Origin of the sequence: Aquabacterium sp. G14 (assembly GCF_037482285.1) — a bacterium.
GTDB lineage: Bacteria > Pseudomonadota > Gammaproteobacteria > Burkholderiales > Burkholderiaceae_C > Aquabacterium.
On sequence record NZ_JBBEYB010000013.1, the window covers coordinates 1 to 56,738 of the forward strand.

47 protein-coding genes, 2 tRNA genes and 3 rRNA genes (1 of these 52 running past the window's edge) are annotated in these 56,738 nt (G+C 65.5%); 21 read left to right on the forward strand and 31 right to left on the reverse strand.

The window, feature by feature from the left end:
* Positions 1–6: 6 nt before the first annotated feature.
* The 5 genes from rrf to WIT60_RS13165 all read right to left on the reverse strand — a co-directional run bounded on the left by rrf (position 7) and on the right by WIT60_RS13165 (position 5,375).
* A 5S ribosomal RNA gene (rrf, locus tag WIT60_RS13145) occupies positions 7–119 on the reverse strand.
* Positions 120–322: 203 nt separating this feature from the next.
* Positions 323–3,199 (reverse strand): 23S ribosomal RNA (locus tag WIT60_RS13150).
* Positions 3,200–3,509: 310 nt separating this feature from the next.
* Positions 3,510–3,585 (reverse strand) — tRNA-Ala (locus tag WIT60_RS13155).
* A 52-nt stretch (positions 3,586–3,637) separates the two neighbouring features.
* Positions 3,638–3,714: transfer RNA gene (locus WIT60_RS13160), tRNA-Ile, on the reverse strand.
* Between the two features lie 130 nt (positions 3,715–3,844).
* Positions 3,845–5,375, reverse strand: a 16S ribosomal RNA gene (locus tag WIT60_RS13165).
* The 16S, 23S and 5S rRNA genes sit together here with 2 tRNA genes alongside, the layout of an rRNA operon.
* Positions 5,376–5,771: 396 nt before the next feature.
* On the opposite strand from WIT60_RS13165, the gene WIT60_RS13170 reads away from it, so the two are divergent.
* Positions 5,772–6,536 carry a 16S rRNA (uracil(1498)-N(3))-methyltransferase gene (locus WIT60_RS13170; protein WP_339584416.1) on the forward strand — a complete coding sequence of 255 codons (765 nt, stop codon included), beginning with the start codon at positions 5,772–5,774 and terminating at the stop codon, positions 6,534–6,536.
* A gap of 149 nt (positions 6,537–6,685) precedes the next feature.
* Here the strand turns inward: WIT60_RS13170 and WIT60_RS13175 are convergent, their stop codons facing one another.
* The 8 genes from WIT60_RS13175 to argS form a co-directional block, all read right to left on the reverse strand.
* Complete coding sequence (locus WIT60_RS13175; RefSeq protein WP_339584356.1) at positions 6,686–8,527, reverse strand: THUMP domain-containing class I SAM-dependent RNA methyltransferase; 1,842 nt, start codon at positions 8,525–8,527, stop codon at positions 6,686–6,688.
* 32 nt (positions 8,528–8,559) lie between these two features.
* On the reverse strand, positions 8,560–9,270 hold the full coding sequence (locus WIT60_RS13180; RefSeq protein ID WP_339584357.1) for a DUF599 domain-containing protein: 711 nt from the start codon (positions 9,268–9,270) through the stop codon (positions 8,560–8,562).
* 85 nt (positions 9,271–9,355) lie between these two features.
* Positions 9,356–10,894, reverse strand: coding sequence for an RNA polymerase factor sigma-54 (locus WIT60_RS13185; protein ID WP_339584358.1), 1,539 nt, complete (start codon positions 10,892–10,894; stop codon positions 9,356–9,358).
* A gap of 13 nt (positions 10,895–10,907) precedes the next feature.
* Positions 10,908–11,675 carry an LPS export ABC transporter ATP-binding protein gene (gene lptB, locus WIT60_RS13190; RefSeq protein ID WP_339584359.1) on the reverse strand — a complete coding sequence of 256 codons (768 nt, stop codon included), beginning with the start codon at positions 11,673–11,675 and terminating at the stop codon, positions 10,908–10,910.
* Positions 11,675–12,280: a lipopolysaccharide transport periplasmic protein LptA gene (gene lptA, locus WIT60_RS13195; protein ID WP_339584360.1), complete on the reverse strand. Its 606-nt coding sequence runs from the start codon at positions 12,278–12,280 to the stop codon at positions 11,675–11,677. Before lptA ends, lptB begins: the two co-directional genes overlap by 1 nt.
* A gap of 86 nt (positions 12,281–12,366) precedes the next feature.
* Positions 12,367–13,017 (reverse strand): thiol:disulfide interchange protein DsbA/DsbL, encoded by a 651-nt coding sequence (locus tag WIT60_RS13200; RefSeq protein WP_339584361.1) that lies wholly within the window; start codon positions 13,015–13,017, stop codon positions 12,367–12,369.
* A 59-nt stretch (positions 13,018–13,076) separates the two neighbouring features.
* Positions 13,077–13,757, reverse strand: coding sequence for an SPOR domain-containing protein (locus WIT60_RS13205; RefSeq protein WP_339584362.1), 681 nt, complete (start codon positions 13,755–13,757; stop codon positions 13,077–13,079).
* A gap of 33 nt (positions 13,758–13,790) precedes the next feature.
* Entirely contained in the window at positions 13,791–15,482 is a 1,692-nt protein-coding gene (gene argS / locus WIT60_RS13210; RefSeq protein ID WP_339584363.1) for an arginine--tRNA ligase, read from the reverse strand.
* 113 nt (positions 15,483–15,595) lie between these two features.
* Between argS and WIT60_RS13215 the strand changes: the two genes are divergently transcribed.
* Both WIT60_RS13215 and WIT60_RS13220 read left to right on the forward strand, forming a co-directional pair.
* A complete protein-coding gene (locus WIT60_RS13215; protein ID WP_339584364.1) occupies positions 15,596–16,960 on the forward strand; it encodes a protein kinase domain-containing protein in 1,365 nt (454 codons plus the stop codon).
* Between the two features lie 151 nt (positions 16,961–17,111).
* Positions 17,112–17,381 carry a hypothetical protein gene (locus tag WIT60_RS13220; protein ID WP_339584365.1) on the forward strand — a complete coding sequence of 90 codons (270 nt, stop codon included), beginning with the start codon at positions 17,112–17,114 and terminating at the stop codon, positions 17,379–17,381.
* 54 nt (positions 17,382–17,435) lie between these two features.
* On the opposite strand, the gene WIT60_RS13225 is transcribed toward WIT60_RS13220, so the two are convergent.
* Both WIT60_RS13225 and WIT60_RS13230 read right to left on the reverse strand, forming a co-directional pair.
* A complete protein-coding gene (locus tag WIT60_RS13225; protein WP_339584366.1) occupies positions 17,436–17,891 on the reverse strand; it encodes a DUF2214 family protein in 456 nt (151 codons plus the stop codon).
* 58 nt (positions 17,892–17,949) lie between these two features.
* Positions 17,950–18,873, reverse strand: coding sequence for a LysR family transcriptional regulator (locus WIT60_RS13230; protein WP_339584367.1), 924 nt, complete (start codon positions 18,871–18,873; stop codon positions 17,950–17,952).
* 175 nt (positions 18,874–19,048) lie between these two features.
* Here WIT60_RS13230 and WIT60_RS13235 point away from each other — a divergent pair, with 175 nt between their 5' ends.
* From WIT60_RS13235 to WIT60_RS13250, 4 genes are all read left to right on the forward strand, one after another.
* Complete coding sequence (locus WIT60_RS13235; RefSeq protein WP_339584368.1) at positions 19,049–21,241, forward strand: malate synthase G; 2,193 nt, start codon at positions 19,049–19,051, stop codon at positions 21,239–21,241.
* A 154-nt stretch (positions 21,242–21,395) separates the two neighbouring features.
* The gene (locus WIT60_RS13240; protein ID WP_339584369.1) at positions 21,396–22,082 is read left to right on the forward strand and encodes a CsgG/HfaB family protein; all 687 of its coding nucleotides are present in this window, start codon (positions 21,396–21,398) and stop codon (positions 22,080–22,082) included.
* 23 nt (positions 22,083–22,105) lie between these two features.
* Positions 22,106–22,471: a DUF4810 domain-containing protein gene (locus tag WIT60_RS13245; protein ID WP_445207701.1), complete on the forward strand. Its 366-nt coding sequence runs from the start codon at positions 22,106–22,108 to the stop codon at positions 22,469–22,471.
* 26 nt (positions 22,472–22,497) lie between these two features.
* Positions 22,498–23,145 (forward strand): DUF799 domain-containing protein, encoded by a 648-nt coding sequence (locus WIT60_RS13250; protein WP_339584417.1) that lies wholly within the window; start codon positions 22,498–22,500, stop codon positions 23,143–23,145.
* A 140-nt stretch (positions 23,146–23,285) separates the two neighbouring features.
* Here WIT60_RS13250 and WIT60_RS13255 read toward each other — a convergent pair whose 3' ends face one another.
* The 4 genes from WIT60_RS13255 to WIT60_RS13270 form a co-directional block, all read right to left on the reverse strand.
* Positions 23,286–24,230: an alpha/beta fold hydrolase gene (locus tag WIT60_RS13255; RefSeq protein WP_339584371.1), complete on the reverse strand. Its 945-nt coding sequence runs from the start codon at positions 24,228–24,230 to the stop codon at positions 23,286–23,288.
* A 117-nt stretch (positions 24,231–24,347) separates the two neighbouring features.
* Positions 24,348–25,040: a histidine phosphatase family protein gene (locus WIT60_RS13260; RefSeq protein ID WP_339584372.1), complete on the reverse strand. Its 693-nt coding sequence runs from the start codon at positions 25,038–25,040 to the stop codon at positions 24,348–24,350.
* Position 25,041: 1 nt separating this feature from the next.
* Complete coding sequence (locus tag WIT60_RS13265; RefSeq protein WP_339584373.1) at positions 25,042–26,274, reverse strand: acyl-CoA dehydrogenase family protein; 1,233 nt, start codon at positions 26,272–26,274, stop codon at positions 25,042–25,044.
* 66 nt (positions 26,275–26,340) lie between these two features.
* Positions 26,341–27,279, reverse strand: coding sequence for a LysR family transcriptional regulator (locus WIT60_RS13270; protein ID WP_339584374.1), 939 nt, complete (start codon positions 27,277–27,279; stop codon positions 26,341–26,343).
* A 358-nt stretch (positions 27,280–27,637) separates the two neighbouring features.
* On the opposite strand from WIT60_RS13270, the gene corA reads away from it, so the two are divergent.
* The 8 genes from corA to WIT60_RS13310 all read left to right on the forward strand — a co-directional run bounded on the left by corA (position 27,638) and on the right by WIT60_RS13310 (position 35,734).
* A complete protein-coding gene (gene corA / locus WIT60_RS13275) occupies positions 27,638–28,597 on the forward strand; it encodes a magnesium/cobalt transporter CorA (protein WP_320366676.1) in 960 nt (319 codons plus the stop codon).
* Position 28,598: 1 nt separating this feature from the next.
* The gene (locus WIT60_RS13280; RefSeq protein ID WP_339584375.1) at positions 28,599–29,753 is read left to right on the forward strand and encodes an MFS transporter; all 1,155 of its coding nucleotides are present in this window, start codon (positions 28,599–28,601) and stop codon (positions 29,751–29,753) included.
* A gap of 176 nt (positions 29,754–29,929) precedes the next feature.
* Complete coding sequence (locus WIT60_RS13285; protein WP_339584376.1) at positions 29,930–31,132, forward strand: 3-hydroxybenzoate 6-monooxygenase; 1,203 nt, start codon at positions 29,930–29,932, stop codon at positions 31,130–31,132.
* An 18-nt stretch (positions 31,133–31,150) separates the two neighbouring features.
* Positions 31,151–32,206, forward strand: coding sequence for a cupin domain-containing protein (locus WIT60_RS13290; RefSeq protein ID WP_339584377.1), 1,056 nt, complete (start codon positions 31,151–31,153; stop codon positions 32,204–32,206).
* Between the two features lie 80 nt (positions 32,207–32,286).
* Entirely contained in the window at positions 32,287–32,988 is a 702-nt protein-coding gene (locus tag WIT60_RS13295; protein WP_339584378.1) for a fumarylacetoacetate hydrolase family protein, read from the forward strand.
* A gap of 18 nt (positions 32,989–33,006) precedes the next feature.
* Positions 33,007–33,645, forward strand: coding sequence for a maleylacetoacetate isomerase (maiA, locus tag WIT60_RS13300; protein WP_339584379.1), 639 nt, complete (start codon positions 33,007–33,009; stop codon positions 33,643–33,645).
* A gap of 185 nt (positions 33,646–33,830) precedes the next feature.
* Positions 33,831–35,168, forward strand: a complete 1,338-nt coding sequence (locus WIT60_RS13305; RefSeq protein WP_339584380.1) for an MFS transporter — start codon at positions 33,831–33,833, stop codon at positions 35,166–35,168.
* Positions 35,169–35,257: 89 nt separating this feature from the next.
* Positions 35,258–35,734 (forward strand): MarR family winged helix-turn-helix transcriptional regulator, encoded by a 477-nt coding sequence (locus WIT60_RS13310; protein WP_339584381.1) that lies wholly within the window; start codon positions 35,258–35,260, stop codon positions 35,732–35,734.
* Here WIT60_RS13310 and WIT60_RS13315 read toward each other — a convergent pair.
* The 6 genes from WIT60_RS13315 to ald all read right to left on the reverse strand — a co-directional run bounded on the left by WIT60_RS13315 (position 35,709) and on the right by ald (position 43,849).
* Positions 35,709–37,538, reverse strand: coding sequence for an ATP-binding response regulator (locus WIT60_RS13315; protein ID WP_339584382.1), 1,830 nt, complete (start codon positions 37,536–37,538; stop codon positions 35,709–35,711). The genes WIT60_RS13310 and WIT60_RS13315 overlap by 26 nt on opposite strands.
* A complete protein-coding gene (locus tag WIT60_RS13320; RefSeq protein ID WP_339584383.1) occupies positions 37,535–38,221 on the reverse strand; it encodes a response regulator transcription factor in 687 nt (228 codons plus the stop codon). The genes WIT60_RS13315 and WIT60_RS13320 overlap by 4 nt, the downstream gene beginning before the upstream one ends.
* Positions 38,222–38,343: 122 nt before the next feature.
* Positions 38,344–39,462, reverse strand: coding sequence for a 3-deoxy-7-phosphoheptulonate synthase (locus WIT60_RS13325; protein WP_339584384.1), 1,119 nt, complete (start codon positions 39,460–39,462; stop codon positions 38,344–38,346).
* 282 nt (positions 39,463–39,744) lie between these two features.
* Entirely contained in the window at positions 39,745–41,238 is a 1,494-nt protein-coding gene (locus tag WIT60_RS13330) for a CoA-acylating methylmalonate-semialdehyde dehydrogenase (RefSeq protein ID WP_339584385.1), read from the reverse strand.
* A gap of 70 nt (positions 41,239–41,308) precedes the next feature.
* Entirely contained in the window at positions 41,309–42,673 is a 1,365-nt protein-coding gene (aptA, locus tag WIT60_RS13335; RefSeq protein WP_339584386.1) for an omega-aminotransferase AptA, read from the reverse strand.
* 60 nt (positions 42,674–42,733) lie between these two features.
* Positions 42,734–43,849, reverse strand: a complete 1,116-nt coding sequence (gene ald / locus WIT60_RS13340; protein ID WP_339584387.1) for an alanine dehydrogenase — start codon at positions 43,847–43,849, stop codon at positions 42,734–42,736.
* 139 nt (positions 43,850–43,988) lie between these two features.
* Between ald and WIT60_RS13345 the strand changes: the two genes are divergently transcribed.
* The 6 genes from WIT60_RS13345 (at position 43,989) to WIT60_RS13370 (ending at position 50,276) form a co-directional block, all read left to right on the forward strand.
* Positions 43,989–45,530, forward strand: a complete 1,542-nt coding sequence (locus WIT60_RS13345) for an aminotransferase-like domain-containing protein (protein ID WP_339584388.1) — start codon at positions 43,989–43,991, stop codon at positions 45,528–45,530.
* A 137-nt stretch (positions 45,531–45,667) separates the two neighbouring features.
* The gene (locus WIT60_RS13350; protein ID WP_339584389.1) at positions 45,668–46,495 is read left to right on the forward strand and encodes an ABC transporter ATP-binding protein; all 828 of its coding nucleotides are present in this window, start codon (positions 45,668–45,670) and stop codon (positions 46,493–46,495) included.
* A gap of 10 nt (positions 46,496–46,505) precedes the next feature.
* Entirely contained in the window at positions 46,506–47,423 is a 918-nt protein-coding gene (locus WIT60_RS13355; RefSeq protein WP_339584390.1) for an ABC transporter permease, read from the forward strand.
* 10 nt (positions 47,424–47,433) lie between these two features.
* Positions 47,434–48,603, forward strand: coding sequence for an ABC transporter permease (locus WIT60_RS13360; protein WP_339584391.1), 1,170 nt, complete (start codon positions 47,434–47,436; stop codon positions 48,601–48,603).
* 34 nt (positions 48,604–48,637) lie between these two features.
* Positions 48,638–49,645, forward strand: coding sequence for an ABC transporter substrate-binding protein (locus tag WIT60_RS13365; RefSeq protein ID WP_339584392.1), 1,008 nt, complete (start codon positions 48,638–48,640; stop codon positions 49,643–49,645).
* 4 nt (positions 49,646–49,649) lie between these two features.
* Positions 49,650–50,276 (forward strand): TetR/AcrR family transcriptional regulator, encoded by a 627-nt coding sequence (locus WIT60_RS13370; protein WP_339584393.1) that lies wholly within the window; start codon positions 49,650–49,652, stop codon positions 50,274–50,276.
* A gap of 51 nt (positions 50,277–50,327) precedes the next feature.
* Here WIT60_RS13370 and WIT60_RS13375 read toward each other — a convergent pair whose 3' ends face one another.
* From WIT60_RS13375 to rpsQ, 6 genes are all read right to left on the reverse strand, one after another.
* Entirely contained in the window at positions 50,328–51,587 is a 1,260-nt protein-coding gene (locus WIT60_RS13375) for a Zn-dependent hydrolase (RefSeq protein ID WP_339584418.1), read from the reverse strand.
* A 24-nt stretch (positions 51,588–51,611) separates the two neighbouring features.
* Positions 51,612–53,078 (reverse strand): dihydropyrimidinase, encoded by a 1,467-nt coding sequence (hydA, locus tag WIT60_RS13380; protein WP_339584394.1) that lies wholly within the window; start codon positions 53,076–53,078, stop codon positions 51,612–51,614.
* A gap of 27 nt (positions 53,079–53,105) precedes the next feature.
* Positions 53,106–54,407, reverse strand: a complete 1,302-nt coding sequence (gene preA, locus WIT60_RS13385; protein WP_339584395.1) for an NAD-dependent dihydropyrimidine dehydrogenase subunit PreA — start codon at positions 54,405–54,407, stop codon at positions 53,106–53,108.
* A gap of 2 nt (positions 54,408–54,409) precedes the next feature.
* Positions 54,410–55,771, reverse strand: a complete 1,362-nt coding sequence (locus WIT60_RS13390; protein ID WP_445207702.1) for an NAD(P)-dependent oxidoreductase — start codon at positions 55,769–55,771, stop codon at positions 54,410–54,412.
* Between the two features lie 210 nt (positions 55,772–55,981).
* Positions 55,982–56,488 (reverse strand): peroxiredoxin, encoded by a 507-nt coding sequence (locus tag WIT60_RS13395; protein ID WP_320363548.1) that lies wholly within the window; start codon positions 56,486–56,488, stop codon positions 55,982–55,984.
* Positions 56,489–56,613: 125 nt separating this feature from the next.
* Positions 56,614–56,738: the 3' end of a 30S ribosomal protein S17 gene (gene rpsQ / locus WIT60_RS13400; protein ID WP_320363549.1), read on the reverse strand. 145 nt of this gene lie beyond the right edge of the window; 125 of the gene's 270 nt are visible here — the last part of the coding sequence; its start codon lies beyond the right edge, outside the window — the gene reads right to left on this strand; its stop codon occupies positions 56,614–56,616.

The following is a 56,738-nucleotide window of genomic DNA, read 5'->3' on the forward strand; positions in this document are numbered from 1 at the left end:
TAGGTAGCCTGACGATGACCTACTTTCACACGGGAATCCGCACTATCATCGGCGCTGAGTCGTTTCACTGTCCTGTTCGGGATGGGAAGGAGTGGGACCAACTCGCTATGGTCATCAGGCTTAAACTGTTCCTGACCTGGCTCCCATAAGGGCAACCAAGGCAGTTAATTCGCAGAGTCGATTATTTTATCAGCTTTGATATTGATTGCGTCTCGCAGAGAACATCACGCTGTGCGTGACATCCATCGGCCAACGTATTCAAACAATCCGACAGACTCGGTCACTGAATCAGGTTCAGTGAGCACAGATCCATCAAAGTTATAGGGTCAAGCCTCACGGGCAATTAGTACTGGTTAGCTTAACGCATTACTGCGCTTCCACACCCAGCCTATCAACGTCGTGGTCTACAACGACCCTTCAGGGGGCTCAAGGCCCCGGCAAGACTCATCTTGAGACGAGTTTCCCGCTTAGATGCTTTCAGCGGTTATCTCTTCCACACTTAGCTACTCGGCAATGCCACTGGCGTGACAACCGATACACCAGAGGTGTGTCCACTCCGGTCCTCTCGTACTAGGAGCAGGCTCTCTCAATCTTGCAGCGCCCACGGAAGATAGGGACCAAACTGTCTCACGACGTTTTAAACCCAGCTCACGTACCTCTTTAAATGGCGAACAGCCATACCCTTGGGACCGGCTACAGCCCCAGGATGAGATGAGCCGACATCGAGGTGCCAAACACCGCCGTCGATATGAACTCTTGGGCGGTATCAGCCTGTTATCCCCAGAGTACCTTTTATCCGTTGAGCGATGGCCCTTCCATACAGAACCACCGGATCACTTTGTCCTACTTTCGTACCTGCTCGACTTGTCAGTCTCGCAGTCAAGCACGCTTATGCCAATGCACTATCAACACGATTTCCGACCGTATCTAGCGTACCTTCGAACTCCTCCGTTACACTTTGGGAGGAGACCGCCCCAGTCAAACTGCCCACCATACACTGTCCCCAACCCGGATAACGGGCCAAGGTTAGAACCTCAAACACACCAGGGTGGTATTTCAACGTCGGCTCCACCAGAACTAGCGTCCTGGCTTCAAAGCCTCCCACCTATCCTACACAGATCTGTTCAAAGTCCAATGTAAAGCTACAGTAAAGGTTCATGGGGTCTTTCCGTCTTTCCGCGGGGAGATTGCATCATCACAAACATTTCAACTTCGCTGAGTCTCTGGAGGAGACAGTGTGGCCATCATTACGCCATTCGTGCAGGTCGGAACTTACCCGACAAGGAATTTCGCTACCTTAGGACCGTTATAGTTACGGCCGCCGTTTACTGGGACTTCGATCAAGAGCTTGCACCCCATCAATTAATCTTCCAGCACCGGGCAGGCGTCACACCCTATACGTCGACTTTCGTCTTTGCAGAGTGCTGTGTTTTTATTAAACAGTTGCAGCCACCGATTCTCTGCGACCTCATTGGGCTCCACCCGCGGGGGCTTCACCTACTAAAGGCACACCTTCTTCCGAAGTTACGGTGTCAATTTGCCGAGTTCCTTCTCCAGAGTTCTCTCAAGCGCCTTAGAATACTCATCTCGCGCACCAGTGTCGGTTTGCGGTACGGTCAATCTATGGCTGAAGCTTAGTGGCTTTTCCTGGAAGCAGGGTATCACTCACTTCGTCTGCAAGCAGACTCGTTATCACACCTCAGCTAAGCTCTCCGGATTTGCCTAAAGAGCACGCCTACATGCTTGAACCAACTATTCCAACAGTTGGCTGAGCTAACCTTCTCCGTCCCCACATCGCACCATAGATCGGTACAGGAATATTAACCTGTTTCCCATCAGCTACGCATCTCTGCCTCGCCTTAGGGGCCGACTCACCCTACGCCGATGAACGTTGCGTAGGAAACCTTGCGCTTTCGGCGAGGGGGCTTTTCACCCCCTTTAACGCTACTCATGTCAGCATTCGCACTTCTGATACCTCCAGCAGCCTTTACAAGCCACCTTCGCAGGCTTACAGAACGCTCTCCTACCACTCACAGTAAACTGTGAATCCGCAGCTTCGGTAACTGGCTTAGCCCCGTTACATCTTCCGCGCAGGACGACTCGATCAGTGAGCTATTACGCTTTCTTTAAATGATGGCTGCTTCTAAGCCAACATCCTGACTGTTTTAGCCTTCCCACTTCGTTTCCCACTTAGCCAATTTTAGGGACCTTAGCTGGCGGTCTGGGTTGTTTCCCTCTTGTGTCCGGACGTTAGCACCCGGTGCACTGTCTCCCAAGCTGTACTCATCGGTATTCGGAGTTTGCAATGGTTTGGTAAGTCGCCATGACCCCCTAGCCATAACAGTGCTCTACCCCCGACGGTAATACTTGAGGCACTACCTAAATAGTTTTCGGAGAGAACCAGCTATTTCCAAGTTTGTTTAGCCTTTCACCCCTATCCACAGCTCATCCGCTAATTTTGCAACATTAGTCGGTTCGGACCTCCAGTGCGTGTTACCGCACCTTCATCCTGGCCATGGATAGATCACTTGGTTTCGGGTCTACACCCAGCGACTAGACGCCCTATTCGGACTCGGTTTCCCTTCGCCTTCCCTATTCGGTTAAGCTTGCCACTGAATGTAAGTCGCTGACCCATTATACAAAAGGTACGCCGTCACCTTGCGGCTCCGACTTTTTGTATGCATGCGGTTTCAGGATCTATTTCACTCCCCTCCCGGGGTTCTTTTCGCCTTTCCCTCACGGTACTTGTTCACTATCGGTCGATTACGAGTATTTAGCCTTGGAGGATGGTCCCCCCATCTTCAGACAGGATTTCTCGTGTCCCGCCCTACTTATCGTGCACTCAGTTCCACAGAAGACTTTTCTCATACGGGGCTATCACCCACTATGGCCGGACTTTCCATTCCGTTTTGATAAGTCAACTGCTAAAGAGCACTAGGCTGTTCCGATTTCGCTCGCCACTACTTTCGGAATCTCGGTTGATGTCTTTTCCTCGAGTTACTTAGATGTTTCAGTTCACTCGGTTCGCCTCTGCAACCTATGTATTCAGTTGCAGATACCCTTGCGGGTGGGTTTCCCCATTCGGATATCTCCGGATCAAAGCTAATTTGCCAGCTCCCCGAAGCTTTTCGCAGGCTATCACGTCCTTCATCGCCTGTAATCGCCAAGGCATCCACCACATGCACTTAGTCACTTGACCCTATAACTTTGACGACCTGCTGTGTGGTCGTCGGTCAAGGACTGTTTGAGTGTCACATGTCGGTTTAAACATGTGACTTCGCGTTTGCCGATCATCAATATCTCGTATTGATGTCTGTTTTGACGCAATCAATATGTTGCTGATGGCACGGTGTGCTTGCCCCTTTACGAACAAACACTTTCCATCAGCAACGCTGATTTCGACTCTACGAATTTTTAAAGAACAAGCAGCTTGTGCTGCAAACCTTAGCGCCTGGCCGTACAACGTGGTACGCAGACCTTAAGGTTTGCAGTCAAACATGAAGTGAAGTTGGTGGAGGATGACGGGATCGAACCGACGACCCCCTGCTTGCAAAGCAGGTGCTCTCCCAGCTGAGCTAATCCCCCGTATGAGGCGATTCATCCAGGATGCTCTCCTGCATGTCACGCCTTGGTAAGTTGGTGGGTCTGGTTGGATTCGAACCAACGACCCCCGCCTTATCAAGACGGTGCTCTAACCGACTGAGCTACAGACCCAACTGGCTTCACTCTTGTTGTCAATCAACAGCCGATAAGTGTGGGTGCTTGAATTCAATCAGCACTTTTTTAATGACTTCCATCGCATTCAAAGTCCGTGGACATCGAGGCGACTTCCGTATTTTTCCAGAAAGGAGGTGATCCAGCCGCACCTTCCGATACGGCTACCTTGTTACGACTTCACCCCAGTCACGAACCCTGCCGTGGTAATCGCCCTCCTTGCGGTTAGGCTAACTACTTCTGGCAGAACCCGCTCCCATGGTGTGACGGGCGGTGTGTACAAGACCCGGGAACGTATTCACCGCGGCAAGCTGATCCGCGATTACTAGCGATTCCGACTTCACGCAGTCGAGTTGCAGACTACGATCCGGACTACGACCGGTTTTCTGGGATTGGCTCCCCCTCGCGGGTTGGCAGCCCTCTGTACCGGCCATTGTATGACGTGTGTAGCCCTACCCATAAGGGCCATGAGGACCTGACGTCATCCCCACCTTCCTCCGGTTTGTCACCGGCAGTCTCATTAGAGTGCTCTTGCGTAGCAACTAATGACAAGGGTTGCGCTCGTTGCGGGACTTAACCCAACATCTCACGACACGAGCTGACGACGGCCATGCAGCACCTGTGTTCAAGTTCTCTTTCGAGCACTTCCACATCTCTGCAGAATTCTTGACATGTCAAGGGTAGGTAAGGTTTTTCGCGTTGCATCGAATTAAACCACATCATCCACCGCTTGTGCGGGTCCCCGTCAATTCCTTTGAGTTTCAACCTTGCGGCCGTACTCCCCAGGCGGTCAACTTCACGCGTTAGCTTCGTTACTGAACAGCAAGCCGTCCAACAACCAGTTGACATCGTTTAGGGCGTGGACTACCAGGGTATCTAATCCTGTTTGCTCCCCACGCTTTCGTGCATGAGCGTCAGTACAGGCCCAGGGGATTGCCTTCGCCATTGGTGTTCCTCCGCATATCTACGCATTTCACTGCTACACGCGGAATTCCATCCCCCTCTGCCGTACTCTAGCCTTGCAGTCACAAATGCAGTTCCCAGGTTGAGCCCGGGGATTTCACATCTGTCTTGCAAAGCCGCCTGCGCACGCTTTACGCCCAGTAATTCCGATTAACGCTCGCACCCTACGTATTACCGCGGCTGCTGGCACGTAGTTAGCCGGTGCTTATTCTTCAGGTACCGTCATCCTCCCGGGGTATTAGCCCAGAAGATTTCTTCCCTGACAAAAGCAGTTTACAACCCGAAGGCCTTCTTCCTGCACGCGGCATTGCTGGATCAGGCTTGCGCCCATTGTCCAAAATTCCCCACTGCTGCCTCCCGTAGGAGTCTGGGCCGTGTCTCAGTCCCAGTGTGGCTGGTCGTCCTCTCAGACCAACTACAGATCGTTGCCTTGGTAGGCCTTTACCCCACCAACTAGCTAATCTGATATCGGCCGCTCCAATAGCGAGAGGTCTTGCGATCCCCCCCTTTCACCCTCAGGTCGTATGCGGTATTAGCTGCTCTTTCGAGCAGTTATCCCCCACTACTGGGCACGTTCCGATATATTACTCACCCGTTCGCCACTCGTCGGCATCCCGAAGGACCCGTTACCGTTCGACTTGCATGTGTAAGGCATGCCGCCAGCGTTCAATCTGAGCCAGGATCAAACTCTTCAGTTTAATCTCTGTAAACTCGCTCTTAACGGAATTGAAGTGATTTAACGCACTTCTCTTACCGTGAGCATTTGGCCTCTTTCATCCAAACACCCACGCTTATCGGCTGCTAATTTTTAAAGATCAGTTCGCTGTGTCGATCGCGTTTTGTTGTTGCGATCAGCGAAGAACGCAATTATGGCACTGTTTTGGACGAGTGCGCAAGTGCTTTTGCAAAAAAGTTGAAAAAGATGCGTTGAAGGGGCGCTGGCTGCGGCTGGAAGCTGTGTCAGGGGGCGGGCTGCATGGGGGGGCGCGGGCGGCGGGTCGATGACCGTGGCCCTGTGGAAGGCATGTACGGGTGCGGGACAATCGGGGCTGGCCCGGGCTGGCTTGGGCAATCTGACTGATGAGGTGTGTGTGCTGCCGCGTTTTCATATTGAGTCTTTGTCCATGCGCCCCGGAGCGGAGGTGTCGCTGCCCGATGGCGCGGCGCGTCATGTGCAGGTGCTGCGCATGCAGCCGGGGGATGCGCTGCGTCTGTTTGATGGCCAGGGGCAGGAGTGCCTGGCCACCGTGATGGAAATGGGGCGCAAGTCGGTGACAGTGACCTTGGGCGAGCCTGTGCACGAGCCTCGGGAGTTGCCGGTGCGGGTGACGCTGGCGATGGGCATGCCGGCGAATGACCGGATGGATGCGCTGGTAGAGAAAGCGGCGGAGTTGGGGGTCTATGCCATTCAGCCGCTGGTGTGCGCACGATCGGTGTTGCGACTGGATGGCGAGCGGGCGGCGAAGAAGGTGGCGCACTGGCAGGCGGTGGCCGTGTCGGCCTGCGAGCAAAGTGGCCGGGCGGTGGTGCCTCAGGTGCATCCCGTGCGGAGCGTGAGCAGTTGGCTGCAATCCGCTGAGGCTGGAACCGAGTTGGAGCCGGTGATGCGTGGGGTGTTGAGTCTGCGAGACGCCGTGTCGGTGCGGCAATGGCTGGCAACAGCGGCGCCGCAAGACGCGGCCAAGGTCCCGCGCGATTGGTGTTTTCTGAGTGGGCCGGAGGGGGGGCTGAGCGCCGAGGAAGAGGCGCTGGCTTTGTCACTCGGCTGGTCGGCTGTGAGTCTGGGGCGGCGGGTGCTACGGGCCGACACGGCGCCACTGGCCATGCTCAGTGTGCTCGGTGCGCAGTTCGAAGGCTGAACGCACCTGCTTGAGGGCGCGCTCTTCACCGTCCCCCGGCACCCCACATGGCAAAGAGGCCTGCGGCGTGCGCCTACACAGACACAGGGCCCGTGTGTGCCGGCGAGCGCCCGCTTGATGCCCAGTGCGTCAAGGGGTGGCTGGGCGAGTCAGTCGGCCTGCGAGGGTGGTGACGCCGCGTCCGACGAAGTGCTCGTGCGAGGCTTGTTGCTGCCAGCGACCAGGTCGAAGCGGAACAGGCGGCACTCGATGGGGCCGTTGAACATGACAACACGGCGGCTCTCTTTGAGGCGCATGGCGCTGGGCAGTTTCATGTCCGGGCTGAGGATCCAGGCGGTCCAGCCGGGGTATTGCTTCTTCCAGTGGGAGGACAGACGCTGGAAGAAGGTGGCGGCTTCGTCGTCCTGGAATTGCTCGCGGCCGGCACGGGACGTGGGCGCGTCGTCACCCATCTCGTCGTCGGCTTCGGAGCGGGCACGGTAGGCGTTGCGCACGGAGCCTTTGGTGTCGATGCGCTCGCCGTAGGGCGGGTTGAACATGAGCACGCCGCGCTCGCAGGGCACGGGGCGCTGCAGGGCGTCGGCGGTTTTGAACTCGATGTGCTGGCGCACGCCAGCGCGCTCGGCGTTGCGGGTGGCGAAGTCGGTCATGCGGAAGGCGACGTCGCCAGCGTAGATGGGCACGCGAGGCGGGTGCTGGCGGTCGCGGGCGGCTTGCTTGAGGCGTTGCCAGTCGGCCAGGTGGGCGCGGAAAGGCAAGAGGCGCTCGAAGGCGAAGCGGCGTTGCAGTCCCGGGGCGATGCCGCAGGCGATCTGCGCGGCTTCGATCGGGATGGTGCCAGCGCCGCAGCAGGGGTCGAGCAAGGCGCCGTCTTCGGGGCGGCCTTGCCAGTCGGCGGCAGCGAGCATGGCGGCGGCCAGGGTTTCTTTCAGCGGCGCTTCGCCGGTGTCTTCACGCCAGCCGCGCTTGAACAGAGCCTCGCCGGAGGTATCGACGTAGAGGATGGCGTCGAGGTCGTCAAGGTAGAGGACCAGGCCGAGGTCGGGGAAGCGGGTGTCGACGCTGGGGCGCTCACCGGTGCGTTCGCGCAGGTCGTCGCAGACGGCATCTTTGACGCGCAGGCCGGCGAAGTTGAGGCTTTGCAGGTGGCTGCGGCGGGAGACGACGTCGACGCGCAGGGTGTGCTGCGGCGTGATCCAGTCGGACCAGTTGACCTGCCGGGCGAGGACGTAGATGTCGTCTTCGTGGCGGTAGACGCGGGAGGCGACGCGCCAGAGTACGCGTTGGGCCAGACGACTCTCGAGGTTGAGGCGCATGGCGTAGTCGCGCAGGGTGTGCTGTCGCTCGGTGGGGGATGCGCTCGCGGGCGCGATCACCTCGATGCCCCCGCGGGACTCGGTGATGTGCGCTGCGTCACCGAGGATGCGGCGGGCCTCGGTGGCCAGCAGGGATTCGACGCCGGAGGGGCAGGACAGGTAGAGGGCAGCAGGGCGGTCGGCGGCGAGCACGGGGCGCTGGGCGGAGTCGCGCGACTCGGGGCGAGGGCCGGGGCGAGCGGGTGCCGGACGCGAGGAAGCGCCGCGACCTGCACCGCCGGGTGCGGCACTGGGGCGGCGATCGTCGCTGGCACGCCAGCTTTCGGGGGCCTGACGTGATGAGGGACGACCTGCACTGCTGGAGGGAGCGCCATAGCGACGCTCGTCGCCGCCATGCCAGGCTTCGGAGGCCGACCGCGACGCAGGGCGGAAGCCGGGACCGGCGTCAGAGCGGGCCGAGTCGCGCCCGCGCGGGTCACGTCCATGCGTGGCACGTGCGCGTGGGTCACGCCCGGAGGAGGGCTGCCCTGGTGCATCGCTGCCGCGCGCGTCACTTCGCGCCACGTCACGCCCATGGGATGGGCGGGCGGACGACGTCGTGCGGTCGCGCTCGTCCCCCGAGGGGCGTCCGGTGGCCGAGGACACGACGGGGCGGCGGGGGGGCTTGATGGGCATGATGGGGTCGCAATACAGAAGGAGGGACGTGGTCAGGGGCGCAGGATCGCCAGCACGTCGGAGCGGAATTCTCGCCGATACAGGATCCAGAGGACCGCGAGGGTGCCGAGGGCAAAGGCGACCGGGGAGACCAGCCAGGCGATGACCGCGAAGGACATGTAGTAGGCACGCAGGCCGTCGGCGAAGCTTTCGGCGGCCATGCCCATGAGCTTGCCGGCGCGGTCGCCAAACTCCTGACGGTCGGCCTCGCCTTGGTTGAACACATCCACATTGGGCGCCGCACCGACCAGGATCGCACCGAAGGAATAGACGCGCATGGACCAGGTGAAGCGGAAGAAGGCGTAGATGAAGACGGCCAGCAGGACGATGAGCTTGATGTCGAGAACCTGCATGGAGGTGCGCACGGCAAAAGGCAGATCGCTGACGAATTCACTGGCCTTTTCGGTGGTGCCGAGCACGGCAAGCAGACCACCGAGTACCAGAATGGTGGTGGAGGCCCAGAAGCCAGGGCTGCTGGCGAGGTTCTGCGTGATGGCGGCATCGACCACGCGCTGGTCACGGTGGGTGACCTGGATCATCCACAGGCGACGGTAGTGATTGGTGCTGGACAGCAGGGTGCTTTCAACGCGGGCACGGCGGCTGGCGAACTGGGCATAGCCGATCCAGCCGAACACGAACAGGGCCAAGGCGGCCCAGTCCTGCCAGGGCAAGAGGTCGACAAGGTCTTGGAGGCGGTAAAGCATGGTCAATGAATCAGGGGCCGTTGCGGCGCGGGACAGGATCGCGACAGCGAAGCGCCCGGCCTGCGCCCCCACCCATCACGTGCACTCACAAGGCCTTGCGCAGGTTCGCAGGCGCGATCTTGAGGGCTTCGCGGTATTTGGCGACGGTGCGGCGGGCGACCTGGATGCCTTGCTCTTCCAGCATGCTGGACAAGGCGCTGTCTGACAAGGGCTTCTTGGGATCTTCGGCCGCGACCAGCTGTTTGATGAGGGCGCGCACCGCGGTGCTGGAGGCGTTGCCACCTGCCTCGGTGTTGAGCGAGGAGCCGAAGAAGTACTTGAGTTCGAACGTGCCGAAAGGCGTGTTCATGTACTTGGCGGTGGTCACGCGCGAGATGGTGGACTCGTGCAGCCCGAGTTCGTCGGCGATTTCGCGCAGGACCAGGGGCTTCATGGCGATTTCGCCATGGGTGAAGAAGTTCTTTTGCCGATCGACGATGGCCTGCGAGACACGCAAGATGGTGTCGAAGCGCTGCATGATGTTCTTGACGAACCAGCGGGCCTCTTGCAGGCGGGCATTGAGGTTGGCGTGACCTTCGCTGGCCGTGCTGCCGCGTGCGCCCCGGCTGGAGCGCAAGGCCTGCGCGTAGTAGTCGTTGATGCGCAGCTTGGGCATGACGTCCGGGTTGAGGACGACTTTCCAGCCGCGGCCGGACTTCTGGACGATGACGTCCGGGATGATGATGTTGGCCTCGGCGCGGGTGAAGGCGCGGCCGGGTTTAGGCTCGAGCGAGACGATGAGGCTTTGCGCGTCTTTCAGCAGAGCCTCGTCGGCGCCGGTGGCGGCCATGAGCTTCTTGAAGTCGCGACGGGCCAGCAACTCAAGATGCTCGCGGCAGATGGCCATGGCGACCTCGCGAGCGGGCTCGCCGGGCAGACCGCGCAGTTGCAGCAGCAGGCACTCGGAGAGGTTGCGCGCGCCCACGCCCACCGGCTCCAGGCTTTGCAGCCAGCCCAGTGCGCAGCGCAAGCGCGACATCAGTTCGTCGAGGGTGTCTTCGTCCGGCTCGTCGGGCAACAGGCTGGCAGCGATCTCTTCGAGCGTGTCGGCGAGGTAACCGTCCTCGTTGAGGGACTCGATGAGCATGTCGACCGCGGCCATGTCCTCGTCGCTCAAGCGGGTGCCCAGCAATTGCTGACGCAGGTGCTCTTGCAGGGTGATGGACAGGCTGTTGCGCTCGAGCGGGTCGGTGTCGTCGTCGCCCTGGCTTTGGCGGGCCGGGCTTTCGCTGATGCCGTCGAAGTCGTCGCGCTCGGTGCCGTTTTCCCAGTCCTCGCGCTCGGTGGTGCCCAGCTCGGCGGTGTCGATGCCGCTGGTGTCGGCCTCGGCGGGCGCGCTGTCACGTTCGGCGCCGGCGTCTTCGCTGCTGTTGCGCTCGTTGCGCTGGCGTTCGAACTCCAGTGAGGCCGCGGTCTCGATGGGCGAGTAATCGTCCTCAGGCTCCAGGAAGGGATTTTGTTCGAGCATCTGCTCGATTTCCTGGTGCAGTTCGAGGGTGGACAGCTGCAGGAGCCGGATGGACTGCTGCAGCTGAGGGGTCAGCGCCAGGTGTTGCGAAAGCCGAAACTGCAGGGAGGGCTTCATGGGCGCCGGTCACTCACATGCGGAAGTGCTCGCCGAGATAGACCTTGCGGACCTCGGCGTTGTGCACGATGTCAGCCGGGCTGCCTTCGGCCAGGACGCTACCTTCACTGATGATGTAGGCGCGGTCGCAGATGCCCAGCGTTTCGCGGACGTTGTGGTCGGTGATGAGCACACCGATGCCGCGCGCCTTGAGGAAGCTGATGATGCGCTGGATCTCGATGACGGCGATGGGATCGACGCCCGCAAAGGGCTCGTCGAGCAGGATGAAGCGCGGCTGGGTGGCGAGGGCGCGGGCAATTTCGACGCGGCGGCGCTCGCCGCCCGAGAGGGACAGCGCAGGGTTGGTGCGCAGCTTCTCGATGCTGAGTTCGTGCAGCAGGCCGTCAAGGCGCTCCTGGATCACGTCTTTGCTCAGGCGCTTGCCGCGCTCGTCCACCTGCAACTCCAGCACCGCGCGGATGTTCTCCTCGACATTGAGCTGGCGGAAGATGGACGCTTCCTGCGGCAGGTAGCTCAGGCCCAAGCGCGCGCGCTGGTGGATCGGCAGGCGCTCAACGCGCTGGCCGTCGATGGTGATCTCGCCAGCATCGGCGGGCACCAGGCCCACGATCATGTAGAAGCTGGTGGTTTTGCCGGCCCCGTTGGGCCCCAGCAGGCCGACGACCTCACCGGCGGCCACGGCCACATGCACATCGTGCACCACGGTGCGGGCACCGTAGCGCTTTTTGAGGCGCTCGGCGCGGAGTTCACTGCGAGGAGATGTGACCGACGAGGCGCTCATCAGCGGGTGCCTTCGGTGCTGGATCCCTCAGGCGTGGTGCGAGGGGTGATCACCCCCCGGACACGGCCGGTGGCGCCGCCACTGCTGCCCCCACCAACGACCTGGAAGACCGAGGTCTTGTTGTCGTACACGATGACGGGGCCGCTGACCTGATCGTTGATGGTGTTGCCCTGCAGGCGGCGCATGATGGCGCGCGAGGTGAAACGCACGATCTCGGTCTTGCCGTCGTAGACGATGCGCTCGGCTTCGCCTTCGATGGACTCGTCCACCCCGTCACGCTTTTGGCGGAAGAAGGCACGCCCCCCGGGGCCACCGATGGCGGTCGCCGTCTGGGTGCCGTCGGGGTTCTGACGCACTTCCACGCGATCGGCGCGAACCACCATGGTGCCCTTGGTGATCTCGACGTTGCCGCTCAAGATGTTGAGGCGCTGGTTGTCTTCCACCCGCGCTGCGTCGGCAGCAAAGTGAAGCGGCTGAAAACGATCTGCCTTCTCTGCCTTGGCCGGGGCAGACCACAGGGTCGCCAACCCCAGCGCCAGCGCGCCCGTGAGGCGTGCAAAGCGGGGCGACAGAGAGGGGGAAAACAGGTTCGTCATCATCGGCATGGAATTTGCAATGATTTTAGCCACGAACCATGGGGAAATCGCGCCAGTAACGCGATTTCCCTGCGCCTGCGCGCTCCGGAACTGCCTCAGCGTCCCTTTCGGGCCGCGTTGATCAGGAAGTTGGTGGTCGCCAGCGTGCGTTCGTGGTTGCCGTTGAGCGACACCGAGGTGAAATAGCGCCCTGCGATGCCCAGGGTGGGCACGCCGTCGATCTTGTAGGCCTCGGCCAGGCTGCGGGCCTGCTTGCACTTGGTCTGCACCGCAAAGGAGTTGAACATGGCCATGAACTTGGCTTGGTCCACCCCATGGCGAGCAACGAAAGCGGCGATGGCTTCGGGCTTGTCCAGTGGCTGGCCTTCGGCGTGGATGGCGCGGAAGACCTTGGGATGCAAGCTGGACACCAGGCCCATCGCCTCCAACGCGTAAAACAGGCGCTGGTGGTTGCCGAAGGGGTTCTCACGGAAGGCCACCGGCACGCGTCGGAACACGACATCGGCGGGCAGTTTCTCGGCCCAGGCGGCCAGCGACGGCTCGAAGTTGTAGCAGTGGTTGCAGCCGTACCAGAAGAACTCGACGACCTCGACCTTGCCAGCGGGGGCCGACACCGGCGCCGCCTGAGGCAGGCGGACGTAATGGGTGCCTTCCACGGGACCGCCCTGGGCCACGGCCAGGCCAGGCAAGCCGGCGCTCAAACCCAGTGCGCCCAGGGTGTGGATCGAAAACTCGCGGCGATTCATCTAGCGTCCTTTCTGTTGGGCGCGAACGCCCAGACCTTCCACGGGGCCGTGGCCCCAGCTTACTTCTGGATGCGCACCAGGGCGGACTCCACCCCGGCGCCTTGCAGCTTGATGCGCACTTCCTCGGCGGCATCCTTTTGCGCGTAGGGCCCCAGGCGCACCCGGAACATGGTGCGGCCATTGACCTCGCGCTCCTGGATGCGGGACTCCAGGCCCATGATGGCCAGCTTGGCACGTTGCTGTTCGGCTTCGGCCTGGCTGGCATAGGCACCGGCCTGCACCTGGTAGCTCAACGCATCAGAGGCGGGCGCGGTGGACACGGGCGCCGCACCGGACAGGATGGCTGCCGGATTGCGCGCGCTGGAGGCGGGCGCGCTGGCCGCCTTGGCCGCCGCCGGCTTGGAGGCCGTTGCGGCAGGCGCCGACGCCGGCTCAGCAGACACCACCGGGGCTTCGGTCGGCTCGGCCGACGAAGCCGAGGACGGGGCCGAGGCTGCTGGCACCGCACGCGGCTTGGCGGGGTTCTTGCCGTACAGCGGGCTGTTGGGGTCCCAGCTCTTGTTGTGCTCCATCTCGGCGGCGTCCTGCTCGGGGGTGCGTTGCGGCACCTTGTCGATGAAGGGCAGCGGCACCTTGGTGATGTAGACGGCCACCCCCAGCGCGAGCGCCAGCCCGATCAACAGGCCGACGATCATGCCGAGGAAAAAACCGCCGCGCTGCGCGGCACGTGGAGTGGTCATGGACTGGGATCCTCTCTGGGTCACCGGGGTGATTTACATCTTGTCGGGCGCGCTGACGCCCAGCAGGGACAGGCCGTTGCGCAGCACCTGCGCGGTCGCGCTCAGCAGGGCCACGCGGGCACGGCTGAGTTCGACCTCGTCGACCAGGAAACGTTCCGCCGCGTAGTAGCTGTGGAAGGCGCTGGCCAGGTCGCGCAGGTAGAAGGCGACGTCGTGCGGCGCCAATCCCTGAGCCGCGGCGGTGAGCATGCCGGGGAACTCGGCCAGCTTGGTCATCAGCGCCAGCTCGGTGTCGGCCGTCAGCAGGGCCAGGTTGGCGCCGCCCAGGGCGCTCAAATCTCCGCCCTTGTCGGCGTACTGCGCACGCACCGACTGGATGCGGGCGTGGGCGTACTGGACATAGAACACCGGGTTCTCGTCGTTCTGCTTGAGGGCCAGGTCGACGTCGAAGGTGAACTCGGTGTCGGCCTTGCGGCTGATCAGGAAGAAGCGCACCGCATCCTTGCTGGTCCACTCGATCAGGTCGCGCAGCGTGACGTAAGAGCCGGCACGCTTGGAGATCTTGACCTCCTCGCCGTTCTTCATCACGGTGACCATCTTGTGCAGCACGTAATCAGGCCAGCCTTGCGGGATGCCGACACCAGCGGCTTGCAGGCCAGCGCGCACGCGGGCGATGGTGCCGTGGTGGTCGGATCCCTGGATGTTGACGCACTGTTCGAAACCGCGCTCCCACTTGGCGATGTGATAGGCCACATCGGGCACGAAGTAGGTGTAGCCGCCTTCGGACTTGCGCATCACGCGGTCCTTGTCGTCACCGTAGTCGGTCGAGCGCAGCCACAGGGCGCCGTCTTGCTCGAAGGTCTTGCCAGCGTCGACCAGCTTCTGGACGGTCTGCTCGACGCGGCCCGAGGTGTAGAGGCTCGATTCGAGGTAGTAGTTGTCGAAACGGACGTCGAAAGCCTTGAGGTCCAGGTCCTGCTCATGGCGCAGGTAGGCCACGGCGAACTGGCGGATGCCGTCGATGTCTTCCGGATCGCCCGAGGCGGTGAACTCGCGGTCGTCGGCCTTGACGGTCTTCTTGGCGAGGAAGTCGGCGGCGATGTCGGCAATGTAGTCACCGTTGTAGGCCGACTCGGGCCAGTGCTCGTCACCGGGTTTGTAGCCTTTGATGCGCGCGTGGGTGGACCAGGCCAGGGTGCTGATCTGCACGCCGGCGTCGTTGTAATAGAACTCGCGGGTGACCGACTGGCCCTGGGTCTCGAACAGGTTGCACAGGGCATCACCCAGCGCGCCCTGGCGGCCGTGGCCCACGTGCAGCGGGCCGGTGGGGTTGGCCGAGACGAACTCGACCAGCACCTTGCGGCCATTGGCGGGCTGCCAGCCGAACTTGTCGCCTTCGGTGAGCACATCGGCAACGATGGCCTGCTTGGCTTCGGGCTTGAGGCGCAGGTTGATGAAACCGGGGCCAGCGATCTCGATGGGGAGCTTCACCCACTGCTGGACGGCCGGCTGGGCCTCCAGTGCGGCGACCAGGGCGGTGGCCAGCTCACGGGGGTTCTTTTTGAGGGGCTTGGCCAGCTGCATGGCCGCGGTCACGGCCAGGTCGCCGTGGGCGGCCTGCTTGGGGGCCTCGAAAACCGGTGTGAAGGACGCGGCGGCGTCGGGCGCCACCTGGCGCAGGGCTTCACCCAGGGCAGAAAGAAGGGCACGCTTGGCTTGGATCATGGGCGAATTCTACGGGGGCGGACCGCCTTCCCGCGGGGATGCGATGATGTGCGAACAATTGCACACTCCTGTCGGGTCTTTTCGGCTGGTGAAGTGGCCCCGAACGTGGAAAGATGCAGACATGGCAGCAGTGGGTGAGCATGGGCGACCTGGACATTGACCTCAACACCGGTTTGATCGGCAAGTACCGGATCATCAAGAAGCTGGGCGAAGGCGCCACCAGCGAGGTCTACCTGTGCCGGGACGACTTCCATGACCGCGATGTCGCGATCAAGCGGGTGCGCTCGTCGGCGCTGAGCGATGCGGTCGATGGGCCGGTGTACGCGCGCTTCTTTGCGGCCGAGGCCGCCCTGGTGGGCCGCCTGCAGCACCCGAACGTGGTGCACATCTACGACGCGGTGCCCGACCCGTCGTCCCCTTATGTGGTGATGGAGTATGTGCCGGGCACGACGCTGCGCACCTTCTGCCGCCCCGATCAGTTGCTGCCGCTGGAACTGGTGGTGGAAATCGGCTTCAAGTGCGCGATGGCGTTGGGTTATGTGTACCGCCAGGGACTGATCCACCGCGACGTGAAGCCGGCCAATATCCTGGCCCTGGTCAACGACGCAGGCGCCGTGACCGACGTCAAGATCAGCGACTTCGGCAGTGTGCTGAACCTGACGGCCGAGTCCACCCAGATCCACCAGGTGGGCTCGCTGGCCTACATGGCGCCGGAGCAGCTGGATGGCGAGGTACCGGACTGCCGCGCCGACATCTATGGTCTGGGTGCCGTGCTGTACCACCTGATCGCCGGTCGCCCTCCGTTCGAGGCATCGTCGCAGGCGGTGCTGATGAACCAGATTTACAACCACGAGCCAGCGCCACTGTCGGGACAACGCTCGGGGGTGAATGCGGCGGTCGACCAAGTGGTGCTGAAGGCGCTGGCCAAAGACCCGAAGGAGCGCTACCCGAACTGGGATGCGTTTGCCCAGGCGCTGTCGGGCCTGATCGCCGACCATCAGGTGCCGCGTGGCCACCTGCAAGGGGTGTTGGACTCGGAGCGCTTCAACCTGCTGCGCTCGCTGGACTTTTTCACCCAGTTTGGCGACGTGGAGCTGTGGGAGGTGGTGCACCGCGCGAAATGGCAGCGCTTTCCGTTTGGCCACGCGCTGTACCGCCGGGGCGAGGAGGGGCGCACCTTCCACATCATGGCGCAGGGCACGGTCGAGGTGTATCGCGACAACAAGCGGGTGGCCTTGCTGGGGGCCGGCACGTCGGTGGGCGAGATGGCCTACCTGGCACCCAGCCCCGATTTGCGACGCCACAGCACCGATGTGGTGGTGACGGAACCGGCCACAACAATATCCTTCACGCCAGACGTGATGATGCAGTTGAGCCCGGCTTGCCGCCACCTGTTTGACGAGGCCTTCATCCGGGTGCTGGTGCGGCGTCTGCATGCGGCGCACGAAGCGCTGGCGCACCCGCGACGGATCATGTGATGACCATCGCGTCATCCGCGCGTCGCGGTGTGACGTTAGGCTGGCAGTGGGTCAGTGTGGCGTCCGGAGCTGCCACCGTGGCCGCTGGATATTGTCCGCACCGCCGATGGCAGTGCTTGTTCGTGAACCCTGCCCCATTGAGGAGCCTGACATGCGTACCCTGATTGCTTCTGTGACCCTGGCCCTGTTGTCCACCCTGGCCCATGCCGGCAACGCTGCGTGCGAAGCCAAGGCGGCTGAGAAGAAGCTGGCGGGCGCCGCCAAGAACAGCTTCATCAAGAAGTGCGAGAAAGATGCGGCCGGTTCGGCCAGCGCAGCCTGCCTGAACAAGGCCGCCGAGAAGAAGCTGGCGGGCGCGGCCAAGAACAGCTTCGTCAAGAAGTGCGAAAAGGACGCAGCTGCCGCGCCCGCCGCACAGTGAAGGCAGCGTGACGCACGGAGGGGCGATCACGCCCCTCTGTCGCGGACCACGGACTCAGCGCATCCAGAACCCCCGCGCCAGCAGGCTGCCGGCCAAGGGGATCAGCACCATGATGTGCGCCTGGATCATGACCCTGCGACGCACCCGGCGCACTTCGGTGGCGTCGGGCAGTGTGCCGTGTGTGTCGAGTTGCTTGACCCAGCGGCGAAACGCCAGCGTCGGGGAAATCGACAGGCCCGCGATCACGACGAACAAGGTCAGCTTGAGGTGCAGCAGCGGCTGCTGCCAGTACCAGTCCACGCCCTTCATGCCCCACCATGTGCGCGCCACCCCTGTGAGCAGCACGGCCACGGCGGCCACCAGGTAAATGATGTCGACGCGGGCGAGACGGCGCACCACCGCGGCGTTCAGCCATTCCTCCCGACACAGGGCTGCTTCACTGGTGATGAACACCACCACGCTGAGAATGGCGACAAAGTGGGCGTAAGCCAGCAGGGATTCGAGCAACATCGGTGAAGAAGCTGTGAGATGCGCCTCAGGCGCGGAAAGAGAGATCAGCCTAAAGCCATCATGCCCCGGGCGCCTGCTCGCGCTGCCAATACCCCGGGTCGGCGTAGGCCTGCTTGATGAAGTCGATCCACAGGCGCAGGCGCAAGGGCAGGTGTTTGCGTTGGGCAAAGACCGCATAGATGCCATTGGGCGGTGCGGCGAACTCGTCGAGCACGCTGACCAGGCGGCCGGCAGCGATGTCATGTTCGACCTCCCAGGTGCTGCGCCAGGCCAGGCCCAGGCCCTGCAGACACCAGGCGTGCAACACCTGGCCGTCGCTGCAGTCCAGCCGGGCACCAGGCCGCAGGTAGGTGGCTTCGCCGTCGACCACGAAGGCCCAGCCGCGGGTCTGGCTGGCGTCGGAGCTCAGCGTCAGGCAGGCGTGGCGCATCAGCTCCGACGGGTGACGCGGGGTGCCGGCGCGCTGCAGATAGGCCGGCGTGGCCACGCACAGGCGCCGGTTGTCGGCTAGGCGCACGCTGACCAAACTGGAGTCGGGCAGGTCGCCGACGCGCACGGCGCAGTCAAACCCTTCGTTGACGAGGTCGACCACACGGTCGGACAGGTTGAGCGAGAGGCTGACGTCGGGGTGCTGGTCGAGGAAGCCGGGCACCAGGGGGGCGACGTGCCGGCGGCCAAAGCCCGCCGGCGCGGTGATGCGCAGGTGACCGCTGGCTTTCACGCCCCCGGCCGAGACGCTGGCCTCGGCGTTGTTGAAGTCGGTGATCAGACGCTGACAATCTTCCAGAAAGGCGCTACCCTCATGGGTCAGACTGATGCGACGCGTGGTGCGCAGCAAGAGCTTGACCCCCAGGCGGGCCTCCAGGGCGTCCATGCGACGCCCGATGATGGCCGGCGCCACGCCCTCGCCCTGGGCGGCGGCGGTGAGGCTGCCTTTGGTGGCCACGGCCACGAAGGTTTCGATCTGCTTCAAGCGGTCCATGCGTTGCACTCCAGCCCCGGATTCATGCACTCAAGTCATGAATCCATCACTTTTCGGGGCGGTAATAGTCAGCGGAGTATCGAATAAACTGGCTTTCTTGCAAAGGGTGCGTCCCGCGAACCGGGGCGCGCGCTTGCCGTCCGATCACCTTTTTCCCCATCTTGACGAGGTTTGCATGACCGCACGCACCACTGTCCACGGCCTTCAGGTCGCCACCGAGCTCTACCGTTTCATTGAAGACAAGGTGCTGCCTGGCACCGGCGTGGACAGCGCCAAGTTCTGGGCCGGCTTCGACGCCATCGTCAGCGACCTGGCCCCCAAGAATGCCGCCTTGCTGGCCGAACGTGACCGCATCCAGACTGAAATGGATGCTTGGCACACCGCCAACCCCGGCCCGATCCAGGACATGGCAGCCTACCAAGCGCACCTGGAGAAGATCGGCTACTTGGTGCCCGTGCCGGCCGATGTGAAGGCCACCACGACCAATGTGGACGCCGAGTTGGCGCTGCAAGCCGGTCCTCAGCTGGTCGTGCCCATCCTGAATGCCCGCTATGCCCTGAACGCCGCCAACGCCCGCTGGGGCAGCCTGTACGACGCCCTGTATGGCACCGACGCGATCTCTGAAGACGGTGGCGCCACCAAGGGCCCCGGCTACAACGAGGTGCGCGGCAACAAGGTCATCGCCTGGGCCCGCAACTTCCTGGACACCGCTGCACCGCTGGAAGGCGCTTCGCACAAGGATTCCACCGGCTACGCCATCGTCAATGGTCAGCTGGCTGTGTCCGTGGGTGGCCAGACCGTGGGCCTGAAGAACCCAGCGCAACTGGTGGGCTACCAAGGCGATGCCGCCAATCCGAGCAGCGTGCTGTTGGTGAACAACGGCATGCACGTGGACATCCAGATCAACCGCAACACCAACATCGGCAAGACCGACGCTGCGGGTGTGGCCGATGTGGTGCTGGAAGCGGCCGTGTCCACCATCTTGGACCTGGAAGACTCCGTGGCCGCTGTGGACGCGGAAGACAAGGTGCTGGGCTACAGCAACTGGCTGGGCATTCAGCTGGGCACCCTGGCCGAAGAAGTGGCCAAGGGCGGCAAGACTTTCACCCGTACCCTGAACGGCGACCGCGTGTACACCGCCCCCAACGGCGGCGAAGTCAAGCTGCATGGCCGCTCGCTGATGTTCGTGCGTAACGTGGGTCACCTGATGACCAACCCCGCCATCCTGTGGGGCGCCGAGGGCAAAGAGATCCCCGAAGGCATCATGGACGCCGTGATCACCACCACCATCGCCCTGCACGACCTGCAAGGCCACGGCAAGATCAACGGCCAGGCCATCCGCAACTCGCGTACTGGCTCGGTCTACATCGTGAAGCCCAAGATGCACGGCCCTGCCGAAGTGGCCTTCGCTGCAGAGCTGTTCACCCGCGTGGAACAACTGCTGGGCTTGCCTGACAGCACCGTGAAGCTGGGCATCATGGACGAAGAGCGCCGCACCTCGGCCAACCTGAAGGCCTGTATTGCAGCTGCTTCCAGCCGCGTGGCCTTCATCAACACCGGCTTCCTGGACCGCACCGGCGACGAAATGCACACCGCCATGCTGGCTGGCCCCATGATGCGCAAGGGCGACATCAAGAACAGCGCCTGGATTGCCGCTTACGAGCGTCGCAACGTGCTGATCGGTCTGCAAATGGGCCTGCGTGGTCGCGCCCAGATCGGCAAGGGCATGTGGGCCATGCCCGACCTGATGGCCGGCATGCTGGAGCAGAAGATCGCTCACCCCAAGGCTGGCGCCAACACCGCCTGGACGCCTTCGCCGACCGCTGCGACCCTGCACGCCACCCACTATCACCAGGTGAATGTGGCCGCGATCCAGGCCGACATCGAGCAAAACGGTGAAGATCCCCAATCCCTGCTGGACAAGCTGCTGACCATCCCCGTGGTGGCAGCCGCCAACTGGTCCGACGCTGAGAAGCAGCAAGAGCTGGACAACAACATCCAGGGCATCCTGGGTTATGTGGTTCGCTGGATTGACCAAGGCGTGGGCTGCTCCAAGGTGCCCGACATCCACAACGTGGGCCTGATGGAAGACCGCGCGACCCTGCGTATCTCCAGCCAGCACGTGGCCAACTGGCTGCACCATGGTGTGGTGACCGAAGCGCAAGTGCGCGAGACTTTCACCCGCATGGCTGCCGTGGTCGACCAGCAAAACGCCGGTGACCCGCTGTATCAATCGCTGGTGGCCAACCCCAACGGTGCGGCGTTCCAGGCTGCGCTGGACCTGGTGTTCAAGGGCAAGGAACAGCCTTCGGGCTACACCGAGCCGCTGCTGCACGCATGGCGCTTGAAGAAGAAGGCACAGGGCTGATCTCTCAGCTTTCTGCCTGAGCTGACGTGACAACGGCGCCCCGCGGGGCGCCGTTTAAGTTGGTGGTATCTCACTGTGTCTGAAGGTCCTCGGATGCAGTATCCTGCTTTGCCCCTCTTGTCATCGGAGGGATGGATCAACCTAGGGATATCACATGAAGTCTTCGTTCCGCCTGGCAGCACTCACGGCTGTCATCTCTGCTCCCATGTTGCTCAGCGGTTGCGCCACCGAGTCGTCTCAGGCCCTGGTCGTGCAGAAAACCCAAGCAGCCACGCGTGTCTATGTCGGCGCCCGCGCACCCATCGCCGTCGGCAAGTTCGACAACCGCTCCAGCTTCATGCGTGGTGTGTTCTCAGACGGCACGGACCGCCTCGGCAGCCAGGCCAAGACCATCCTGATCAGCCACCTGCAGCAGACCAACCGCTTCAACGTGCTGGACCGCGACAACATGGCCGAGATCAAGCAGGAAGCCAGCATCCAAGGTGCCGCACAGCAACTCAAGGGTGCCGATTTCGTGGTCACCGGTGATGTGACCGAGTTTGGTCGCAAGGAAGTGGGCGATCACCAGTTGTTCGGCATCCTGGGCAAGGGCAAGACCCAGGTGGCGTACGCCAAGGTCACCCTCAATGTGGTCAACACCCGCACCTCGGAAGTCGTTTACTCGGTGCAAGGCGCTGGCGAATACCAACTGTCGAACCGCGAAGTGGTGGGTTTCGGCGGGACCGCCAGCTATGACTCCACCCTGAACGGCAAGGTGTTGGACTTGGCCATTCGCGAGGCGGTGGATCGCCTGGGTGAAGGCATCGATGCCGGCGCCTTCAAACCTGGCGCTGGTCGCTGAGCCACGGCGAAAGGATGGTCATGATGCAACGACCCCTCGTCAAGGGGCTGGCCGCGCTTTGCCTGCTGGCCACACTGGCTGGCTGCGCTGGCCCCAAACAGCTCTACAGCTGGAACGGCTATCAACCCCAGGTGTACGCTCACCTGAAGAGCGATGGCAAATCGTCGCCCGAAGAGCAGATTCTGGATCTGGAGAAGGGCCTTCAGGAGGCGAACGCGAAAGGCGCCAAGGTCCCACCTGGCTATCACGCCCACCTGGGCTTGCTGTACCTCAACACAGGACGCACCGATCAGGCCGTGGCAGCGTGGAATCAGGAAAAGGCCTTGTTCCCTGAATCGGCGAAGTACATCGACTTCCTGATCAACAACATGAAGAAGAATCGGAGCTGATCGTGGGTGCCACCTTTCAACGCGCCATGCTGGCCGCAACCGCTGCCGCAACCGCCTTGCTGACCGGCTGTGCGGCCCCTGTCAAAACCGACTACAGCGCCTTCCGGGCGGCCAAGCCCGCATCGATTCTGGTGCTGCCCCCCTTGAACGACAGCACGGATGTCAATGCGACGTTCAGCATGCTGGCTCAGTCAACCTACCCGCTGGCCGAAAGCGGCTACTACGTGATGCCCGTGACGCTGGTGAACGAAACGTTTCACCAGAATGGCCTGACCATGCCTGCAGACATGCACGAGGTGCCTGCCGCCAAGCTCAAGGAAATCTTCGGTGCGGACGCTGCGCTTTACATGAAGGTGACACGCTACGGCAGCACCTATACCGTGCTCAGTAGCGCTGCGATCGTGAGTGCCGAGGCTCGTCTGGTGGACTTGGCCACTGGCACGCTGCTCTGGAGCGGCCGGGCCACAGCGTCCAACGATGAAGGCAACAACAACAGCGGCGGCCTGGCCGGCATGCTGGTTGCTGCCATCGTCAAGCAGATCATGAACAACGTGACGGATGCATCCCACAATGTGGCGGGCATCACCAGTTCGCGTCTGCTGTCGGCGGGTATGCCCAATGGCTTGCTTTACGGACCTCGGTCACCGCTGTACGGCAAGGACGGCGGGAACTGAGCTTGGAGAGTGGAGAGGGTGCGCCTGAGGCAAGCACCTCTCTCTGATGTGAGCACGGCGCCCCGCGGGGCGCCGTTTTTCATGGTGCCCACGTTGGCCTGACCGACGCGGTCTGGCTCACGCCATGCGCCTGATACGGATCACGGCACGAGGAAGGCCTGCACGGCGGCCACGGTCTGCTCCGGGTCCTCTTCATGCGGCACATGCCCCAGCGCGTCGAACATCACGAGGCGACTGCCGGCGATGTCACGCTGGAAACGCAAGGCGTTGTCCGGCGGGATCAGGCGGTCTTGGCCGCCCCAGAGGATGAGCGTGGGCTGGCGGACCTGCGGGATCTGCGCGGTGAACTCACCACTGGGGCTCTGGCGAAAGCGTTCGACCAATGCGCTGCGGTTGCCGGAGTGCAGGGTGAGCTCTTGATAGCGGTCGACCAGTTCGGGGGTCACCTTGGACGGGTCGCCGTAAACGTTGCGCACGCTCGACTCGATCATGCGGCGCGGCAGGGTGTGCTCCATCATGGGCCGCAGGGCCGGGATCTGTGCGATCTTGAAGCCGATTGGCATGGAAGCCGGATCGAAGGGGTAGCCAGCCGCATCGACCAGCACCAGCTTGCTGACGCGCTGGGGATGGTCCACCGCGATCTTCCAGGCCAGGTTGCCTCCGAAGGAGTTGCCCGCCAGCACAGCCTGCTGCACGCCCAACTGGTCGAGCAAGGCGATGACGAAGCTCACGTAGCGGGTGAGGCGGTAGTCGCCATCGGGCATGGGGCCGGTGAGGCCGAAGCCAGGCAGGTCCATGCGGATGACGCGGCGCTGGCCTTTGAGGGCCTCCGTCCAGCCGTCCCAGGTGTGCAGGCTGGCCGAGGTACCGTGCAGCAGCACGATGGGCTGTGGGTCGGTGCGGGGGCCCTCGTCGCGCAGGTGCACCTGCATGCCTTGCAAGGGCATGAACTGCGAGGGCGGTGGGGCCCAGCGTGCGGTGAGGGTTTCGACCGGGCGGTCGGGCGCCCAACTCAGGGCCAGGCCCACGCCCGTGACGGCCACCAGCGCCAGCAGCACCCCGGCTGCGATCTTGCCTGCACGCATGTCCTCGCTCCCTTTTTGTGAAGCGGCCATCTTGGCACGCGTCAGCGCCGGGAGCCGTGGCTCCCCCGCAGGCGGGGCAGGGCCACCCCACGAATCAAGGGCGATTCAGCGATCAGTTCAACGGTAGGTCAGCAGACCCGGCTCGCCACCTTCCAGATGTGCGTGCTCGTTGACCGACACCAGGTGCAGGCCATCGCGACCGCTGACGATCTTGGTGATGCCGGTGTTGGCCAGCGTCCAGTTGATGGTGAAGGCTTGGGCGTCGCTCAGACCCAGCAGGTGCGCACACATGACACTGATGGTGCCGCCCGAGGTGAAGACCACGGACTGCCCTTTCGGCGGCGTGGCCTGCACCAACTCGTCCAGCGCTGTGACGCAGCGCAGCTTGAAGACGGACCAGGGCTCGGCGTACTCGTCGTCGTGGTTGCCGCCCACCCAGCGGCTCACCGCGTCCTGAAAGAACTTCTGGAAAGCCCGGCGTGGATCGCCACTGGCGGCCATGTCGGCCATCATCACGGCCTTGCGGGCGTAGCGGGGCTCGGCCACTTCGATGACGTTCTCGTGATCGAACTCGTTGACGCCAGGCAGGGTCTGCACCGGCAGGCTCACCCCGAGTGCGGCGAGGGCGCCCGCAGCGGTCTCGCGGTGGCGCTGCATGGTGCCGCTGAACACGACATCGGGCCGCACCCCACGCGCCCGCAACGCCCGGCCGACCACGCCGGACTGCTGGTGGCCCAGCGGCGAGAGCGCGTCGTAGTTGTCACTGCCAAACGAGGCCTGGCCGTGGCGCACGAGGTAGATGGCGCCCATCTCAGTGCTTGACCCCGTACTTCTTGAGTTCCAGACGGGCGATCATGCCCTTGTGGACCTCGTCCGGACCGTCCGCCAGGCGCAACGAGCGGGCCTGGTTGAAGAACATCGTCAGCGGGGTGTCGTGCGAGACGCCGGCGCCGCCGTGGATCTGGATGGCGAAGTCCACCACGTTTTGCAGCATCGTGGGTGCGACCACCTTGATGGCCGACACGTCGGTCAGCGCGCTCATCACGCCCAGGGTGTCGATCTTCCAGGCGGCTTGCAGGGTCAGCAGGCGAGCCTGGTCGATGGCGACGCGGCACTCGGCCAGGCGTTCGCGGTTGCCGCCCAGGTTGATCAGGGGCTTGCCGAACGCGGTGCGCTGCAGGCCGCGCTGGATCGCCAGCTCCAGCGACTTTTCGGCGGCGCCAATGCAGCGCATGCAGTGGTGGATGCGGCCGGGGCCGAGGCGCCCCTGGGCGATCTCGAAGCCGCGGCCGGGGCCGGAGATGAAGTTGCCAATGGGCACGCGCACGTTGTGGAAGTGGACCTCGCCGTGGCCGTGGGGTTCGTCGTACTCGCCGAACACGGGCAGCATGCGCTTGATCTCGACGCCCGGGGTGTCCATGGGCACCAGCACCATGGAGTGCTGGTGGTGGCGGTCCTTGCTCTCGTCGGGCGTCAGGGCCATGAAGATGCCGATCTTGCAACGCGGATCGCCCACGCCGGACGACCACCACTTCTTGCCGTTCAGGACGATGTGGTCGCCGTCGATCACAGCGGTCGCGGCCATGTTAGTGGCATCGGACGAGGCCACATCGGGCTCGGTCATGAAGAAGACAGAACGGATCTCGCCGGCCAGCAGGGGCTTGAGCCATTTCTCTTTCTGCTCGGCGTTGCCGTACTTCCAGATCACCTCCATGTTGCCGGAGTCGGGCGCGTTGCAGTTGAAGATCTCGGGCGCCATCATGGAGCGGCCGGTTTGTTCGGCACTGAAGGCGTAGTCGAGCACGCTCAGGCCCGCGCCCAGTTCGGCATCGGGCAGGAAGAGGTTCCACAGGCCTTCTTCGCGGGCCTTGGCCTTGAGGGCTTCGACGCGCGGCGGGATCTGCCATTCGGTCCATTCACCGCCGTGGCGGCGCTTGAGGATGCCGGCCCAGTGCTCGGCCTCAATGGGCGCAATGTGTGTGTCGATGAAAGACCGCACACGTTGGGCGGTCTGGGCTGCGCGTTCACTGGGCTGGAAGTCCATGGCTGTCTCCTGAGGTCTGGGAAACGATGCTACGCCGCCCCAGGCTGTGCATCAAATGATGAATTTTCATCGCAAGTCATGCACATCACGCATGGCCTGGCAGGCCGCCTCGCCCACACAGGTGCGCATCCAGCGGTGCACTGGGTCGCCCTCGCGGTCGGCATGCCAGTACATCCAGATGCCCATGGGCGGGATGGGTGCCTGCAGTTCGCGCAGCACCAGCGGCAGGCCACGCGTCAGGCCTTCGGCGTAAGTACGTGGCAAGGTCAGCAAGGCGCTGCTGTGGGCGACGACGTTGGCGGCGGCGAAGTAATGCTGGCAGCGCAGGATGACTTCGCGCGGGCCGCGGCCCAGGCCGGCCCACACCGGCTGCAAGGGGTCGGGGCGCTCGGGTTGCAGGGCCACCATCACGTGCTGGCAGGCAAAGTAATCGTCCAGGCTGACGGGGCCGCCGGCCAGCGGGTGGTCGGCGTGCATCAACACGGCCAGGGTTTCGTCGGCCAGGTGCTCGCCGCGGATGCGCGGACCCACCCGGCGCTGACGGTCGATCACCAGGTCCACCTCGCCAAGGGTGAGGGTACGCTCCAGCGCGTCGCGGGGCACGCGCACGCTGGTCAGGCTCACGCGGGGGGCTTCCAGCGCCAGCCGCGCGATCAGGGGCGGCAAGGCAATGGCTTCGAGCACGTCGCGCATGCCCACGCGCAGGGTCATGTCCAGGGTGGCGGGCTCGAAGCTGTCGGCCTGCGCCATCAGGGACTGCAGGCCGCGCAGGTGGGCCTGCACCTCCCCGATCACGCGGCGCGTCAGCTCGGTGGGCACCATGCTGTTGCCCTGGCGCACGAAGAGCGGGTCGCCCCACAGGCGACGCAAGCGGGCCAGGGCGTGGCTGACGGCGGGCTGGCTGAGGTGCAGGTGGCGCGCCGCGCCCGAGATGCCGCCATGCTCATACACGGCATCCATGACGCGGAACAGATTGAGATCGAGGCGAGTGAAAGGAAGGGCCATGGCCGTGACCTTACACCGCCCACTCCCATCACACCGCGACCACAGGGCGGACTTTTTTGGTGCATTGCAACACCCGCAAGGCAGAACGGCGCGCGATAATGGCGCGATGGCCGATTTCATCGGCGCTTTGGAGCAATCACCTTGGACAGTCCCCATCGGTGACCGCCCACTCCAGCCACCTGGCCGCCCTGCCCTGCCCTGAACAGGACGCGGCGTCGGGTGCGGCCCGTCGGGCTGCCTCAGGCAGCATCTCGATGCGGGCCTCGCGGGAGGGGGCGGCAACCTTGACACCCCCTATCCCTCGACCTGCGAGCGTGCACGCCCTTGAGCGCCGTGCCGCCCCTGTGCTGGAGTTCCCATGCTCAACGTGTTCACGCTGGCCAACGGCCGGCTGTTTCAGGAAGAAATCGACAGCCTCGACGGGCTGACCACCGCCCGCCCGGTCTGGGTCGACCTGGAAGACCCGTCGCCGGAAGAAAAGAGCTGGATCGCCGTGAAGTTCGGCCTCGTGATCCCGGCCGACATCATCGACGACGACCTGGAAGAATCGGCCCGCTTCTATGAAGAAGACGGCGCGATCCACATCCGTTCCGACTTTTTGATCGACGATGACGAAGCCCCGCGCAACGTGCGGGTGGCCTTCATCCTCCACGACAACGTGCTGTTTTCGGTTCACCGTGAAGACCTGCCGGTGTTCCGCCTGCTGCGCATGCGCGCGCGCCGCATCCCCGCCCTGATCGAGGACGCCAAGGACGTGCTGCTCAAGCTGTACGACGCCGATGCGGAGTACTCGGCCGACACGCTGGAGGGCATCTACGATGATCTGGAAAAGGTCAGTCGCCGCGTGCTGAAAGACGAGGTGCACGACCAGGCCGCCGGCGAGGCGCTGGCGGCGATTGCACGCCAGGAAGACTTGAATGGGCGCATCCGCCGCAATGTGATGGACACGCGCCGCGCGGTGAGCTTCATGATGCGCGCGCGCATGCTCAACGCCGACCAGTTCGAGGAAGCCCGCCAGATCCTGCGCGACATCGACTCGCTCGACAGCCACACGGCCTTCCTGTTCGACAAGATCAACTTCCTGATGGACGCCACGGTCGGTTTCATCAACATCAACCAGAACAAGATCATCAAGATCTTCTCGGTGGCTTCGGTGGCATTGCTGCCACCCACACTGATCGCCAGCATCTACGGCATGAACTTCCAGTACATGCCCGAGCTGAGCCAGAAGTGGGGCTACCCCCTGGCGCTGTGCCTGATGCTGCTGTCCATCGTGACGCCGTTCTGGTTCTTCCGTCGCAAAGGCTGGTTGAAATAAGGTGCATCGGCTGGGACTGCCGCCCCTGCCCGCGGGCCTGTGGCGGGTGATGATGGGCACCGCGCTGGTGGTGCTGAGTTTCAGCCTGCTCAACCCGGTGCTGGCCGTGCGCCTGCAAACGGCGGGCGTCAGCAGCACGGCCATTGGCAGTTTTGCGATGCTGTCCTTCGTGAGCGTTGCGCTGCTGATCCCGGTGGTGCCCCATCTGTTTGCCAAAGTCGGCGTGGGGCGAGCTTACCGGCTGGGTCTGGGGCTGGAGCTGATCGCCTGCCTGGGCTATTTGCTGACCGACAGCTACGCGCTGTGGTGCGCCCTGGGCCTGATGAGCGGTGTGGGCGCCGCCGCCGCGTGGAACGCCACCGAGGCGCTGATTGCGCACAACGTGCCGGCCACCCACCGCGGGCGCCTGACCGGCTTTTATCAGGCCATCTTGGGGGCCGGCATGGCCTTGGGCCCCTTCCTACCGGGCATGCTGGGGCTGGGCCCACTGCAGGCCAATGCGGTGGCGGCCGCGGGCCTGGCGCTGGGTCTGAGCCTGACCCTGGTGCCGGCCGTGAGCCAGCTGAAAGCCATGCACGAGGACCGGGAGCCCATGGGCCTGATCGCGGCCTGGCGTTTTCGGCCCTGCTTGGTGTGGGCGGCTGTGGTGGGCGGGGTCTTCGAAGTGGGCCTGGGCACCATCACCACCGCCTATGGCTCGGAAATCGGGCTGAACCTGGCGGCCGCCACCTCGATTGCCGGTGCCCTGGGCATGGGCAGCTTTGCGCTGCAGTATCCGCTGGGCTGGCTGGCCGACCACGTGGCCTCGCGCCGCCTCTTTGCCCTCGGGGCCAGCGTGCTGGCGCTCAGCGGCGTGGCCTTTGCCTTCGCCACCCAGTGGCCCGCGTTGATCTGGGTCTGTGCGACCTTGTGGGGTGCAATGGGTGGCGCGCTCTACACCCTGAGCATGATCCGCGTGGCGCACGACTTCGCCGACTCCTCGGCGCTGGCCGGCACCTCCGCGATGATCGCGGGCTACACCGTGGGCGGCTCACTGGGCCCACTGGTCAGTGGCTGGGCCTTTGACCATGTCGGCGTGGCCGGGCAAGGCGCCTGGCTGGCCTTGCTGGCGGTCAGCCTGCTGTGGCTGCAAGGACGCTCGTGCCTGCAGGGCTGAGGTGCGGGCACCCGCACCTGACAACACGTTCAACGCGACATATTCACGCCGCTGCGAGACCAACTGATCATCCTATGGTCTGCACCTAGGGTTTTCCTTGATCTGCAACAATCTATCAATCACTATACTGATTGTCAGTATGCTGATGATCAGCGTGAGATCCATGAGGAGCGCACATGAACGACAAGGTTTCGAATCTCCCCGTCCTGGTGGCGGGCGGTGGCATCGGCGGCTTGGCCGCTGCTCTGGCGTTGGTGCGCCAGGGTTTCCAGGTGCAGGTGTTTGAGCAGGCCCCTGAAATCGGCGAAATCGGCGCCGGCATCCAGCTCGGCCCCAACGCCTTCCATGCGCTCGACGCGCTGGGCGTGGGCGAGAAGGCCCGTTCGCGCGCCGTCTTCACCGACTACATGGTGATGCACGATGCCGTGGACGCCAAGCTGATCGGCAAGATCCCCACCGACGAGAACTTCCGCAAGCGCTTCGGCAACCCCTACGCCGTGATCCACCGCGTGGACATCCACCTGTCGCTGCTGGAAGGCGCCAAGGAGACTGGCCGCGTCGAATTCTTCACCAACACCCGCATCGAGAAGGTCGAGCAAAACACCAACGGCGTGACCGTGACCGACCAGAACGGCAAGCAGTGGCAGGGCGCGGCCCTGATCGGTGCCGATGGCGTCAAGTCCGTGGTGCGCACCCAGTACGTCAACGACCCAGCCCGGGTGACAGGCCATGTGGTCTACCGCGCTGTGGTCGACAAGAGCGAGTTCCCCGACGAGCTGAAGTGGAACGCCGCCAGCCTGTGGGCCGGCCCGAACTGCCACCTGGTGCACTACCCCCTGCGTGGCGGCGAGCAGTACAACATCGTCGTGACCTTCCACAGCCGTGAAAAGGAAGAGTGGGGCATCAAGGAAGGCAGCAAGGAAGAAGTGGAAAGCTACTTCCAGGGGATCGACCCCAAGGCCCGCCAGCTGATCGAGCTGCCCAAGACCTGGAAGCGCTGGGCCACCGCCGACCGCGAACCCATACCGCAATGGACCTTTGGCCGCGCCACCCTGCTGGGCGACGCCGCCCACCCGACCACGCAGTACATGGCCCAAGGCGCCTGCATGGCCCTGGAAGACGCCGTGACCCTGGGCGAAGCCCTGCGCGTGCACAACCAGGACTGGGACGCCGCCCTGGACCACTACCAGCGTTCGCGCATCCCGCGCACCGGCCGCATCGTGCTGTCGGGCCGTGAGATGGGCCGCCTGTACCACGCCAAGGGGGTCGAGCGCCTGATCCGCAACGACCTGTGGAAGGGCCGCACGCCCGAGCGTTTCTACGACGCCATCGAGTGGCTGTACGGCTGGAACGTCACCACCTGCCTGGCCCAGGACTGAACTTCAGAAGGACCCCTCATGCAAAGCCACGATCGTTTTGACACCCTGGGCCGCCTGGAAGACCTGCCCCAGGACTACCGCGACAACCTGACCGCGCAGAACCTGGTGCCCCTGTGGCCCAGCCTGCGCGCCGTGCTGCCGCCCGAAGTGCCGGCCCGCAAGACCCAGCCCACCCACTGGCCCTACGCCACGCTGCGTCCCCTGCTGATCCAGGCCGGCGAGCTGACCCCGATCGAAAAGGCCGAGCGTCGCGTGCTCGTGCTGGCCAACCCCGGCCACGGTCTGGAAAAGATGCAGGCCAGCGCCGCCATGTACCTGGGCATGCAACTGCTGCTGCCCGGTGAGCTGGCCCCGGCCCACCGCCACACCCCCAACGCCATCCGCATGGTGGTCGAAGGCGAAGGTGCCTGGACCCTGGTCGACGGCGAGAAGTGCCCGATGAGCCGCGGTGACCTGATCCTCACCCCGACCGGTCTGTGGCACGAACACGGCCACGACGGCGACCAGCCGGTCGTGTGGCTGGACGTGCTGGACCTGCCACTGGTCTATTACACGGAAACGTCCTACCACCTGGAAGGCCCGAGCCAGTCGGTCAAGCAAGGTGAAGGCGTCAAGGCCTTCGGCCGTGGCGGCGTGAGCCCCACCACCGTGTTTGAGCGCAGCAACAAGGCCTATCCGATGCTGCGTTACCCCTGGGCCGACGCCCGCGCCGCGCTGGTGTCGATCGCCGACAACGAGCCCGACACCGAGTGCGTGCAGGTCGCCTATGTGAACCCGGTCACCGGCGCCGACGCCGAAAACATCCTGGGCTTCTACGCCCTGATGCTGCGTCCCGGCCAGACCCTGCGCCTGCCGGCCCGCTCGCCCGCCCAGGTCTTCCACCAGATCGAAGGCAGCGCCGACGTGCAGATCGAAGCCACCTCGTTCACACTGGCCGAAGCCGACACCTGCTGCGCGCCGGGCTACACCGCCGTGACCTTGAAGAACCGCTCCGCCAGCGCGCCGGCCTTCCTCTTCGTGGCCGACGAAGCCCCGCTGCACCGCAAGCTGGGCGTGTACGAAAACCGCGGCTGAAACGACACCCGCTTCGCCACCTGAACCACCGGACCGGGGTCGCTGCACAGCCACCCCGGTCGATGCATGAAAGACACACCATGACCCCATACCTGTTCAACCCGCCCGCCGTTCAGTCCCTGCCCATCCGCGGCAAGCAAGAGCAGTTCCCGATCAACCGCCTGTTCTTCGTCGGCCGCAACTACCATGCGCACGCCGTCGAAATGGGCCGTCCGGTCGACAAGTCGGTCGAGCGTCCTTTCTACTTCACCAAGTCGCGTGACACCCTGGTGCTGAGCGGCGCCACCGTGGCCTACCCGCCCGAAACCAAGAACTACAACTTCGAGATGGAACTGGTCGTCGCCATCGGCGCCGAAGGCTTCCGCGTCTCGCAAGAAGACGCCCACAAGGTCATCTACGGCTACGCCGCCGGCCTGGACATGACCCGTCGTGACATCCAGCTGGTCGCCCGCGACAAGGGCCGTCCCTGGGACCTGGGCAAGGACGTCGAACAGTCGTCCGTCTGCACCGAGATCGTCCCGATGGAAGGCGTGATCATCGACCAGGCCGACATCGCCCTGCAAGTCAACGGCGACACCAAGCAGCACTCCAACGTCGACAAGCTGATCTGGAACGTGCGCGAAATCATCGCGGACCTGTCGCAGTTCTATCACCTGCAACCTGGCGACCTGATCTACACCGGCACGCCCGAAGGCGTGGGCGCGGTCGTCCCCGGTGACAAGATCACCGGCCAGGTCGAAGGCGTGGCGGAAGTTTCGCTGACCGTTGGCGCACCCGAATAAGCCTGCCAGGAGCCCCTCATGAAGCTCTACAACTTCTTTCGCAGCGGCACCTCGCACCGCCTGCGCATTGCCCTGAACCTCAAGGGGCTGCCCACGACGTACGTCCCTGTGGACCTGCGCACAGAGCAGCACCTGAAAGACGAGTTCAAGGCCATCAACCCGCAAGGGCTGGTGCCCGCGCTGGAAGTCGACGGCCAGGTGCTGATCCAGTCGCCCGCCATCATCGAGTGGCTGGAAGAGACGCACCCGACGCCGGCCCTGTTGCCGGCCGGCGCGGCCGAGCGCGCCCGCGTGCGTGCCCTGGCCGCCATCGTCGGCTGCGACATCCACCCGATCAACAACCGTCGCATCCTCGAGTACCTCCGCAAGGAGCTCGGCGCCAACGAGGACGCCGTGAACGCCTGGTGCGCCACCTGGATCACCGCAGGCTTTGATGCCTATGAGGCCCTCCTCGCCGCCGACACCCAGCGCGGCGAGTTCAGCTTCGGCCACACGCCGACGCTGGCCGATGTGTACCTCATCCCCCAGGTGGAAAGCGCCCGTCGCTTCAAGGTCGACCTCGGCCGTTGGCCTCTGATCAGTGCCGTTGATGCGGCCTGCGCCAAGCTGGACGCCTTCCGTCTGGCCGCTCCCAGCCAGCAGCCCGACGCGGCCTGAGGCCGCCGGTTTTTCTCGATTGTTCGATTTCGACGCCCTCTGACCCCACCACAAGTGCGGTCAGGCGGCACTGCCTGGTCTTTCGCGCCCAAGAGGCGTGAAGGGCCACGTGCCTTTGCATTCTCGGGTGGGTGCTGACACCCTCAGCGCCCGCCCCAGCAGGCCCCGCGCCACCAGGCATTGCCATGACCACAATCTCCCGAACGCTCGACGTTCAACAATTCCTCAACGCCCACAAGCTGTCCTGGGCCCAGATCAGCACCCTGATCCTGTGCTTTCTCATCGTCGCTGTGGACGGCTTTGACACAGCGTCCATCGGCTTCATCGCCCCGGCCATCCGTGCCGAATGGGGCCTGACGCCCAAAGCACTGGCCCCCGTGTTCGGTGCGGGCCTGGGCGGCTTGATGGCCGGCGCCTTCATCTTTGGCCCGCTGGCGGACCGTTTCGGCCGCAAGACCATCTTGATGGTGTGCGTGGCCTTCTTTGGGCTCGCCAGCCTGGCTTCGGCCTACTCCACCTCGCTGGAAATGCTGATCGTGCTGCGCTTCCTGACCGGTCTGGGTCTGGGTGGCGCCATGCCCAACTCGGTGACCCTCAGCTCCGAATACGCCCCCGAGCGCGCCCGCTCCATGCTGGTGATGACCATGTTCTGCGGCTTCACGATCGGTTCGGCCCTGGGCGGCATCGCCGCGGCCCACATCGTGTCCACCTGGGGCTGGCGCACCGTGCTGGAGATCGGTGGCATCTTGCCCTTGGCCCTGCTGCCCGTGCTGGCCTTCGGCCTGCCCGAATCGGTGCGCTACCTGGTCATGAAGGCGCACAAGCCCGAGCAGGTGCGCCAGACCCTGCAACGCATCGCTCCCCAGGCAGACCTGCGTGACGTCACCTTCACGGTGGCCGAGCAGGCGCACACCGGCTTCCCCGTCAAGCACCTGTTTGCGCCCGCGCTGCGGGCCGGCACGCTCAAGCTGTGGCTGACCTTCTTCATGTGCCTGCTGGTGATTTACCTGCTGTCGAGCTGGTTGCCCACGCTGATCGCCAGCACGGGCATGTCGCTCAAGGACGCCTCGCTGGTCACCGCCATGTTCCAGGTGGGCGGCACGCTGGGTGCCATCGCCCTCGGCCCGCTGATGGACCGCTTCTCCCCCACCCGTGTGCTGGCCGTCGTCTACAGCCTGGCCGCCGTGTGCACCTGGCTGATCGGCCAGAGCACCGGCAACACCACCATGCTGGTGCTGGCCGTGTTCGGCGCAGGCGTGACGGTGTCGGGCGGACAGGTGGGCGCCAACGCCCTGGCTGCGGCGTTCTACCCGACCGCCAGCCGTGCCACGGGCGTGAGCTGGGCCAGCGGCATCGGCCGCATCGGTTCGGTGCTGGGCTCCATGGCCGGTGGCTGGATGATGGCGGCCGGTCTGGGCATGCCCACGCTGTTCCTGATCGTCGGCATCCCCTGTCTGATCGCGGGCATCACCATGTTCACCATGGCCAAGGTGGGCCGCGTGCAACTGGTGGACGCCCACTGATCCCAAGGGCTCGCCGCACCGAGCCCGCACGTCCCATCCGATAAACTTGGCGTGTCCGCGCGTGCGGACGCCGCCGTCACCGCCTGCCCATGTCGTCTCCTTCCGCCCCGATCGATGCCCAAGCCCTGGAAGAACTGCCCGGCTTCTACATCCGACGCCTGCAGCAAATCGCCGTGGCCATCTTTCTGGAGGAGACGCAGGACTTCGGCATCACGCCCGTGCAGTTCGCGGCGCTGACCGCCATCCAGCGCGAGCCCGGACTCGATCAACGGACGCTGGCCGGCCGCATTGGCTTTGACACCTCGACGCTGGGCAGCGTGATCGACCGACTGGAAGCGCGAGGTCTGGTGGTGCGCAACAACAGCCCCACCGACCGCCGGGTGCGCCTGCTGAGCCTGACCGATGCGGCCCATACCTTGCTGCGCGACATCGACCCCAGCATGCGCCAGGCGCAGTTGCGCATGCTGGCACCGCTGCCACCCGAGCAACGCCTGGTTTTCATGGACATGTTGCGCACCCTGGTGGAGGCCAACAACGTCCTCAGCCGGGCACCGAGCCAGGCTTGATGCGCGCCCCGGCCTGACTCAGGTCACGCAGCAAACTCTGCAGCAAACCGGCCGGGACCGGCTTGTGCAACAGCGCCAGCCCATGCGACTGGGCGTCGTGACGACGTTCGGCAGCGGTGTCTCCGGTCACCAGCACGGCAGGCACCGACCACCCCAGTTGCGCACGCACGGCGGCCACCGCCTCCACACCCGTTTGACCTTGGCGCAAACGATAGTCCGCCAGCACCACATCCGGGGTGGCCTGCGACAGGCACTGCAAGGCGGCCTCGATCGAGCCCACCACCTCGCAGTGCACGCCCCAGATCCCCATCAGATCATGCATCGCCTGTCGCACGCCCTCGTCGTCCTCGATGAGCAGAACCCGCAGGCCCCGCAAATCGGCCGCTGCCTCGGGCACCGCGTCAACTTCCTGCGGCCGCTTCAAGCCCATGGGGAGCGCCACACGGAAGACCGTGCCACGCCCCGGTCGTGAGCGCAGGCTCACCTTGCCGCCCATGGCTTGGGCCAAACCACGCACGATGGCCAAGCCCAAGCCCAGCCCGTTGCGACGGTCACGTTGCGGGTTACCCAATTGCTGGAAGGCGCGAAAGATGAGCTCGTGCGACTCGGGCGGGATGCCCATGCCGGTGCCCCACACCTCGATCACCGCCTGCCCCGCACGGCGTCGTGCGGCCAGCAAGACACCGCCGTGCTCGGTGTAGCGGATCGCGTTGAGCAACAGGTTGCGCACGATGAGCTCCACCAGCCCCGGATCGGCAAAGGGCACCAAGGTCGTGTCCCGCATGCGCAGGTTCAGCCCCTTGTCGGCCGCCCATGGCGCGAGCTCCCGCTCCAGCTTGTGGAACAGGGCCTGCAAGGCAAAGCTGCGGGGCTGAGGCTGCACCATCCCGGTTTCCACCTTGGAGAAGTCCAACAAGGTGTTGAGCATGTCGCTGGCCGCCGCATTCGACGCCTGGGCATGCTCCAGCAAAAGTGCCTGGCGTGCGTTGAGCCCTGAGCGCTCCAACGACCCCAGGAACAGCCCTGCGGCATGCAGGGGTTGACGCAGATCATGGCTGGCCGAAGCCAGGAACAAGGTCTTGGCGCGGTCCGCTTCTTCGGCCTTTTGCTGAGCCCGCTCCGCCTGCTCACGCGCGGCCTGTGCCTGCTGAGACTGCTCCTGCAGGCGACGCACCAGATCCTCGTTGTCCAGGCGCAAGGCCAGGGCCCGGGTCACCGCCACACCGGTGTGACGCGCATACAGCGCCATCACCACAAGGTAGAGCACCCCGCCGATGCCCAGTGCGGTCATCACCGGGTCTTGCCAACGCAGCATCGCCCAGATCAAGGGCAACATGCAACTGAGCCAGAACAGCTGCGCCAGGCGCCAGACCGGCGCAAACACCACCAGCCCCGCCGAACTCAATCCGGCCATCACCCCAACCACGATGTGCAAAGACGCCGGCCGAGCCGGATCGACAAAGCACAGCGGCAAGACGCCCCAGCTGCCACCCAGCCCCAGGCAGAGCCACCCCATCACAGACCGATAGCGGTGGGCCGTGCTCGCCCCGTCGGGGCCATCGGGGCGCGGCAAACGGTGGTGCAGCACACAGCCCAGAGCACACAGCAAGGTGACCCACGCGGCCCATGCCATCACGCGGCGGTCGTCGAGGGCATACAGGAAAGCGGCCGCGGTGAGCCAGGCGGCCAGCGCCGACGCGCGCAAGGACGTCCCGACATTGCCATCGAGCAACGCCAACTGCGCTGCCAGCAAACGCGGCGAGGAGGCGGCGGCCGGGCTGCGCAGCCAGGCCAGCGACTTCATGGCCTCACCCACCCTCGGGCCAGGGCTGCCGCATAGGCTTCCTGCCGGCTGGTGGCGTTGAGACGCTCGGTCAGGCTGGAGACCTCGGCGCGGACCTCGCTCTCGCTGAGACCCAACTGTCGCGCGATGGCCTTGTTCGGTGTCCCTCGCCCCAGGTAGGGCAGGATGGCCTGTTGATGCGGGGTCAAACCATCGGGGAGCGCGGGAACATCGATGACCGCCTCGTTGGCACGACAGGCCATTCCCCCGCGGTGGGGGCGCGCAGGCATGGGCTGCGTGGACGCCAGGGTCTGGGCAAAGGTCGGCTGCCCGGACATGGCGGCACGCACGGCCGCGACGATCTCGCGGGCCGAGGCCACCTTGGCAACCAGGCCGGCCGCGCTTTGCTGCTGGGCCTGGCGCGCCCGCTCGGCATCGACCTGCGCCGACATCAGCAAGATCGGACAGCCGGGGACCAGGGCTTGCAATTGCGCCAGGTTGTCGAGCCCATGCCCGTCGGGCAACTGGATGTCGAGCAAGACCAGATCGGGCCTGAGCTCGCTGACGCTGCGCAGAGCCTGAGCCCAGTCGGCCGCATGGCGCAAGACCGCCTGCGGCCAATGTTCAGCCAGCATCATGCCCAGCCCGGTGCGAAACAGGGCATGGTCGTCCACCAGCAGGAAACAAGGTGCAGAGGGGTTCATGAGCGAGACGCTTGAGGGCCATCAAGTATCGCCCGCGGCACCGATACAAAAAAGGCCTGCTCTTGCGAACAGGCCTGTTTCCCCCCATCAGGGGGACGCTCCTCTGCCAAGAAGTGCCGCGCTCAGCGGGCGCGACGGGCCTTGACCGCGTCGGACAGCACTTGCAGCACTTCCTCGGAATCGTCCCAGCCGATGCAGGCATCGGTGATGGACTGACCGTAGGTCAGCTTGGACGCATCGTCCTTGCCCGGTGTGAACTTCTGGGCACCGGCGCACAGATGGCTTTCGACCATGACGCCGAAGACCTTCTTGGAGCCCCCGGCGACCTGGCCGGCGATGTCCTTGGCCACGACAACCTGACGCTCGTGCTGCTTGGAGCTGTTGGCGTGCGAGAAGTCCACCATCAGCGAGGGGTGCAGCTTGGCGGCTTCCAGGTCCTTGCAGGCGGCGGCCACGCTGTCGGCGTCGTAGTTCGGGGCCTTGCCGCCGCGCAGGATCACATGGCAATCGGGGTTGCCAGCCGTTTCCACGATGGCGACCTGGCCGTTCTTGGCGACCGACAGGAAGTGGTGCGGACGCGAGGCCGACTGCATGGCGTCGGTGGCGATCTTGATGTTGCCGTCGGTGCCGTTCTTGAAGCCGATCGGGGCGCTGATGCCCGAGGCCAGTTCGCGGTGGATCTGGCTTTCGGTGGTGCGCGCACCGATGGCACCCCAGGAGATCAGGTCACCGATGTACTGGGGCGAAATCACGTCGAGGAACTCGCTGGCCGCGGGCATGCCCATGCGGTTGATTTCCAGCAGCAGTTGACGCGCCATGCGCAGGCCTTCGTCGATCTTGTAGGACTCGTCCAAGTACGGGTCGTTGATCAGGCCCTTCCAGCCCACGGTGGTGCGGGGCTTCTCGAAGTAGACGCGCATGACCACTTCCAGCGTGTCGGCGTACTGCTCACGCAGCGCCATCAGCTTGCGGCTGTATTCGATGGCGGCGGCCGGGTCGTGGATGGAGCAGGGGCCGATGATGACCAGCATGCGGTCATCCTTGCCGTGGATGATCTTGCGGATGGCCTTGCGGGTGTCGCTCACCAGCTTTTCCACGGGCGTGCCGCGGATGGGGAAGAAACGGATCAGGGCTTCCGGCGGCGGCAGGGTGGTCACTTTGGTGATGCGGGCATCGTCGGTTTCAGAGGTGCGTTCGGCGGGTGCGACCCAACCGGCTGCGGCGCTGGATTTGGCTGTCATGAGGCTTCCTGTTGCGGGGCGGGTTGATCAGAAGATGTCGAAAAAAAACCGCCGGGGTGAGCCGGCGGTTTTCAGGTCGTGTGTGGCTCGCTTAAAAGGCGTCCACTCCTGCGCCGGTGAGGGGCTGGAGGTGAAAGTAGCCAAAATAAAAGCGAGACGTGACCTGCATGCGTATAAATGTAGCACGCTCCCCCAGGGCTCACAAGCAAGCCGGATGAAGCGTGGCTATCACGGCCATGGGGTGCGTCGATGGCCTCGGGCCCAGGCGCCCCACCACACCGCTCAGGTCATCTGCGGGAACGCGAACTCGGGCCCGCGCGCGATGCTGTCGGGCCAGCGCTGCATCACGGCCTTGTGGCGGGTGTAGAAACGCACGCCTTCGGGGCCGTAGGCGTGGTGGTCGCCAAACAGGCTGCGCTTCCAGCCGCCAAAGCTGTTGAAGGCCATGGGCACGGGCAGCGGCACGTTCACGCCCACCATGCCAACCTGGATGTGGCGCACGAACTCGCGGGCAATGCCGCCGTCGCGGGTGTAGACGGCGACGCCGTTGCCGTATTCATGGTCGTTGATGAGCTTCACGGCGGCCGCGATGTCGGGCACGCGCACCACGCACAGAACGGGGCCGAAGATCTCTTCGCGGTACACGCACATGTCGGGCGTGACGTGGTCGAGCAGGGTGCCGCCGACGAAGAAGCCGTTCTCATGGCCGGGCACGCGCAGGCCGCGTCCATCGACCACGGCCTGTGCGCCTTCGGCGATGCCTTGGCCAATCAGACCTTCGATGCGTTGCTGCGCCATGCGGGTGATGACGGGGCCCATCTCGGCATCGCGCTGATGGCCCTCGCCCACTTTGAGCGCCTGCACGCGCTCGCGCAACTGGGCCACCAAGGTGTCGGCCACCTCGCCCACGGCCACGGCCACCGAGATGGCCATGCAGCGCTCACCGGCGGAACCATAGGCCGCGCCGATCAGCGCGTCCACCGCCTGGCCGACGTCGGCGTCCGGCATGACCACAAGGTGGTTCTTGGCACCGCCCAGGGCCTGCACACGCTTGCCGTGGCGAGCGCCTTCGGCGTAGATGTATTCGGCCACCGGGGTCGAGCCGACGAAGCTGACCGCCTGGATCACCGGATGCGCCAGGATGGCATCGACGATGGCCTTGTCCCCTTGCACCACGTTGAAGACGCCGTCGGGCAGCCCGGCTTCCTTCAGCCATTCGGCCATCAGCAGGGACGGCGACGGGTCGCGCTCGGAGGGCTTGAGGATGAAGGTGTTGCCGCAGGCCAGCGCGATGGGGAACATCCACATCGGGACCATGGCGGGGAAGTTGAAGGGCGTGATGCCAGCGACCACGCCCAGGGGCTGGCGCATGGACCAGGCGTCGATGCCGCGGGCGATCTGGTCGGTGAACTCGCCCTTCATCAGCTGCGGGATGCCGGTGGCGAACTCGACGACCTCGATGGCGCGGGCGACTTCACCGAGCGCGTCGGGCAGGGTCTTGCCGTGCTCTTGCACGATGAGCTCGGCCAGTTCGGTGCTGCGCTGCTGCAAGATGGCCAGGAACTTGAACATCACGCGGGCGCGGGCCAGCGGCGGCTGGGCCGACCAGGCCGGGAACGCCGCCTGCGCGGCCACGACGGCGAGGTCCAGCTCGGCCGCGGTGCCCAGGTCCACCTGGCCTTGCACCTGACCCAGGGCGGGGTTGTAGATGTCGGCGGTGCGGCCGGAGGTGGAGGGCTGCACGCGGCCGCCGATGTGGTGGTGAACAGGGTACATGGTCAGACTCGGTGAAGGGATCGTCAAAGGGTAGCGCAGCGGGAACGGGGCATGGTCAGGGTAGGGGCGCTCAGCCTGGCTGGGCCGTGCGGCGCACGACGTCGCGCAGCACATCGACCATGCGGTGCAGTTCGTCGGGCGTGGCGATGAAGGGCGGGCCCATGGCCAGGGTGTCGCCGGTGAAGCGCAGCAGCAGGCCTTGCTGCATGGCCATCTCGAACACCGTCATGGCGCGGCGGGCGGGCTGGCCCTCCCAGGGCGCCAGGTCGATGGCACCGCAGAAGCCGAAGTTGCGGATGTCGGTGATGCCGGGCTCGCCTTTCAAGCTGTGCAGGCCGTCTTCCAGCACGGTGGCCAGGCTGGCGGCGCGCTCGATCAGGCCATCGGCCTGCAGGATGTCGAGCACGGCATGGCCCACGGCGGCGGCCAGCGGGTGGCCCGAGTAGGTGTAGCCGTGCATGAACTCGACCGCGTAGTCCGGTGCGTTCACGCCCATGAAGGTGTCGTACAGGGCCTGGCTGGCGATGACCCCGCCCATGGGCACGGTGCCATTGGTGATGCCCTTGGCAAAGGTGATGAGGTCGGGCGTGACGTCGAAGCGCTGGGCGCCAAAGGGGGTGCCCAGGCGGCCGAAGCCGGTGATGACTTCATCGAAGATCAGCAAGATGCCATGGCGGGTGCAGATCTCGCGCAGCTTTTGCAGGTAGCCCACGGGCGGCACGAGCACGCCGGTGGAACCTTGCACGGGCTCGACGATGACGGCGGCGATGGTGCTGGCGTCGTGCAAGGTCACCAGACGCTCCAGCTCGTCGGCCAGGTGGGCCCCCCAGGTCGGCTGGCCTTTGGAGAAGGCCATGTGGGCGGGGGACCAGGTGTGGGGCAGGTGGTCCACGCCAGGCAGCATCACACTGCCGAACATCTTGCGGTTGGCGACCATGCCGCCAGCCGAGATGCCGCCAAAGCCCACGCCGTGGTAGCCGCGCTCGCGGCCGATGATGCGGTAGCGCCCGCCCTCGCCGCGCAGGCGGTGGTAGCCGATGGCCATCTTGATGGCGGTGTCCACCGACTCGGAGCCGGAGTTGGCGAAGAACACGCGGTTGAGACCGGCGGGAGCCAGCTCGGCGATGCGGCCGGCCAGCTTCAGCGAGCCGGGGTGGGCCACCTGGAAGGCGGGCGCGTAGTCCAGCGTGGCGGCCTGGTGGCGCAAGGCTTCGACGATCTTGGGGTGACCGTGGCCCAGGGGGCAGCACCACAGGCCAGAGAGCGCGTCAAACAGCTGGCGCCCGTCCGAGGTCTGGTAATAGGCGCCTTGCGCGCCCACGACGACCTTGGGGTGCTGCTTGAAGTAGCGGTTGGGCGTGAAAGGCAGCCAGGCCGAGGGCAGGCCTTCGAGGGTGGCCGGGTCGGCGGTTTCGGTGGCGGGGTCAAAGGGCATGGGCACAGTCCAGCAAAAGAAAGGAATCCATTCGGGCCAGCGTGGCCGGCGTCACAGGCGTCACAGGCTCAGGGCGGCGAGCGGGTCGAGGTAAGCCCGGTCCAGCGCCTGCGCCACCCCGGGGTGCGTGAGGCGGCCGCGGTGCACATTGAGGCCCTGGCGCAGGTGCGGGTCGTCGCGCAGGGCCTGCAGGCCGTGGTCGGCCAGCGCCAGCACGAAGGGCAGGGTGGCGTGGCCCAGCGCAAAGGCCGAGGTGCGCGGCACGGCACCGGGCATGTTGGCCACGCAGTAATGCACCACGCCATCGACCACGAAGGTCGGGGCATCGTGGGTGGTCGGGTGCGAGGTTTCGGCACAGCCGCCCTGGTCGATGGCCACGTCCACGATGACCGAGCCGGCACGCATCTGGCTGACGGTCTGGCGCGTGATCAGCTTGGGGGCGGCGGCCCCGGGCACCAGCACGCCGCCGATGAGCAGGTCGGCCTGGGCCGCGTGCTGCTCGATGGCATCGCGGGTGGCGTAGGCGGTGCGCAGGCCGTGGCCGAACTGGGTCCACAGCCGGCGCAGCACCTCCAGGTTGCGGTCGATGACGGTGACCTGCGCGCCCAGGCCCAGGGCCATGGCTGCCGCGTGCATGCCGACCACGCCGCCGCCCAGGATCACAACCTGAGCCGGGGCCACGCCGGGCACCCCGCCGAGCAGCACCCCGCTGCCACCGGCGTGGCGTTGCAGGGCCTGCGCTCCGGCCAGCACCGACAGGCGCCCCGCCACCTCGGACATCGGCGCGAGCAGGGGCAGGCCGCCGTTGGGTGAGGTCACGGTCTCGTAAGCGATGCAGGTGGCGCCGCTGGCCATCAGGTCCTGGGTCTGGGCGAGGTCGGGGGCGAGGTGCAGGTAGGTGAACAGGATCTGGTCGGCGCGCAGGCGCTGGCGCTCGACGGCCTGCGGCTCCTTGACCTTGACGATCAGTTGCGCACGCGCCCAGACGGTGTCGGCATCCGGGGCGATGGTGGCGCCCGCCGCCTGGTAGTCGGCGTCGCTGGCCCCGATGCCCAGCCCGACGCCCGTCTCCACCCAGACCTCGTGGCCGTGGTGCACCAGCTCCCGCACCGCCGCGGGCACCAGGCCCACGCGGAACTCCTGCACCTTGATCTCCTTGGGCACACCGACCAGCATGAACGACTCCACACAAAGGGGGTTGGGATGGAGCCATCGTAGGCGCATCCCCCGGCCGGCGGCAAGACGGTGAAGCGGCAAGCTGGCAGACGACTTGCTTGGATGAGGCAACCGTACAGCCCCTTTTGCCTGCACAGTCATGTCCGCCTCTCTCACCCTCTCTGTGGCCTCCCCGTCCTGGCTGGATGGCTTGCAACGCACCTTGCAGGGGGCCCGACCTGCCTCCGGTGAGGCGAAGCGGCCCCGCGCCGCACCGGGGGTCAGCCTGGTGCAACAGCTGACGCAGGCCATCGAGCAGGCCGTGCAGCAAGGCGAGCTGCGCGCCGGCAGCCGCCTGCCCTCGGTACGGGCGCTGGCAGCCCGCCTGGGCATCAGCACCTTCACGGTGGCCGAGGCCTACACCGGTCTGGTGTCGCGGCGGGTGCTGTCGGCCCGGCGGGGCGCGGGCTACCACGTGGCCTCGGCGCACCTGAGCGCCCGTCGGCCCAGCCCCGATCTGGCGCTGTCACCGCGCATCAGCGACGACTGGCTGAGCCTGAACATGTTCGCGCAAGGCCGCGACCTGCTGGCCGCCGGCTGCGGCTGGCTGCCCCTGAGCTGGTATGGCGAGAACGACTTTCACGCGGCCCTGCGCCAGGCCACTCGCATCGCCGGAGAACACCTGGCCAGCTATGGCCATCCGCTGGGCTACGCGGGCCTGCGCCAGCAACTGGCTGGCGAGTTGAGCGAGCGCCTGGGACCGGTGAACGCCGACCAGATCGTGCTGACCCACGGCGTGACGCACGGCTTCGAGCTGGTGATGATGGGCCTGCTGCAACCGGGCGATGCCGTGCTGGTGGAGGAGCCCGGTTACTGGAACCTGCACGCGCAGCTGCGCTGCCACGGCCTGCGCCCCATCGGTGTGCCGCGCGCCGCGGCGGGGCTGGACCTGGCCGAACTGGCGCGCCTGGCCGAGCTGCACCGCCCGCGTGCCATCTTCGTCACCACCGTGGGGCACAACCCCTTGTCGACCACGCTGTCGCTGCGGCAGGCCCACCAGCTGCTGGCCCTGGCCGAGCGGCACGACCTGTGGGTGATCGAAGACGACATCTTTCGGGACCTGGATGCGCCGCATGCCCCGTCGCTGGCCGGGCTCGACGGCCTGCACCGTGTGTTGGTGCTGGGCGGGTTTTCAAAGACGATCGCGCCGGCGATCCGCGTGGGCTATGTGGCCTGCCCGCCCACGCTGGTGCAGACGCTGGTGCGCATCAAGATGACCTGCGGGCTGACGACGTCCGAGATCAACGAGCGCGCCGCCGCCCGGGTGCTGGCCGACCCGGCCCACCGCCGCTACCTGGAGCGCATCCGCCACCGGTTGGCCGCCGCCCGCGAGCGCGTGGTCGATGCCTTGTCCGAGATCGGCTTGCAGCCCCTGGCCTTGCCCGACAGCGGCCTGTATGTGTGCGCGGGCTGGCTGGGCGCCGGTGCCGATAACGACCCGCATGCGGTCACCGAACACGCCCGCCAGGCGCGCACGCTGGCCCAGGCCGCACTGGCCGAAGGCATCGCGCTGGCACCGGGCGATTACTTCCTGCTCGAGCCACGCGCGACCTCGTGGTTCCGCTTCAACGTGGCGCACGCCGACGACCCGCGCCTGCGCGCCTTTTTGCAGCGGGCCGCGCGTCAGTTGCCCCACCCCTGAGTGCGGTCCTCTCGGCCGAGATCGGCCCGGACCAGCCCCAAAACAGTGCCAGATCGGGCCCTTGGGTCTGGCACAGAACTCGCATGGGGTCCTGCATCCAAACCTGACCACACGGTCAACTTCCTGGTCACTGCCCCATGAACGCGCCCGAGATGCTTGCCTCCACGGCCACCCCGGCCAACCAGCCGGTGTTCGGCCGACCCGTCGTGCAGATCCAGCAGGCCAGCGTGGTCTACCCGGCGCCCGACGCCCCGGTGCGGGCCTTGCACGAGGTGGACCTGGAAATCCGTCAGGGCGAGTTCATCTCGCTGATCGGGCCCTCGGGCTGCGGCAAGACCACGCTGCTGCGCGTCATCGCCGACCTGGAGTCCATCACCTCGGGCACGGTTCGGGTCAATGGCCTGAGTCCGCACGATGCCCGCCTGGCGCGCGCCTATGGCTATGTCTTCCAGGCCGCGGCCTTGCTGCCCTGGCGCACGGTGCTGTCCAACGTGATGCTGCCACTGGAGCTGCAAGGCACCCCGCCCGAGGTCGCCCGCGAGATCGCCCGCACCCAGCTGGCGCGCGTGGGCCTGGCGCAGTTCGAACAGAAGTACCCCTGGCAGCTGTCGGGCGGCATGCAGCAGCGGGTGTCGATCGCGCGGGCCCTCGGTTTCGAGCCCAAACTGTTGATGATGGACGAGCCTTTCGGGGCGCTCGATGAGATCACCCGCGACGACCTGAATGCCCAGTTGCAACAGCTGTGGCAGCGCGAGCAGCGCACCGTCGTGTTCGTCACGCACTCGATCGCCGAGGCGGTGTACCTGTCGACTCGCATCGTGGTGATGTCACCGCGCCCCGGTCGCATCGTCAAGGTGATCGACTCGCCGCTGCCGGCCGAACGCACGCTGGCCCTGCGCGACACCCCTGCGTTCATGGCCCTGGCGCACGAGGTGCGCGAGGCCCTGGCCGACGGCCACCACTGAGGAGCCCGCCATGGCGCTCGCCTCCTCCTTGTCCGCCGCGCCATCGCGCTGGCGCCAGGCCGTCGCGCGGGCCCTGCCCGTGGGCGTCGTGCTGGCCGTGTTGCTGCTGGGCTGGTACGCGCTGAGTGTGGCTCTCAATGCGAGTGGCGTGATCGAACGGGTGCTGGGCGGGCCGGCCGGCGCCTGGGGCTGGCGCGACCTGATCTGGGCGACCTGGCACCAGCAGCGTGCCGTGCTGCCCGCGCCGCACCAGATCGCGCTCGACATCTGGCACAGCCTGCTGGACTGGCCGCTGGACGATCCACGCAACCTGCTGCTGCACACCCGCGTCACCGCCGAAGCCACCTTGCTGGGCTTCGTGCTGGGCACGGCGCTGGGTTTGCTGCTGGCGGTGCTCATCGTGCACGCGCCCACGCTGGAGCGGGCCGTGCTGCCCTGGATCGTGGCTTCGCAGACCGTGCCGGTGCTGGCCATCGCCCCCATCGTGCTGGTGGTGCTGGGCAGCCTGGGCTTCAGCGGCGTCCTGCCCAAGGCGGTGATCGCCATGTACCTGTGCTTCTTCCCGGTCACCGTGGCCATGGTGCAGGGCCTGCGCGCCCCGCAAACCCTCGATCAGGAGCTGATGCACACCTACGCTGCCACGCGGATGCAGACCCTGTGGGTGCTGCGCCTGCCGGCCGCCTTGCCCTACCTGTTCCCGGCCCTGCGCGTGGGCATCGCCGCCGGCCTGGTGGGCGCCATCGTGGCCGAGCTGCCCACCGGCGCGCAAGCCGGCCTGGGCGCGCGCCTGCTCACCAGCTCCTACTACGGCAACACCGTGCAGATCTGGTCCGCCCTGTTGATGGCCGCCGTGCTGGGCATGGTGCTGACCGCCGCGGTCGGCCTGCTGGAGCGCGCGGTCCTGCGCGGTCGCGGCCCCAAGCTCTGAAGCTCACCCCATGATCCGCCCCACCGCTCCCTCCTCCGCGCCTGGCGCCTTGCTGGCCGTGTTCGCCCTGGCCCTGCTGTGCCTGTCCGGCCCCTTCGCCCTCCTGATGGTCGATCCGGGTGACTATGTGCTGCAGCCCCGGGCCTGGTGGCAAGCCGACAGCGTGGCCGCGCAGGTGCTGCAACTCGGTACCGCGCTGTGCCTGCTCGCCGCGGCCGTGCTGGCCCTGCGTCCCACGCCGGGGCGCCTCCGCAACGCGGTGCTCACCACCCTGGCACTGGCCGGTGCCCTCGGTCTCATCGCACTCGCGCCGACCGACGAAAGCCGTGTGCCCGGTCACGCCTACTGGTTGGCCACGCTGGCCCTGATGCTGTTGGCCGTGGTCACCGTCCAGCGCGTTGCCGCGCTGCCCCTGCCGCGCTGGCTGGCCCCCCTCACAGCCGGTCTGTTCGGCCTGTGGATGCTGCTGCTGTGGGAGCAACTGGTCACCGCCTTCGCCGTGCCCCGCGTGCTGCTGCCGCCGCCCTCGGCGGTCGTGCTGGCCCTGTGGGAACATGCCGCCACGCTGTGGGGCGATCTGGTACAAACCGTCGGCAAAGCCGTGCTGATCGGCTATGCGCTGGGCTGTGGCCTGGGCGTGCTCACCGGCATCGCCATCGACCGCCTGCCCTTCCTGCAACGCGGCCTGCTGCCGGTGGCCTCGCTCACCAGCACCATCCCGCTGGTCGGCATCGCCCCCATCGCGGTGATGTGGTTCGGCTTCGACTGGCCCTCCAAAGCCGCCGTCATCGTGCTGATGACCTTCTTCCCGACCCTGGTCAGCACCCTGGCCGGCCTGGGCGCGGCGGGCAAGCTCGAACGCGAGCTGATGCACTCGTATGCCGCCAGCTACCGCCGCACCCTGCTCGACCTGCGCCTGCCCGTGGCACTGCCCTTCATCTTCAATGCCCTGAAGGTCAACGCCACCCTGGCCCTGATCGGCGCCATCGTGGCCGAGTTCTTCGGCTCGCCCACGCAGGGTCTGGGCTTTCGCATCTCCACCGAAGCCTCACGCATGAACATGCCCCTGGTCTGGGCCACCATCGTCGTGGCCAGCGCGGTCGGCATGCTCGCCTACAGCGCCCTGAGCCGCCTGGAGCGACGCGTCAATTTCTGGCACCCCTCGGTGCGTTCCGCCTGATTTTGTCCCACCCCTCGTCCTACAGGAGCTCTCGATGAACCGTCCTCTGTCTTCCACGTTCCGGCTGGCCCTGGTTGCGGCCGCCGCTGCCCTCAGTGTCGGGGCCCACGCCGCCGAAAAGGTCACCGTGCAGCTCAAGTGGGTGCCCCAGGCTCAGTTTGCGGGCTACTACGTCGCCCAGGCCAAGGGCTATTACAAAGAGGCGGGGCTGGACGTGACCATCAAGCCCGGCGGCACCGATGTTTCACCCGTGCAGGTGCTCGCCGGCAAGTCCGCCGACGTCATCGTCAACTGGATGCCCGATGCCCTGGCCGCCCGTGAAAACGGCGTGCCCCTGGTCAACATCGCGCAGATCTTCGACAAGTCCGGGATGATGCTGACCTGCAAGAAGGCCAGCGGCGTCAACAGCCCCAAGGACCTCAAGGGCAAGACCCTGGGCGTCTGGTACGGCGGCAACGAATACCCCTTCCTGAGCTGGATGAGCAAGCTCGGCCTGCAACCGGGCAAGGACATCACCGTGCTCAAGCAGGGTTTCAACGTCGACCCGCTGCTGCAGAACCAGGCCGCCTGCATCTCCACCATGATCTACAACGAGTACTGGCAGGTGGTGGACGCGGGCGTCAAGCAGTCCGACCTGGTGACCTTTTTCTACCAGGACCAGGGCGTGGCCTCGCTGGAAGACGGCCTGTATGTGCTCGGCCCCAACCTGCGTGACAAGGCTTTTGTGGCCAAGATGGCCAAGTTCCTCAAGGCCAGCTTCAAGGGCTGGAACGACGCCGTGAAGAACCCCGCCGAAGCCGCCAAGATCGTCGTGGCCAACGACACCTCGGGCAGCGCCAGCCTGGCCGTGCAGACCCGCCAGATGGAGAACGTGGCCAAGCTGATCAGCAACGCCAACACCCCGAAGATGGGCTACCTGGACCCGGCCGCGTACGAGCGCACCATCAAGGTTCTGATGGCCGGCGGCAGCGCCCCCGTCATCAAGAAGGACCCCGGCAAGGCCGCCATGACCCACCTGGTGTGGGAGCAGGCGGCAAAATAAGGGCATGAACCGCAGCACGCCCACCTCCCGACGCCAGACCCGACAGGTCAACGAGTCCGTGATCTTGCGTGCTGCGGAGCGGGTCTTTGCCCGCGCCGGCTTCGAAGGGGCCACCATGGCCGACATCGCCAACGAAGCCGGTCTGCCCAAGGCCAATCTGCACTACTACTTCGGGGCCAAACGCGCGCTCTACCGCGCCGTGCTCGACGCGGTGCTGCACGACTGGCTCGCCCCGCTCGACGCCATCACGCCCGAGGCCGATCCACGCACGGCGCTGTGCCGCTACATCGAGCTGAAGATGGCCCTGGCCGCCGAGCGCCCACACGCCTCCCGCGTGTTCGCCAATGAACTGCTGCACGGCGCGCCCGTCGTGCTCGACCTGCTGCGCACCGACCTGCGTCAACAGGTGCTGGCCAAGGCCGCCGTCATCGACGGCTGGATCGCCGCCGGGCGCATGGCCCCGGTGGACAGCGTCCACCTCTTCTTCACCATCTGGGCGGCCACCCAGACCTATGCCGACTTCGACGTGCAAATCCACGCTGTGCTCGGCACCGAGCCCAACCCGGCCACCGACACCCCGCGCGCCACCGCGCACGTCACCAGCCTGATCCTGCGCGGCTGCGGCCTCTGAGCCGCAGCAAGTCGCTCACGCGACGCCCCTCACCAGCCCGAGGGGCTCCGCTCACACCACGCCTGCGCGGTCCAGCATCGCGTGCAGCAGCACATTGCAGCCGGCTTCCAGGTGGGCCGGCTGGGCATCCTCGATCTCGTTGTGGCTGATGCCGTCCTTGCAGGGCACAAAGATCATGCCGGCCGGCGCCAAGCGCGCCACGTACACCGCATCGTGCCCGGCCCCGGACACGCAGGGCATGTGCGAGTAGCCCAGCGCCTGCGTGGCCCGACGCACCGCCGCCACGCAACCCGCCTCGAAGGGCACCGCGGGGTAATGCGAGACCTCCTCGATCTCCACCTTCAACCCGCTCTCTTCGGCCACCGCCGCCGCAAAGGCGCGGATCTCTGCGTCCATCTGGTCCAGCAGCTCGTTGCTGACATTGCGCAGGTCCATCGAAAACTTCACCCGCCCCGGGATCACGTTGCGGCTGTTGGGGTGCACCTGCACCATGCCCACCGTGCCGCGGCCGTGCGGCTGGTGGTCCATGGCGACGGCCACCACCTCCTGCATGATGCGCGTGGCCACCTGCAAGGCATCCTGACGCAGCCCCATTGGGGTCGGGCCGGCGTGCGCCTCCATGCCCGTCACCGTGCAGTCGTACCAGCGGATGCCCAGCACCGCCTCCACCACGCCGATGGTGATGCCATGGTCCTCCAGCACCGGCCCCTGCTCGATGTGGGCCTCGAAGTAAGCCCCCACCGGATGCTGGCCCGGCACCTCGTCGCCGATGTAGCCGATGCGGGCCAGCTCGTCTTTCACGGTGTGGCCCTCGGTGTCCTGCGCCGCGTAGGCATGCTCCAGCGAAAAGGCGTTGGCGAACACGCCCGAGCCCATCATCACCGGCACAAAGCGCGAGCCTTCTTCATTGGTCCAGAACGCCACCTCGATCGGCGCCTCGGTCTCGATGCCAAGGTCATTGAGCGTGCGCACCACCTCCAGGCCCGCCAGCACCCCATAGTTGCCATCGAACTTGCCACCGGTCGGCTGTGTGTCGATGTGGCTGCCCGTCATGATCGGGGGCAGGGCGTTGTTGCGTCCCGCCCGCCGCATGAAGACATTGCCGATCTGGTCCACCGTCACCGTCATGCCAGCCTCGCGGGCCCAGCCCACCACCAGATCCCGCCCCTGCCGGTCCAGCTCGGTCAAGGCCAGGCGGCACACGCCGCCCTTGGGCGTGGCACCGATCTCGGCCAGGCGCATCAACGAGGCCCACAAGCGGCCCCCATTCACCCGCACCTGGCTCACATCCGCGTGCGTTGCCGTGTTCATGCTGTGCATCTCTCTCCCTCCCGTTCAGATCGTGGCGCGTGCCACCGCTTGCGGTGCCGCCAGCGCCGCCTTGCGCGACAAGGCATCGAACACCGGCCCAAACGCTGGTCGCTTCACATAGCGCCCCTGGCCGGGCTCGGCGCGCAAATCGCCCCGCACATAGGCCAGGCGCCCGCCACTGAGCGTGTGCGTCGGCACCCCGCGCACCGTGCGCCCCTCAAAGATGTTGAAGTCGCCCTTCGAGTGCTGGGTCGCCACCGACAGCGCCTTGCTGGCCGCCGGGTCCCACACCACGAGGTCGGCATCCGCGCCCACCGCCACGCAACCCTTGCGCGGGTACAGGTTGAACAGCTTGGCCGCATTGGCCGAGGTGACGGCCACGAACTCCGACGGCGTCAAGCGCCCCGTGTTGACGCCGGCGTCCCAGATCACACTCAGGCGCTCCTCCACCCCGCCCGTGCCATTGGGGATCTTGCTGAAGTCCAGGCGCCCCATGGCCTTCTGGGCCGCACAGAAGGTGCAGTGGTCCGTCGCCGTCGTGTGCAGATGCCCCGCCTGCAGGCCGCGCCACAGCGCCGCCTGGTGTTCGGGCGCACGAAACGGCGGGCTCATCACATGCGCCGCCGCCACGTTGAAGTCCGGATGCCGGTACACGCTGTCGTCGATCACCAGGTGCCCGGCCAGCACCTCGCCATACACCCGCTGCCCCCGCGCTCGCGCCCGGGCAATCGCCTCGGCCGACTCCGCACACGACACATGCACCACATAGATCGGCACATTGAGCACATCGGCGATCGCGATCGCGCGCTGCGCCGCCTCGGCCTCCACCGCCGGCGGGCGTGACAGCGGGTGCGCCTCCGGCCCGGTCAGCCCCTGCGCCTTCATCTCCTGCTGCAGCAGGAACACCAGCTCGCCGTTTTCCGCATGCACCGTGGGCATCGCCCCCAGCTCCAGCGCCCGCCGGAAGCTGTTCACCAGCGTCTCGTCGTCGGCCATGATGGCGTTCTTGTAGGCCATGAAATGCTTGAAGCTGTTCACGCCCTCGTCCTGCACCAGCGCGCCCATGTCCCGCCGCACCGACTCGTCCCACCACGTGATCGCCACGTGAAAGCCATAGTCCGCCGCCGCCTTCTCGGCCCAGCCCCGCCACGTGCGGTAGGCGTCCATCAAGGGCTGCTTCGGGTCGGGGATCACGAAGTCGATGATGCTCGTCGTGCCCCCCGCCAGCCCGGCGGCGGTCCCGGTGAAGAAGTCATCGGCCGTCACCGTGCCCATGAAAGGCAGTTGCATGTGCGTGTGCGGGTCGATCCCGCCCGGCATCACATACTGCCCGCCCGCGTCGATCACCTCGGCGCCCACGGGCACGTCCAGGTCCTCGCCCACCGCCGCGATCACCCCGTCCACGCACAGCACATCGGCCGTGCGCTCCCCATCGGCATTGACCACTGTGCCACCACGGATCCACACCGCCGGCTGCTTTGCTGTCGTCATCGCACTCTCCTTGCGGACGGGGCCGCCTCAAACGGTCGCCATCGGGTTGTTCGGGTGGGCCAGCCAGTTGCGCGGCTCGGCCGGCACCGGCTCACCGGTGCGCAGGTCCACCTCACCGGGCGCCAGGTGCCGCAAGGTGATGCACTCCTCGACCGGACAGACCGACACGCACAGGTTGCAGCCCACGCACTCCTCTTCTTTGACTTCGAAGTGGCGCACGCCGTCCTTCATCGCCGTGATCGCCTGGTGCGAGGTGTCTTCGCACACCACATGGCAACGCCCGCAGCTGATGCACTTGTCCTGGTCGATCACCGCCTTGGACACATGGTTCAGGTTGAGGAACTTCCAGTCCGTCACCGTCGGCACCGCACGCCCCACCAGCTCGTCGAGCTTCTGCACGCCCATCTCATCCATGTAGTTGGACAAGCCGCTGCACAGGTCTTCCACGATCTTGAAGCCATGCACCATCGCCGCCGTGCACACCTGCACGGTGCCCGCGCCCAGCGCGATGAAGTCCAGCGCATCGCGCCACGTGCTCACCCCGCCGATGCCCGAGATCGGCAAGCCACGGGTCTCCGCCGTGCGCGCGATCTCCGCCACCATGTTCAGCGCGATCGGCTTGACCGCCGGCCCGCAGTAGCCGCCGTGCGAGCCCATGCCCGCCGTGCTCGGCACCATCGTCAAGGTCGCCGGGTCCACCCCCATGATGGAGTTGATCGTGTTGATCAGCGACACCGCATCGGCCCCGCCGCGCTTGGCCGCCTGCGAGGGCTGGCGGATGTCGGCGATGTTGGGCGTCAGCTTCACGATCACCGGCAGGCGGCTGTACTGCTTGCACCACGCCGTGACCATCTCGATGTACTCGGGCACCTGGCCCACGGCCGCGCCCATGCCGCGCTCGCTCATGCCATGCGGACAGCCGAAGTTCAGCTCGATGCCATCGGCCCCGGTGTCCTCCACCCGCGGCAAGATGGCACGCCACGACGCCTCGTTGCACGGCACCATCAGCGACACCACCATCGCCCGGTCCGGCCAGTCCTTCTTCACCTGCGTGATCTCGGCCAGGTTCAGCGCCAAAGGCCGGTCCGAGATCAGCTCGATGTTGTTGAAGCCCAGCACCTTGCGATCCGGCGACAACAGCGTGCTGTAGCGCGGCCCGTTCACGTTGACCACCGGCGGGTCTTCACCCAGCGTCTTCCACACCACGCCGCCCCAGCCCGCCTCGAACGCGCGGATCACATTGGTGGCCTTGTCGGTCGGCGGCGCCGAGGCCAGCCAGAAGGGATTCGGGCTGTGAATGCCCACGAAATTGCTGCGCAGATCGGCCATGATCAAGACTCCGCTTGGAAGGATGCGTGGATGCCCAAGGCGGCCTGCTTGCCCGCCTCAACCGCTTCAACCGTCAGGTCGCGCCCGCCCGTGCAGGCATCGCCGCCCGCCCAGATGCCCGGCAGCGACGTGCGCCCCTGCGCATCGACCACGATCCGGCCATCGCGCAAGAACAAGCCCGACGTCGTCCAGGGCGCCTCCTCCAGTCGCTGCCCAATCGCCTTGAGCACCATGTCGGCGGGCAGCGTCACATGCTCCCCGGTGGGGCCCCAGCGTCCGTCACCCAGGTCCTGTTGACAGGCAAAGCGCACCCCGCACACCGCCCCGCTTTCGCCCAGCAGGGTTTCCGGCGCCAGGCCATGGCGAATCGTCACGCCGTTGGTCTGCGCCCAGGCCTGCTCCACCTGTGACGCCGACATCGCCTCCGGCCCACGCCGGTACACGATGCTCACCTCTTCGGCGCCCAGCAGTTTTGCCTGCACCGCGGCGTCCACCGCCGTCATGCCGCCGCCAATCACCAGCACACGCCGGCCGATCGGCAGCGTGGCCCAATCTGACGATTGACGCAGGCGCGCAATGAAGTCCACCGCGTCTTCCACCCCGGCCAGGCTCTCCTCGCCCGCCAGGCCCAGTTGACGCACGTCCCCCAGGCCCACGCCCAGGAACACGGCATCGTGGTGTTCCGACAAGGCCTGCAACTGCGCGACCGTCTCGATGCGCACCCCCGTCTGCACCGTGATGCCGCCCACGCTCAACAACCACGCGACCTCGCGCTGCGCGAAGTCACCCGCCGTCTTGTAGCTGGCCAGCCCATACTCATTGAGCCCGCCCAGCTTGTCGTGGGCGTCGATCAGCGTCACCGCGTGGCCTTGCACCGCCAAGGTGTGCGCACAGGCCAGGCCGGCCGGGCCGGCGCCCACCACCGCCACCTTGCGCCCGGTGTCCGGCGCCCGTGTGAACACCGGCGCAGCGCCTTCCTTCATCACCGCGTCCACCGCGTAGCGCTGCAGCCGCCCGATCTCCACCGCCTTGCCTTGCTGCGTCTGGCGCACACACACGGCCTCGCACAGCTCTTCGGTCGGACACACCCGTGCGCACATGCCACCCAGCGGGTTGGCCGACAAGATCGCCTGCGCCGCCCCCCGCACATTCCCATCGGCAATGCGGTGGATGAAGCTCGGCACATCGATGCCGGTGGGGCAGGCCGTCTGACACGGCGCGTCGAAACAATACAGACAGCGCTCGGCTTCGATCACCGCCTGCATGGGCGTCAAAGCGGGCGTCTCGGCCGCCTGCAGCCGCTGCGCATACGCCGCTGTAGGCAGACGCCCCGGCTGGACATCGTGGAAGGGACTCTCGGACACGGTGGGTTCTCCTTGCTCGACAACCTGACCAAATGGTCAGGTTTGTGCAGAACCCATATGCTTAAACCGTGCCAGCGCTTTGTCGCTCGCCAGCGCACACCCACGGTGCAAAGCCCAAGAAAAAGGGCGCACCGGTGTTCAACACCAGCACGCCCTCGGGGCATGAACCGGGCCACACGCGCCATCCCGGCGCATCCGGCCCCAGATCGATCAACCCTGGATCTGCTTCAGCAAGGTCGCCGCATCGCTCACGGCATAGCCACCGCCTTGCTCGTCATTGAGTTGCGTCACCACACCGTCCTTGACCAGCATCGAGAAGCGACCGGAACGCAGACCCAGGCCCTTGGCGCTCAGGTCCAGCACCAGGCCCGTGGCCTTGGTGAACTCGGCGCTGCCGTCGGCCAGCATGCGCACCTTGCCGGCAGCCTGCAGCTCACGGCCCCAGGCGCCCATCACGAAGGCATCGTTCACCGCCACACACCAGATCTCGTCGACCCCGGCGGCCTTGAACGCGTCGGCCGACGCGATGTAGCCGGGGGCATGCTGCACCGAGCACGTCGGCGTGAACGCGCCGGGCACGCCAAAGATGGCGATGGTCTTGCCGGCGGTCGCCTTGGCGACGTCCACCGGGTTGGGGCCGAGGCTGCAGCCTTCGGTCGCCACATCGATGTACTCGAACAACGTGCCGCCCGGCAGCTTGTCACCCACTTTGATCATGCGTCTCTCCTGAGAATCCAACAGACAATAAAAAAACCGGCTGCCAGTATCACTGGACAACCGGTTTTCGGCAGCCACACCGGGGCGGAAACCCCGGTGGCGGCGTGGCGATCAGATCACGAAGATCAGACCAGCTCGGCCTTCTGGACCAGACGGGTCACGACCCAGCTCTTGGTCTTGGACAGAGGGCGGCTTTCGCTGATCTCGACCACGTCACCGATCTTGAACTCATTGTTCTCGTCGTGAGCAT

Coding starts and splice junctions, on each gene's coding strand:
- WIT60_RS13320 (WP_339584383.1), bottom strand. CDS start 38,221: ATGAACCCCTCTGCACCTTGTTTCCTGCTGGTGGACGACCATGCCCTG.
- maiA (WP_339584379.1), top strand. CDS start 33,007: ATGAAGCTCTACAACTTCTTTCGCAGCGGCACCTCGCACCGCCTGCGC.
- WIT60_RS13350 (WP_339584389.1), top strand. CDS start 45,668: ATGAACGCGCCCGAGATGCTTGCCTCCACGGCCACCCCGGCCAACCAG.
- WIT60_RS13290 (WP_339584377.1), top strand. CDS start 31,151: ATGCAAAGCCACGATCGTTTTGACACCCTGGGCCGCCTGGAAGACCTG.
- argS (WP_339584363.1), bottom strand. CDS start 15,482: ATGATCCAAGCCAAGCGTGCCCTTCTTTCTGCCCTGGGTGAAGCCCTG.
- WIT60_RS13225 (WP_339584366.1), bottom strand. CDS start 17,891: ATGTTGCTCGAATCCCTGCTGGCTTACGCCCACTTTGTCGCCATTCTC.
- lptA (WP_339584360.1), bottom strand. CDS start 12,280: ATGCCGATGATGACGAACCTGTTTTCCCCCTCTCTGTCGCCCCGCTTT.
- WIT60_RS13365 (WP_339584392.1), top strand. CDS start 48,638: ATGAACCGTCCTCTGTCTTCCACGTTCCGGCTGGCCCTGGTTGCGGCC.
- WIT60_RS13360 (WP_339584391.1), top strand. CDS start 47,434: ATGATCCGCCCCACCGCTCCCTCCTCCGCGCCTGGCGCCTTGCTGGCC.
- WIT60_RS13255 (WP_339584371.1), bottom strand. CDS start 24,230: ATGCGTGCAGGCAAGATCGCAGCCGGGGTGCTGCTGGCGCTGGTGGCC.
- WIT60_RS13305 (WP_339584380.1), top strand. CDS start 33,831: ATGACCACAATCTCCCGAACGCTCGACGTTCAACAATTCCTCAACGCC.
- WIT60_RS13185 (WP_339584358.1), bottom strand. CDS start 10,894: ATGAAGCCCTCCCTGCAGTTTCGGCTTTCGCAACACCTGGCGCTGACC.
- aptA (WP_339584386.1), bottom strand. CDS start 42,673: ATGCCCTTTGACCCCGCCACCGAAACCGCCGACCCGGCCACCCTCGAA.
- WIT60_RS13215 (WP_339584364.1), top strand. CDS start 15,596: ATGCAGACATGGCAGCAGTGGGTGAGCATGGGCGACCTGGACATTGAC.
- hydA (WP_339584394.1), bottom strand. CDS start 53,078: ATGACGACAGCAAAGCAGCCGGCGGTGTGGATCCGTGGTGGCACAGTG.
- corA (WP_320366676.1), top strand. CDS start 27,638: ATGCTCAACGTGTTCACGCTGGCCAACGGCCGGCTGTTTCAGGAAGAA.
- WIT60_RS13230 (WP_339584367.1), bottom strand. CDS start 18,873: ATGGACCGCTTGAAGCAGATCGAAACCTTCGTGGCCGTGGCCACCAAA.
- WIT60_RS13370 (WP_339584393.1), top strand. CDS start 49,650: ATGAACCGCAGCACGCCCACCTCCCGACGCCAGACCCGACAGGTCAAC.
- WIT60_RS13265 (WP_339584373.1), bottom strand. CDS start 26,274: ATGGACTTCCAGCCCAGTGAACGCGCAGCCCAGACCGCCCAACGTGTG.
- WIT60_RS13175 (WP_339584356.1), bottom strand. CDS start 8,527: ATGCCCATCAAGCCCCCCCGCCGCCCCGTCGTGTCCTCGGCCACCGGA.
- WIT60_RS13235 (WP_339584368.1), top strand. CDS start 19,049: ATGACCGCACGCACCACTGTCCACGGCCTTCAGGTCGCCACCGAGCTC.
- WIT60_RS13330 (WP_339584385.1), bottom strand. CDS start 41,238: ATGTACCCTGTTCACCACCACATCGGCGGCCGCGTGCAGCCCTCCACC.
- preA (WP_339584395.1), bottom strand. CDS start 54,407: ATGGCCGATCTGCGCAGCAATTTCGTGGGCATTCACAGCCCGAATCCC.
- WIT60_RS13245 (WP_445207701.1), top strand. CDS start 22,106: ATGCAACGACCCCTCGTCAAGGGGCTGGCCGCGCTTTGCCTGCTGGCC.
- WIT60_RS13180 (WP_339584357.1), bottom strand. CDS start 9,270: ATGCTTTACCGCCTCCAAGACCTTGTCGACCTCTTGCCCTGGCAGGAC.
- WIT60_RS13200 (WP_339584361.1), bottom strand. CDS start 13,017: ATGAATCGCCGCGAGTTTTCGATCCACACCCTGGGCGCACTGGGTTTG.
- WIT60_RS13240 (WP_339584369.1), top strand. CDS start 21,396: ATGAAGTCTTCGTTCCGCCTGGCAGCACTCACGGCTGTCATCTCTGCT.
- WIT60_RS13220 (WP_339584365.1), top strand. CDS start 17,112: ATGCGTACCCTGATTGCTTCTGTGACCCTGGCCCTGTTGTCCACCCTG.
- WIT60_RS13270 (WP_339584374.1), bottom strand. CDS start 27,279: ATGGCCCTTCCTTTCACTCGCCTCGATCTCAATCTGTTCCGCGTCATG.
- WIT60_RS13310 (WP_339584381.1), top strand. CDS start 35,258: ATGTCGTCTCCTTCCGCCCCGATCGATGCCCAAGCCCTGGAAGAACTG.
- WIT60_RS13205 (WP_339584362.1), bottom strand. CDS start 13,757: ATGACCACTCCACGTGCCGCGCAGCGCGGCGGTTTTTTCCTCGGCATG.
- ald (WP_339584387.1), bottom strand. CDS start 43,849: ATGCTGGTCGGTGTGCCCAAGGAGATCAAGGTGCAGGAGTTCCGCGTG.
- WIT60_RS13375 (WP_339584418.1), bottom strand. CDS start 51,587: ATGAACACGGCAACGCACGCGGATGTGAGCCAGGTGCGGGTGAATGGG.
- lptB (WP_339584359.1), bottom strand. CDS start 11,675: ATGAGCGCCTCGTCGGTCACATCTCCTCGCAGTGAACTCCGCGCCGAG.
- WIT60_RS13250 (WP_339584417.1), top strand. CDS start 22,498: ATGCTGGCCGCAACCGCTGCCGCAACCGCCTTGCTGACCGGCTGTGCG.
- WIT60_RS13260 (WP_339584372.1), bottom strand. CDS start 25,040: ATGGGCGCCATCTACCTCGTGCGCCACGGCCAGGCCTCGTTTGGCAGT.
- WIT60_RS13325 (WP_339584384.1), bottom strand. CDS start 39,462: ATGACAGCCAAATCCAGCGCCGCAGCCGGTTGGGTCGCACCCGCCGAA.
- WIT60_RS13295 (WP_339584378.1), top strand. CDS start 32,287: ATGACCCCATACCTGTTCAACCCGCCCGCCGTTCAGTCCCTGCCCATC.
- WIT60_RS13345 (WP_339584388.1), top strand. CDS start 43,989: ATGTCCGCCTCTCTCACCCTCTCTGTGGCCTCCCCGTCCTGGCTGGAT.
- WIT60_RS13355 (WP_339584390.1), top strand. CDS start 46,506: ATGGCGCTCGCCTCCTCCTTGTCCGCCGCGCCATCGCGCTGGCGCCAG.
- WIT60_RS13315 (WP_339584382.1), bottom strand. CDS start 37,538: ATGAAGTCGCTGGCCTGGCTGCGCAGCCCGGCCGCCGCCTCCTCGCCG.
- WIT60_RS13285 (WP_339584376.1), top strand. CDS start 29,930: ATGAACGACAAGGTTTCGAATCTCCCCGTCCTGGTGGCGGGCGGTGGC.
- WIT60_RS13395 (WP_320363548.1), bottom strand. CDS start 56,488: ATGATCAAAGTGGGTGACAAGCTGCCGGGCGGCACGTTGTTCGAGTAC.